The organism is Xanthomonas albilineans (assembly GCF_009931595.1).
Lineage (GTDB): Bacteria > Pseudomonadota > Gammaproteobacteria > Xanthomonadales > Xanthomonadaceae > Xanthomonas_A > Xanthomonas_A albilineans.
Genome location: NZ_CP046570.1, coordinates 554118 through 610018, shown reverse-complemented (window position 1 = coordinate 610018; position 55901 = coordinate 554118). Strand labels below are relative to the sequence as shown.

At 64.3% G+C, this 55901-nt stretch carries 53 protein-coding genes, 10 tRNA genes and 1 other RNA gene (2 of these 64 cut by a window edge); 20 read left to right on the top strand and 44 right to left on the bottom strand.

The window, feature by feature from the left end; all coding sequences use genetic code 11:
• Positions 1–34 carry the 3' end of a Slp family lipoprotein gene (locus tag XaFJ1_RS02780; RefSeq protein ID WP_012915145.1) on the top strand. 482 nt of this gene lie to the left of the window's left edge, so the window shows 34 of its 516 coding nt (coding positions 483–516); the start codon falls outside the window, past its left edge; its stop codon occupies positions 32–34.
• Positions 35–146: 112 nt separating this feature from the next.
• On the opposite strand, the gene XaFJ1_RS02775 is transcribed toward XaFJ1_RS02780, so the two are convergent.
• The 5 genes from XaFJ1_RS02775 to dnaX form a co-directional block, all read right to left on the bottom strand.
• Positions 147–494 carry a histidine triad nucleotide-binding protein gene (locus XaFJ1_RS02775; protein WP_012915144.1) on the bottom strand — a complete coding sequence of 116 codons (348 nt, stop codon included), beginning with the start codon at positions 492–494 and terminating at the stop codon, positions 147–149.
• Between the two features lie 82 nt (positions 495–576).
• Positions 577–1191 (bottom strand): recombination mediator RecR, encoded by a 615-nt coding sequence (recR, locus tag XaFJ1_RS02770; RefSeq protein WP_012915143.1) that lies wholly within the window; start codon positions 1189–1191, stop codon positions 577–579.
• Positions 1188–1379, bottom strand: coding sequence for a hypothetical protein (locus XaFJ1_RS02765; protein WP_045756714.1), 192 nt, complete (start codon positions 1377–1379; stop codon positions 1188–1190). The genes recR and XaFJ1_RS02765 overlap by 4 nt, the downstream gene beginning before the upstream one ends.
• A gap of 85 nt (positions 1380–1464) precedes the next feature.
• Entirely contained in the window at positions 1465–1785 is a 321-nt protein-coding gene (locus tag XaFJ1_RS02760) for a YbaB/EbfC family nucleoid-associated protein (RefSeq protein WP_012915142.1), read from the bottom strand.
• Between the two features lie 6 nt (positions 1786–1791).
• Positions 1792–3627: a DNA polymerase III subunit gamma/tau gene (gene dnaX / locus XaFJ1_RS02755; RefSeq protein WP_012915141.1), complete on the bottom strand. Its 1836-nt coding sequence runs from the start codon at positions 3625–3627 to the stop codon at positions 1792–1794.
• 236 nt (positions 3628–3863) lie between these two features.
• On the opposite strand from dnaX, the gene XaFJ1_RS02750 reads away from it, so the two are divergent.
• Positions 3864–3956: transfer RNA gene (locus XaFJ1_RS02750), tRNA-Ser, on the top strand.
• Positions 3957–4059: 103 nt separating this feature from the next.
• Positions 4060–4156: signal recognition particle sRNA small type (ffs, locus tag XaFJ1_RS02745), an RNA gene on the top strand.
• 112 nt (positions 4157–4268) lie between these two features.
• Here the strand turns inward: ffs and XaFJ1_RS02740 are convergent.
• From XaFJ1_RS02740 to XaFJ1_RS02710, 7 genes are read right to left on the bottom strand one after another with little or no spacing between them, the layout of a single operon-like run.
• Positions 4269–4694, bottom strand: coding sequence for a molybdenum cofactor biosynthesis protein MoaE (locus tag XaFJ1_RS02740; RefSeq protein WP_012915140.1), 426 nt, complete (start codon positions 4692–4694; stop codon positions 4269–4271).
• A gap of 3 nt (positions 4695–4697) precedes the next feature.
• Complete coding sequence (locus XaFJ1_RS02735) at positions 4698–4943, bottom strand: MoaD/ThiS family protein (protein WP_012915139.1); 246 nt, start codon at positions 4941–4943, stop codon at positions 4698–4700.
• The gene (gene moaC, locus XaFJ1_RS02730) at positions 4940–5458 is read right to left on the bottom strand and encodes a cyclic pyranopterin monophosphate synthase MoaC (RefSeq protein WP_012915138.1); all 519 of its coding nucleotides are present in this window, start codon (positions 5456–5458) and stop codon (positions 4940–4942) included. Before moaC ends, XaFJ1_RS02735 begins: the two co-directional genes overlap by 4 nt.
• A gap of 31 nt (positions 5459–5489) precedes the next feature.
• The gene (locus XaFJ1_RS02725; protein WP_012915137.1) at positions 5490–5864 is read right to left on the bottom strand and encodes a nuclear transport factor 2 family protein; all 375 of its coding nucleotides are present in this window, start codon (positions 5862–5864) and stop codon (positions 5490–5492) included.
• Between the two features lie 3 nt (positions 5865–5867).
• A complete protein-coding gene (moaA, locus tag XaFJ1_RS02720; protein WP_012915136.1) occupies positions 5868–6902 on the bottom strand; it encodes a GTP 3',8-cyclase MoaA in 1035 nt (344 codons plus the stop codon).
• Positions 6899–7657, bottom strand: a complete 759-nt coding sequence (locus tag XaFJ1_RS02715) for an MBL fold metallo-hydrolase (protein WP_012915135.1) — start codon at positions 7655–7657, stop codon at positions 6899–6901. The genes moaA and XaFJ1_RS02715 overlap by 4 nt, the downstream gene beginning before the upstream one ends.
• Positions 7657–8406, bottom strand: coding sequence for a 3-deoxy-D-manno-octulosonic acid kinase (locus XaFJ1_RS02710; protein WP_012915134.1), 750 nt, complete (start codon positions 8404–8406; stop codon positions 7657–7659). The genes XaFJ1_RS02715 and XaFJ1_RS02710 overlap by 1 nt, the downstream gene beginning before the upstream one ends.
• A gap of 20 nt (positions 8407–8426) precedes the next feature.
• Here XaFJ1_RS02710 and XaFJ1_RS02705 point away from each other — a divergent pair, with 20 nt between their 5' ends.
• Positions 8427–9476 carry a glycosyltransferase family 9 protein gene (locus XaFJ1_RS02705; protein WP_012915133.1) on the top strand — a complete coding sequence of 350 codons (1050 nt, stop codon included), beginning with the start codon at positions 8427–8429 and terminating at the stop codon, positions 9474–9476.
• A gap of 17 nt (positions 9477–9493) precedes the next feature.
• Here XaFJ1_RS02705 and XaFJ1_RS02700 read toward each other — a convergent pair whose 3' ends face one another.
• Complete coding sequence (locus XaFJ1_RS02700) at positions 9494–9898, bottom strand: DUF6165 family protein (RefSeq protein WP_012915132.1); 405 nt, start codon at positions 9896–9898, stop codon at positions 9494–9496.
• Between the two features lie 118 nt (positions 9899–10016).
• A tRNA-Ser gene (locus XaFJ1_RS02695) sits at positions 10017–10107 on the bottom strand.
• A gap of 211 nt (positions 10108–10318) precedes the next feature.
• Here XaFJ1_RS02695 and XaFJ1_RS02690 point away from each other — a divergent pair.
• Positions 10319–11023 (top strand): PP2C family protein-serine/threonine phosphatase, encoded by a 705-nt coding sequence (locus tag XaFJ1_RS02690; RefSeq protein ID WP_012915131.1) that lies wholly within the window; start codon positions 10319–10321, stop codon positions 11021–11023.
• A gap of 86 nt (positions 11024–11109) precedes the next feature.
• Here XaFJ1_RS02690 and dnaQ read toward each other — a convergent pair whose 3' ends face one another.
• Genes dnaQ through XaFJ1_RS02675 form a run of 3 tightly spaced genes read right to left on the bottom strand, consistent with a single transcriptional unit; the run spans position 11110 to position 13008 of the window.
• Entirely contained in the window at positions 11110–11844 is a 735-nt protein-coding gene (gene dnaQ, locus XaFJ1_RS02685; RefSeq protein ID WP_012915130.1) for a DNA polymerase III subunit epsilon, read from the bottom strand.
• Between the two features lie 28 nt (positions 11845–11872).
• Entirely contained in the window at positions 11873–12331 is a 459-nt protein-coding gene (gene rnhA / locus XaFJ1_RS02680) for a ribonuclease HI (protein ID WP_012915129.1), read from the bottom strand.
• Positions 12332–12348: 17 nt separating this feature from the next.
• On the bottom strand, positions 12349–13008 hold the full coding sequence (locus tag XaFJ1_RS02675) for a class I SAM-dependent methyltransferase (protein ID WP_012915128.1): 660 nt from the start codon (positions 13006–13008) through the stop codon (positions 12349–12351).
• Positions 13009–13020: 12 nt separating this feature from the next.
• On the opposite strand from XaFJ1_RS02675, the gene gloB reads away from it, so the two are divergent.
• Both gloB and XaFJ1_RS02665 read left to right on the top strand, forming a co-directional pair.
• Complete coding sequence (gloB, locus tag XaFJ1_RS02670; protein ID WP_012915127.1) at positions 13021–13800, top strand: hydroxyacylglutathione hydrolase; 780 nt, start codon at positions 13021–13023, stop codon at positions 13798–13800.
• Positions 13797–15008: a lytic transglycosylase domain-containing protein gene (locus XaFJ1_RS02665; RefSeq protein ID WP_045756713.1), complete on the top strand. Its 1212-nt coding sequence runs from the start codon at positions 13797–13799 to the stop codon at positions 15006–15008. Before gloB ends, XaFJ1_RS02665 begins: the two co-directional genes overlap by 4 nt.
• 274 nt (positions 15009–15282) lie before the next feature.
• On the opposite strand, the gene XaFJ1_RS02660 is transcribed toward XaFJ1_RS02665, so the two are convergent.
• The 14 genes from XaFJ1_RS02660 to XaFJ1_RS02595 form a co-directional block, all read right to left on the bottom strand.
• Positions 15283–17268: a peptidylprolyl isomerase gene (locus tag XaFJ1_RS02660; RefSeq protein ID WP_012915125.1), complete on the bottom strand. Its 1986-nt coding sequence runs from the start codon at positions 17266–17268 to the stop codon at positions 15283–15285.
• Between the two features lie 185 nt (positions 17269–17453).
• A tRNA-Asp gene (locus XaFJ1_RS02655) sits at positions 17454–17530 on the bottom strand.
• A gap of 120 nt (positions 17531–17650) precedes the next feature.
• Positions 17651–17727, bottom strand: a tRNA-Asp gene (locus XaFJ1_RS02650).
• A 27-nt stretch (positions 17728–17754) separates the two neighbouring features.
• Positions 17755–17829, bottom strand: a tRNA-Val gene (locus tag XaFJ1_RS02645).
• Between the two features lie 11 nt (positions 17830–17840).
• A complete protein-coding gene (locus tag XaFJ1_RS02640; RefSeq protein ID WP_009607753.1) occupies positions 17841–18113 on the bottom strand; it encodes an HU family DNA-binding protein in 273 nt (90 codons plus the stop codon).
• A gap of 225 nt (positions 18114–18338) precedes the next feature.
• Entirely contained in the window at positions 18339–20813 is a 2475-nt protein-coding gene (gene lon / locus XaFJ1_RS02635; RefSeq protein WP_012915124.1) for an endopeptidase La, read from the bottom strand.
• Between the two features lie 170 nt (positions 20814–20983).
• Complete coding sequence (gene clpX, locus XaFJ1_RS02630) at positions 20984–22270, bottom strand: ATP-dependent Clp protease ATP-binding subunit ClpX (RefSeq protein ID WP_012915123.1); 1287 nt, start codon at positions 22268–22270, stop codon at positions 20984–20986.
• A gap of 129 nt (positions 22271–22399) precedes the next feature.
• Positions 22400–23026 (bottom strand): ATP-dependent Clp endopeptidase proteolytic subunit ClpP, encoded by a 627-nt coding sequence (clpP, locus tag XaFJ1_RS02625; protein WP_012915122.1) that lies wholly within the window; start codon positions 23024–23026, stop codon positions 22400–22402.
• A 135-nt stretch (positions 23027–23161) separates the two neighbouring features.
• The gene (gene tig / locus XaFJ1_RS02620; RefSeq protein WP_012915121.1) at positions 23162–24457 is read right to left on the bottom strand and encodes a trigger factor; all 1296 of its coding nucleotides are present in this window, start codon (positions 24455–24457) and stop codon (positions 23162–23164) included.
• A gap of 201 nt (positions 24458–24658) precedes the next feature.
• A tRNA-Leu gene (locus XaFJ1_RS02615) sits at positions 24659–24743 on the bottom strand.
• 92 nt (positions 24744–24835) lie between these two features.
• A tRNA-Lys gene (locus XaFJ1_RS02610) sits at positions 24836–24911 on the bottom strand.
• A 76-nt stretch (positions 24912–24987) separates the two neighbouring features.
• A tRNA-His gene (locus XaFJ1_RS02605) sits at positions 24988–25064 on the bottom strand.
• Between the two features lie 35 nt (positions 25065–25099).
• Positions 25100–25176, bottom strand: a tRNA-Arg gene (locus XaFJ1_RS02600).
• A 43-nt stretch (positions 25177–25219) separates the two neighbouring features.
• Positions 25220–25296 (bottom strand) — tRNA-Pro (locus XaFJ1_RS02595).
• Between the two features lie 154 nt (positions 25297–25450).
• Here XaFJ1_RS02595 and XaFJ1_RS02590 point away from each other — a divergent pair.
• Complete coding sequence (locus XaFJ1_RS02590; RefSeq protein WP_012915120.1) at positions 25451–26227, top strand: Bax inhibitor-1/YccA family protein; 777 nt, start codon at positions 25451–25453, stop codon at positions 26225–26227.
• 87 nt (positions 26228–26314) lie between these two features.
• On the opposite strand, the gene XaFJ1_RS02585 is transcribed toward XaFJ1_RS02590, so the two are convergent.
• The 3 genes from XaFJ1_RS02585 to grxC form a co-directional block, all read right to left on the bottom strand.
• Positions 26315–27322 (bottom strand): isocitrate dehydrogenase, encoded by a 1008-nt coding sequence (locus tag XaFJ1_RS02585; RefSeq protein WP_012915119.1) that lies wholly within the window; start codon positions 27320–27322, stop codon positions 26315–26317.
• Positions 27323–27492: 170 nt separating this feature from the next.
• Positions 27493–27891, bottom strand: a complete 399-nt coding sequence (locus XaFJ1_RS02580) for a carboxymuconolactone decarboxylase family protein (protein ID WP_012915118.1) — start codon at positions 27889–27891, stop codon at positions 27493–27495.
• The gene (grxC, locus tag XaFJ1_RS02575) at positions 27888–28202 is read right to left on the bottom strand and encodes a glutaredoxin 3 (protein ID WP_012915117.1); all 315 of its coding nucleotides are present in this window, start codon (positions 28200–28202) and stop codon (positions 27888–27890) included. Before grxC ends, XaFJ1_RS02580 begins: the two co-directional genes overlap by 4 nt.
• A 151-nt stretch (positions 28203–28353) precedes the next feature.
• Between grxC and XaFJ1_RS02570 the strand changes: the two genes are divergently transcribed.
• The 8 genes from XaFJ1_RS02570 to lpxH all read left to right on the top strand — a co-directional run bounded on the left by XaFJ1_RS02570 (position 28354) and on the right by lpxH (position 38606).
• Entirely contained in the window at positions 28354–29997 is a 1644-nt protein-coding gene (locus tag XaFJ1_RS02570) for a M48 family metalloprotease (RefSeq protein ID WP_012915116.1), read from the top strand.
• Between the two features lie 83 nt (positions 29998–30080).
• Entirely contained in the window at positions 30081–30770 is a 690-nt protein-coding gene (gene phoB, locus XaFJ1_RS02565; RefSeq protein ID WP_012915115.1) for a phosphate regulon transcriptional regulator PhoB, read from the top strand.
• Positions 30771–30836: 66 nt separating this feature from the next.
• Positions 30837–32162 (top strand): phosphate regulon sensor histidine kinase PhoR, encoded by a 1326-nt coding sequence (gene phoR, locus XaFJ1_RS02560; RefSeq protein WP_012915114.1) that lies wholly within the window; start codon positions 30837–30839, stop codon positions 32160–32162.
• Between the two features lie 11 nt (positions 32163–32173).
• On the top strand, positions 32174–34270 hold the full coding sequence (ppk1, locus tag XaFJ1_RS02555) for a polyphosphate kinase 1 (RefSeq protein ID WP_012915113.1): 2097 nt from the start codon (positions 32174–32176) through the stop codon (positions 34268–34270).
• A gap of 54 nt (positions 34271–34324) precedes the next feature.
• Positions 34325–35851, top strand: coding sequence for an exopolyphosphatase (gene ppx / locus XaFJ1_RS02550; RefSeq protein WP_012915112.1), 1527 nt, complete (start codon positions 34325–34327; stop codon positions 35849–35851).
• Positions 35852–36050: 199 nt separating this feature from the next.
• On the top strand, positions 36051–37184 hold the full coding sequence (locus tag XaFJ1_RS02545; RefSeq protein WP_012915111.1) for a glycosyltransferase family 4 protein: 1134 nt from the start codon (positions 36051–36053) through the stop codon (positions 37182–37184).
• Positions 37168–37695, top strand: a complete 528-nt coding sequence (locus tag XaFJ1_RS02540) for a phosphatase PAP2 family protein (RefSeq protein WP_012915110.1) — start codon at positions 37168–37170, stop codon at positions 37693–37695. The genes XaFJ1_RS02545 and XaFJ1_RS02540 overlap by 17 nt, the downstream gene beginning before the upstream one ends.
• A 173-nt stretch (positions 37696–37868) precedes the next feature.
• A complete protein-coding gene (gene lpxH / locus XaFJ1_RS02535) occupies positions 37869–38606 on the top strand; it encodes a UDP-2,3-diacylglucosamine diphosphatase (RefSeq protein WP_012915109.1) in 738 nt (245 codons plus the stop codon).
• A gap of 274 nt (positions 38607–38880) precedes the next feature.
• On the opposite strand, the gene XaFJ1_RS02530 is transcribed toward lpxH, so the two are convergent.
• The 7 genes from XaFJ1_RS02530 to XaFJ1_RS02500 form a co-directional block, all read right to left on the bottom strand.
• Positions 38881–39708 (bottom strand): ferritin-like domain-containing protein, encoded by an 828-nt coding sequence (locus XaFJ1_RS02530; protein WP_045757174.1) that lies wholly within the window; start codon positions 39706–39708, stop codon positions 38881–38883.
• Positions 39709–39781: 73 nt separating this feature from the next.
• Entirely contained in the window at positions 39782–41248 is a 1467-nt protein-coding gene (purF, locus tag XaFJ1_RS02525) for an amidophosphoribosyltransferase (protein WP_012915107.1), read from the bottom strand.
• Between the two features lie 28 nt (positions 41249–41276).
• Positions 41277–42029 (bottom strand): CvpA family protein, encoded by a 753-nt coding sequence (locus XaFJ1_RS02520; protein ID WP_012915106.1) that lies wholly within the window; start codon positions 42027–42029, stop codon positions 41277–41279.
• Positions 42030–42125: 96 nt separating this feature from the next.
• Complete coding sequence (locus XaFJ1_RS02515) at positions 42126–43232, bottom strand: SPOR domain-containing protein (RefSeq protein WP_012915105.1); 1107 nt, start codon at positions 43230–43232, stop codon at positions 42126–42128.
• A 69-nt stretch (positions 43233–43301) separates the two neighbouring features.
• Positions 43302–44573, bottom strand: a complete 1272-nt coding sequence (gene folC / locus XaFJ1_RS02510) for a bifunctional tetrahydrofolate synthase/dihydrofolate synthase (protein ID WP_012915104.1) — start codon at positions 44571–44573, stop codon at positions 43302–43304.
• A gap of 114 nt (positions 44574–44687) precedes the next feature.
• On the bottom strand, positions 44688–45332 hold the full coding sequence (locus XaFJ1_RS02505; protein ID WP_012915103.1) for a histidine phosphatase family protein: 645 nt from the start codon (positions 45330–45332) through the stop codon (positions 44688–44690).
• 156 nt (positions 45333–45488) lie between these two features.
• Positions 45489–47648: a S46 family peptidase gene (locus XaFJ1_RS02500; RefSeq protein WP_012915102.1), complete on the bottom strand. Its 2160-nt coding sequence runs from the start codon at positions 47646–47648 to the stop codon at positions 45489–45491.
• A gap of 149 nt (positions 47649–47797) precedes the next feature.
• On the opposite strand from XaFJ1_RS02500, the gene tdh reads away from it, so the two are divergent.
• Both tdh and kbl read left to right on the top strand, forming a co-directional pair.
• Complete coding sequence (gene tdh / locus XaFJ1_RS02495; protein WP_012915101.1) at positions 47798–48829, top strand: L-threonine 3-dehydrogenase; 1032 nt, start codon at positions 47798–47800, stop codon at positions 48827–48829.
• A gap of 189 nt (positions 48830–49018) precedes the next feature.
• Positions 49019–50221 carry a glycine C-acetyltransferase gene (kbl, locus tag XaFJ1_RS02490; protein WP_012915100.1) on the top strand — a complete coding sequence of 401 codons (1203 nt, stop codon included), beginning with the start codon at positions 49019–49021 and terminating at the stop codon, positions 50219–50221.
• Positions 50222–50425: 204 nt separating this feature from the next.
• On the opposite strand, the gene XaFJ1_RS02485 is transcribed toward kbl, so the two are convergent.
• The 3 genes from XaFJ1_RS02485 to XaFJ1_RS02475 form a co-directional block, all read right to left on the bottom strand.
• Positions 50426–51253, bottom strand: a complete 828-nt coding sequence (locus tag XaFJ1_RS02485) for a pseudouridine synthase (protein WP_012915099.1) — start codon at positions 51251–51253, stop codon at positions 50426–50428.
• A 45-nt stretch (positions 51254–51298) separates the two neighbouring features.
• Positions 51299–51793 (bottom strand): hypothetical protein, encoded by a 495-nt coding sequence (locus tag XaFJ1_RS02480; RefSeq protein WP_012915098.1) that lies wholly within the window; start codon positions 51791–51793, stop codon positions 51299–51301.
• A 264-nt stretch (positions 51794–52057) separates the two neighbouring features.
• Positions 52058–53158, bottom strand: coding sequence for an OmpA family protein (locus tag XaFJ1_RS02475; RefSeq protein WP_012915097.1), 1101 nt, complete (start codon positions 53156–53158; stop codon positions 52058–52060).
• Positions 53159–53811: 653 nt separating this feature from the next.
• Between XaFJ1_RS02475 and XaFJ1_RS02470 the strand changes: the two genes are divergently transcribed.
• A complete protein-coding gene (locus tag XaFJ1_RS02470) occupies positions 53812–54837 on the top strand; it encodes a zinc-binding alcohol dehydrogenase family protein (RefSeq protein ID WP_012915096.1) in 1026 nt (341 codons plus the stop codon).
• A 184-nt stretch (positions 54838–55021) separates the two neighbouring features.
• Positions 55022–55901: the beginning of an NADPH-dependent 2,4-dienoyl-CoA reductase gene (locus XaFJ1_RS02465; protein WP_012915095.1), read on the top strand. It continues 1166 nt past the right edge of the window; 880 of the gene's 2046 nt are visible here — the first part of the coding sequence; it begins with the start codon at positions 55022–55024; its stop codon lies off the right edge, out of view.

Genomic DNA, 55901 nt, shown 5'->3' with positions numbered 1-55901 from the left:
GGGTCCGTGGGGTCCGCGCTGGGGCTGGTGGTGAACCTTCTTTCACGTTGAAACAAGAATGCAAAACGCCGCTGACCCAGCGGCGTTTTGCATTGCCCGCCACAGTGACACGCCAGCGGCGCACCGACATCCGGCTACAGCCGCGCTCAGGGCGTACCGAAGCGCCCCAACGGCGCACCCGCCAGCAAATGCAAGTGCAAGTGGAACACGGTCTGTCCGCCATGCTCGCGGCAGTTGATCACCACACGATAGCCATCCTCGGCCAGACCTTGTGCGCGTGCGTAGCTGGCCGCAGCCAGCACCAGTTTTCCGACCAGGGTGGCCTGGTCCGGCAGCAGATCGTCCAGCGTGGGAATCTCCAGCTGCTTGGGAATGAACAACACGTGCACCGGCGCCTGCGGCGCGATGTCCTTGAAGCCGAGGACGACATCGTCTTCGTAGACGATGTTGGCCGGAATTTCACGACGAATGATCTTGCCGAAGATGGTATCCATGGAGCATGCCCGAAACGGTAAAGAGGGGGAGCCGTTATAGCCCAATCCGGCGCGGTGCCGCAGCTGCGCAGCACAAAGCGCGCTACTCGCCCACGCCGCCGCGCGGCACTTCGTTGCGGCTGCCGAACGCATGCGACAACGTGCCGCGGTCCACGTATTCCAGTTCACCGCCCAGCGGCAAGCCCTGCGCCAGCCGGCTCGGCCGCACACCATGCTGGCGGGCCAACTGCGCCAGATAATGCGCGGTGGCCTCGCCCTCGACCGTGGAATTGGTGGCGATGATCAGTTCGGCGACCTCGCCCTGCGCCAGCCGCGCGCCGAGTCGATCCAGACCGAGTTCGCGCGGACCGATGCCGTCCAGTGGCGACAGCCGTCCCTGCAGAATGAAATACAGCCCGCGATAGCCGGTGGCCTGTTCGATCGCCAAGCGGTCGGCCGGCGACTCCACCACGCACAACTGTTGGCGGTCACGACCAGGGCTGGCGCAGATCGCACAGATATCGGTTTCGCTGAAATCGCGGCATTGCGTGCAGTGGCCGACCCGCGCAATCGCCGCATGCAGGGTGTCGGCCAGACGCTGCCCACCGGCGCGTTCGCGTTCGAGCACGTGATACGCCATCCGCTGCGCGGTTTTCTGACCGACCCCCGGCAGGATGCGGAACGCCTCGATCAACTGTTCGAGCAGCGGCGAACTCATGCGCCCCGCGCGCTCCAGGACTGCGCGACGTCAAAACAGTCGAACATTCCGCGAAACCGGCACATCGCCTGGACCACCACGGCATCGATCCGCGCCTTCAATTCCCGGCTGTACTCGGGCGACATCGGCCACCCGATGCCCTCGACTTGCGCACAGTGCACACCTTGGCGCTGCGACAACGTCAACACCGGGGGATCGCCTTGCTCGCCGTCGTGGCGGCGCCATTGCCCATGCCGCCGAGCGGGTGATCGTCGCGTCTGCCGTTCACCATGCTCAGAACGGCAGCTTCATGCCCGGCGGGATCGGCATCCCGGCAGTCGCCGCGCCCATCCGCTGTTTGGACTCGGCATCGACCTTGTTGGAAGCATCGTTGAAAGCGGCGGCGATCAGATCCTCAGCCATCTCCTGATCGGACAGAATGCTCGGATCGATCCGTACCTTGCGGCACTCCTTGGCCCCGGTCAGGGTCACGTTGACCATGCCGCCACCGGCGCTGCCGGTGACTTCCAGCTTCGCCAGTTCTTCCTGGGCGCGCTGCAGGTTTTCCTGCATCTTCTGCGCCTGTTGCATCAATTGTGCGATATTGCCGCGCATCGTGGTTCACTCATCGTAGGGACGGATGGAATCGGGCACGACCCGCGCGCCTTGCTGCTGCATCAGCGCTTGCACCGCCGGGTCGTTGAGGAACGCAGCCTCGGCCGCGTTCTGACGCTCGCCGCGTTGACGGTGCGAACGCTCGTGCAGGGTTTCGGTATCGACCGCGATGCCGCTTTCGATCACGATCTTCGGCCGCTGGCCGAGTGCCTCGGCCAGTGCCTCGGCCAGTTCGCCGAGCGAACGGTCCGATTGCAAATATTCGAAACCCGGCGACAGCGACAACCGCAGCACACTCTGGGCATGACTGACGAAGGCGGCATTGGCCGCGAGTTGCCGTGACGGACCGGTCAGGCCGCAGTCGGCGACCAGTGCCAACCAGTCCTCGGTGCTGTGCAGACCGCGTGCGCCAACGGCAGTCGGCGATGACGCACGCGGCGCCTCGGCCGGCGGCGGCACTGTGTCCGCTTCGGGGGCTGACACAAGCGGCGGGCGCGTGGTGGTCGGCATCGGCGCAGCGGGCGCGGCCGGGCGTGCCGGCGACGGCGCGGGTGGATCCCACGGTGGATCCAGCGCAGTCGCGGACGCATTGGTAGATGTCTGGACGACTGTCGGTGTCGGCGACATGATCGATGCGGAAGGAGTTACCGCCGCCACCGTCGACGGGGACGCGGCCGGCGCAGCGGAAGCGGCCGACGTCGCGCCATGCTGCTCCTGCGCTGGCGCGCCCGCGGCGGACGCCGCCGGCAATGCCGCAGCGTTCGCTGGGCGGAACGCCAGCATCCGCAACACCGCCATCTCGAACCCGGCGCGCGGACTCGGCGCCAGATACAGATCGCGGCGCCCATTCAATGCCATCTGGTACCACAGTTGCACGATTTCCGGACGCAGCCGCTCGGCCAGCGGCGCCAGATCCAGGCCGTCCAGCGTATCCAACGCAGCACCCGGCACCAGTTGCCGTACCTGGATGCGATGCAGCGTCTCGGCCAGCGCCTCCAGCACGCCGCCCCAATCCGGTGAGAACTCGGCCAAACCCGCGACGACCTGCAACAATCGCGCCCCATCGGCATCGACCAGCGCATCGAGCATGGCACCGACCTGAGTGCGATCGACCGTCCCCAGCATCGTCCGCACCACATCCTCGCGCAGCGCGCCGCCAGCGTAGGCGATGGCCTGATCGAGCAGCGACAGACCGTCGCGCAGACTGCCGTCGGCGGCCTTGGCCAACTGCACGATGGCCGAGGCATCCACCTCGATCTGCTCGGCCGCCAGAATCTTGGTCATCTGCCCCTGGATCTGCATCTCGTCCAGGCGCTTGAGGTTGAACTGCAAGCAGCGCGACAGCACCGTCACCGGCAGCTTCTGCGGATCGGTGGTGGCGAGCAGAAACTTCACGTGCTCCGGTGGCTCTTCCAGCGTTTTCAGCAACGCGTTGAACGCCGCCTTCGACAGCATGTGCACTTCGTCGATCAGATAGACCTTGAACTTGCCGCGCGAAGGCATGTATTGCGCGTTTTCGATCACCTCGCGCACATCGTCCACGCCGGTGTTGGACGCAGCGTCGATCTCCAGCAGGTCGATATAGCGGCCTGCATCGATGTCCAGACAGGCTGCACACTTGCCGCACGGATCGGCACTGGTGCCCTGCTCGCAGTTCAGGGACTTGGCGAAGATGCGCGCGATGGTGGTCTTGCCGACGCCGCGCGTGCCCGTGAACAGAAAGGCATGGTGGACCCGCCCGCTGTCCAGGGCATTGGTGAGCGCACGGACCACATGCTCCTGCCCCACCAGTTCGGCAAAACGCTTGGGGCGCCACTTGCGGGCGAGAACGAGATAGGACATCAGGCGACCGTCTTCATCTGAACCGTTATTGTGCCATGTCGCGCCAGGGTCATCGCTCAGGTGCCAGCGCGGCCCCCACCCATCCCTCGCTGACTGGGAAAACGTGGGGTCCAGGCGCTGCGCGACCATGAACAGGCGGCGGCCAGCCTGAGCACCGCCGCTCGCTCACCTTGTGAATGGGGGCCGCGGCGGCTAGAATTCCGCCCTTGCGCGGACCGCTGGCCCCGCAAGAAACCGGAGAGGTGTCCGAGTGGTTGAAGGAGCACGCCTGGAAAGTGTGTAAGCGTCTAAACCGCGCTTCGGGGGTTCGAATCCCCCTCTCTCCGCCAGTTTCCCTGCGCCGCCCTGCGCAGAACTCCTTCGCCTCTCGCGCAGGAATTCCTAAACGGGCAAGAACCGCGCCGCTGGCGCGGTTTCGTCTCTATGGTGGCCCCGTCGGCCCCTCGCGACGCTAGGTCGAAAACCCCGCCAGGGCCGGAAGGCAGCAACGGTATCGATCGACGCGGGCGCCGAGGTTAGCCGGCGGGGTCGCCACCCTACTCCCCCTGTTCGCACTTTCGCATCGCCGATGCTTCTGGCTTGCTGCGCGCTCGCATATCGTCGGGCAACTGCGGCGTGCGCGTTGCGCGATGCCACACGCGCTATTCCGGATGCAACCAGCCCGCGTCGCCGTCGCGGTAGCGCTCGTGTTTCCAGATTGGCACGCGCGCCTTGACCTCGTCGATGACATAACGGCAGGCGCCGAAGGCGGTATCGCGATGCGCGGCGATCACGCCCACCCATACGGCCAAATCGCCAATCGCCAAGTCGCCGATACGGTGGACGCAGCGCAGATCGAGAATGGCGAAACGGGCCAATGCCTCGTCGGCGATGCGCTGGCCTTCGACCTCGGCCAGGGCGGCATAGGCGTCGTAGCGCAGGCCATCGACGGCGCGACCGTCGTTGTGGTCGCGCACCCAGCCTTCGAAGCTGGCATAGGCACCGGCCTGTGCATGCGCCAGCGGCACGCGCAACGCGACAGGATCGAGTGCGTCGTCGGCAAGATGGAAACGCGGCGCGGTGGACATCGATCAGCCTCCCGACACCGGCGGAATGAACACCACTTCCGTGCCATCGCGCAATGCGTCGCCCCAATCGGCGAAGGCGCCATCCACCGCCACACGCAGGCGTTGCGCAGGCCAGCGCAGGCCGTGCCGGGCGTCGAGTTCGGCGTACAACGCGCGCAGATCGGGCACGGCCGTTCGCACCTGTTCTCGGTCAATTCCCGCCGCCTCGCGCAGGCTGGCGAAATACAGCACGGTCACCGAGGCGCTCATGCCACGCTCCCGACATCGCGCTTGCCGCCACGTTTGCCGAGCAATCGCACCGGGCCGATGGTCATCGCATGGGTCAGCGCTTTGCACATGTCGTACACGGTCAGCGCGGCGATGCTGGCGCCGGTCAAGGCTTCCATCTCCACGCCGGTACGGTGCACGGTGCGCACGCGGCATTGGATACGCAACACCTGCAGCGACGCCCAGTCGATGACGAAACGGCAGCCGTCGATCGGCAACGGATGGCAGAACGGAATCAACTCGTGCGTGCGCTTGACCGCCAACGTGCCGGCGATCACTGCGGTGTCGACGATGCCGCCCTTGGCGCTGCGCAGCGCATCGGCGCGCAATTGCGCGGCAACCGCCGCAGGAAAGCGCACCCGCGCTTCGGCCACCGCCACGCGCGCGGTGGCGGGCTTGGCGGAAACGTCCACCATCGCAGGCAGCCCCTGCGGGTCCAGATGGGTCAGGGTCGGCGCCGATGCGCCTGCGGACTTGGCGGATATTTTCTTGGTCATGGATGGCGCTGCCGCTCCCACGGCGCGATGCTCAGACAACACCGGGGATCGGCGTACCTTGATGGAACAGCATGCGCCATTGGCCATCCCAGCGCTGCCACAGCGAACTGCGCAGCGTCTGACGCGGTGGTTCGTCGCGACCGCTACGCTCGCTGCGGTCGCGCAATTGCGCAAGATCCGGCGCCAACAGCTGCGCGTCCATATCGAAAACACGATCAGCGAACCAGCTCACCTCGACAGATAGCGCATGCAACACGGCATGCTTGTCGAAGCGGCGACCGGATGTTCCAAACTCCAGGAAAGCGTCGTCGAGCAGGTCGGCGACGCGCTCGGACGAAGCGCGCAGCACCGGCTCCAGCAATGCCAGTTCCAACCCGACCAATTCGCGTGGCAGTGCGGCGTCCATCGCTCAACCACCGATCAGAAACATTTCGACATGCTTGCCGCGCGTCGCCGGCGCGTCGCCGCGCAGTTCGCTGTAACGGTCGTTGCGCTGCTCCCATAAGACGCGCACGCGTTCGGTCAGCGCCTCCTCGCCATCGGCCAGCGCCGGCATGAGATCGGCCCCTTCGGCAGCGAACAGGCAGGTATAAAGACGACCATCGGCCGAAACCCGTGCACGATGGCAGTCGCCGCAAAACGGCGCGCTGACCGAGGCGACGAAACCGACCTCGCCCCCACCATCGGCGAAGACGTAGCGCGCGGCCACTTCGCCGGGATAATGCGGTTCCAGCGCATGCAGCGGCCAGCGCGCGGCGATGCGCTCGCGCAATCGGGCAGCGGGCACCACCCTGTCACGACGCCAGGCGTTGCATGTGCCGACGTCCATGTATTCGATGAAACGCACCACATGGCCGCTGCCGCGAAAATGCGCCAACAGCGGCAATACCTGGTCATCGTTGACCCCACGCTGGACCACGCAATTAAGTTTGACCGGCCCCAGCCCGGCCGCGACCGCGGCGTCGATGCCAGCCAACACCTGCGCGATCTCGCCACGGCCGCCGGACAACTGCCGGAACAGCAACGGATCGATCGCATCCAGGCTGACGGTGACGCGCTGCAAGCCGGCGTCGCGCAAGGCCTGCGCATGCGTTGCCAACAACACGCCGTTGGTGGTCATCGCCAGATCCTCCACGCCAGCAATGCGCGCGAGCCGTCGCACCAATTCAGGCAATTCGCGGCGCAGCAAGGGCTCGCCGCCGGTCAGGCGCAGCTTGCGCACGCCGTTGCGCACGAAGGCGCGCGCCAGGGTTTCGATCTGCGCGAACGATAGCCGCCCGGCCGCATCGAACCCATAATCGTCGGGGACTTTATCGGCCGGCATGCAGTAGCCGCAGCGGAAGTTGCACGCCTCGATCACCGACAGGCGTAGATCGTGCAACGCACGCCCGCGCCGGTCCGCTGGCGTCGCGGACGCAAGCGGCGGGCGCAGGGCGGCACTCATCCGGCGGGCACCTGCGACAAGCGCGGCGCGGGCAGCGCCACGCATTCGCCCGGCCATGCCACACGGTGACCACGCGTGCGCAAGACCTCGGCATCTTCGGTGCTGGCGTAGTGGTAGAGCATCGTCCTTCGCAGCAATTCGGCGGGATATTCCCGCTCCAGATCGTCTACGCCAGTATGCGACGGGTTGCCGTGAAGACCGCAGTCGTGGGCGATCAGTTCGCCATCGCCGGCATAACGGTTGAGCATTTCCGGAATCGGCCGGGTATCCCCGCTCCACACCAACGCGCCCGGCAGGCGAATGCCATAGGCCGTCTCCGGCCAGTGGTGGCGCACCGGGAACACCTCCAGGCGTACGCCGTCGTGCCAGAACGCGTCGCCGACCGCGATCAACTGAAACGCGTCCCAGAAGTTGGCGCCGCCCTCGGCCAACACGTTCGGGTAGTCGGCCACTCGGCGGTGTAGCAGCGGCAGCACCGTCGCCGGCACGTACAAGCGCACTTTGCCGCACCGTTCGGAGAAATAGCTGTCCACGAACAGGCGCTCGAACCCGGCCACGTGATCCAGATGCACATGGGTGACGAACAACGCCTGCGGCATGGCGCCGTAGTGCGCCTGATAGGCGCTCAGGCCCTCGCCACCACAGTCGATACTCAGCCACGGCCGACCATCGCGCTCGATCGTGGCCATCGGCGAACCCAGTTGCACCGCCAAGGCGTTGCCCACGCCCTGGAAACGCAGCGCCCAGGCACTCATCAGCAACCGCGCTCCCAGGCCAGGTCGTAAGCGCGACGCAGGCGTGCGTAGTCCTTTTCGACCGCATCGATGCCGCGCTCGCCGCGCAGCTTCAACAATGAGCGATGCAGGCGCTTGAGGTTGCGCTCGCGCCAGCCGGTGGCGGGAATGCGCAGCACACTGCGGTCGAAGTCGATCAACCAACCGCGACCATTGCCGTCGAACAGGATGTTGTGCGCGTTGAGATCGGCATGATCCAGGCCAGCGCGATGAAAGCGCGCAAGCAGCCGCCCGGTCTCCTCCCAGGGGGCGCCGTGACCGGCAATCGATGCGCGATCGGCCAGGGAACGCACATCCTCCAGCCGCTCCATCAAGAGCGCGGCACGATAGCGCAGCCCCTGGCGCAGATAGCAAGCGGCCAAGGGCTTGGGCACCGGCAACTTGCGCGCGATCAACGCGCGCATCAGGCGGAACTCGGCGAAGCTGCGGGTGCGGTGAGCACCGCACCACAGGTAGCGGTCGCGACTGAGTTTGGCAACCAAGCCGCCACGGCGATACTGGCGCAGCACGCAGGCGCCGAACGGCGCATCGACGAACCATGTGCCACCGCGCCCGCCAGCATCCACCGGACGCGCGCGTTCGGCCCAGGACGTCGCCGAAAACAGCGCCGGCTCGGGTTGCCGCAGTCGTTCGCGGTCGAACAGAATGGCGCCATCGCCGCGGCTCTCGCGGTATGGCGTCAGTGCTTCGGTAGCGTCGAATGCAACCATCCTACGAGTCTAACAACACCATGCCGGCAATGCTCCCCTCGCTGTGTCTGTTGCGGCTGTCTGCGCTGGGAGACGTGACTCACGTCGTGCCACTAGTGCGCACGCTGCAACATGTCTGGCCACAGGCACCGCCATTGCACTGGATCATCGACAGTGCCGGACTCAAACTGCTGGACGGCCTGCCTGGGGTGATCTTCCATCGCTACGACAAACGCAGCGGCCTGGCTGGCATGCGCGCACTGCGCCGCGAGCTACCGAGACAGGGTTTCGATGCACTGCTGCAGATGCAGGTGGCGCTGCGCGCCAATGTGCTTTCGGCCTGCGTGCGTGCGCGTCGCCGCATTGGCTACGACCGTAGCCGTTCGAAGGACCTGCATGGCGTGTTCATCAACGAGCGCATCCCCGACCGCCCCGGTATCCATGTGCTCGACGCGATCGGCAGCTTCTGCGAGCCGCTGGGGCTACGTCAGACCGAGGTGCGCTGGGATCTGCCGGTCCCCGATGCGGCGCATGCCTGGGCGCGTGCGCAATGGCCCGACGACGGCCGCCCGGCGTTGCTGATTTCGCCATGCTCCAGCCACGAACGCCGCAACTGGTATGCCGAACGTTACGCCGCGGTCGCCGACCACGCCGTCGCGCAAGGTTGGCGGGTGGTGTTATGCGGCGGGCGCAGTGCGTTGGAACGCAGCACTGCCGACGCCATCGTTGCCGCGGCGCACGCACCGCTGCTGGATCTGGTCGGTCGCGACACGCTCAAGCAACTACCGGCCCTGCTGCAGCGGGCGGCGCTGGTGATGACCCCCGACTCCGGCCCAATGCACATCGCCAACGCCATGGGCGTCAAGGTGCTGGGCCTGCATGCGGCGAGCAACCCGCGCCGCAGCGGCCCGTACTCGGATATCCGCTACTGCGTGGACAAATACGACGCGGCCGCGCGCAAGTACCTGGGCAAGCCGGCCGAAGCGCTCAAATGGGGCAGCAAGATCGAACACGATGGCGCCATGGCGCTGATCGAGGTGGATGCGGCGATCGCCGCGTTCGAGCGCTACCGTGCCGATCACGGCACCTGACCTGCATGACGCAGCACTCAAGCGGACGTGTTGCGGTAGTCCTGATAGGACTTTTCTTCTATGTAGCTGGAACCCAGCGCCACGTTGATTTCTTTCTTGATCCGCGCGCGTTCGTCGTTTTCGTAATACACGCTGCGCGCCAGCTTGATGAACTCCTCATCGAAAGCCTGGGCTTTCTCCTTGATCCGGATCTCGTCCTCGATCACCCACAACCGCGCGTTGACCGCCTTCAATTCCGCGCGTAGGCGCGCCACATCGCCGCCGGCAGCCGGATGCGCCATCCAGGTCTTCTCCAACGCCGACAATTCCGCGCGCACATTGACCAGTTTGTCCGGGTCGGCGATACGCTCGGACTTGATCTGCAAAATGGCAATCTTGTCGAGCAATTCGCCGAAGGACACGGGAACCAAAATTTCGGACATGACAGACACCCAGAGGACAGTGGATGAAGAGTGTAGAGGGCGAGCTTCAACGCCAAGTCTGCGCAGCATCGCAAGCGCTCAACAACATAAAGGCCCCTGACGGGGCCCAATGCACAACTGGCGGGAAGGGGGGGATTCGAACCCCCGAGGCGCTATAAACGCCTGCCTGATTTCGAGTCAGGTACATTCAACCACTCTGCCACCTTCCCGTGCCGTCCCCGGCAGGCCGGGGGCAAGCATCATACGGTTCCCACCGCGTGCGAACAAGCAGCGCGCCGCCCGTGCTTGCATGCAACCGGTTCGGGCGACGCCCATGAACCCCACCTGCCCTGCACCGCCGCAGGCGATTGCCGGATCGGCGCGCGACCGCGATGATGCGTGCTGAACAACACAGGAAGCCCGGCCAGCCACAGGCGCGCAATGATCGAATTCGGACATCTCACCCACCTCGGCTTGCGCCGCGACCTCAACGAGGACACCTACTACGGCGACAACGAGCTGGGCCTGTGGCTGGTGGCCGATGGCATGGGCGGCCATGCCTGCGGCGAGGTCGCCAGTGCGCTGGCGCGCGAGGTCATCGTCCGCCAAGTGCGCGGCGGCGCCACACTGGCGCAGGCAATCCGGATCGCCGACGAAGAAATCATCCACGCCGCACAACGCCGCAACGATCCCCTCCCGATGGGCACCAGCGTGGTCGCCGCACGCGTGCAGGGGAACCGCTTCGAAGTGGCCTGGGTCGGCGACAGCCGCGCCTACCTGTGGCGCGACGGCAAACTCGCCCAGCTCAGTCAGGACCACAGCCTCGTGCAGGCGCTGATCGCACAGGGCGCGCTGACTGCGGAACAGGCACGCGCGCATCCGCACCGCAATGTGGTCACCCAGGCGCTCGGCATTACCGACCCACAGCATCTCAACGTGGCCGTGATGACTGGCGACCTGCGTCCGGGTGTGTGCCTGCTCCTGTGCAGCGACGGGCTGACCGAGCATGTGGGCGAAGTCGGTATTGCCACCGCGCTGGGCCACGACGACTGCAGCGCGCAGGAATGCGTGGACATGCTGGCAGCGGCGGCGCTGGACGACGGCGGCTCGGACAACATCACGGTCGTCTTGGTGCGTTGCCACTGAACGGCGCAGGCAGCGAAGCGTGCCCCACGCTACTGCTACTGCACACACGCAGCGACCATCACGCGACGGCGGACTGCATGCGACCCTCAGCCTGCCAGCTCCGACGGCAACGGCTCAATCGCATCCCACAGCGCCCGACCAGCCTTTTTACGCAACGTATCAAGCCGTGCCTGATGCGCCTCCAATTCGGAAGCGGTCGGCAGCACCTGCGGACGCGGCAACAGCGTCGCCATGTCGAAAGCCACACCATGGGCATCGGTCTTGCCAGTTGTCTCCTCGACCAAGGCGAAACCGATTTCCTCCTGGCCGGAGGTCAACGCGATGTACACCTCGCACAGAATCTGCGCATCGAGCAACGCGCCGTGCAGTTGCCGGTGCGCATTGTCCACACCCAGCCGTTTGCACAGCGCATCCAGCGAATTGCGCTGCCCTGGAAAGCGCTCGCGGGCCAACAACAAAGTATCGACCACACTGGCACGGTCGAGAATACACCCGTAGGATTCGCCCAGCCGCGACAGTTCGTAGTCGAGGAAACCCAGGTCGAACGAAGCGTTGTGAATAACCAACTCGGCGCCGTCGATGAATTCGAGAAACTCGTCGACCACCTCATGGAATTCCGGTTTGTCGGCGAGAAACTCCAAGGTCAGGCCGGTGACCTCCTGCGCGCCCGGTTCGAAATCGCAATCCGGGCGCAGATAGCGGTGGAAATGGCGCCCGCTGGGACGGCGTTCGAGCAGTTCCACCGCACCGATTTCGACGACGCGGTTGCCCTTTTTCCATTCCAGGCCGGTGGTTTCGGTATCGAGGATGATCTGGCGCATGAAGGGCTCGTTGCAGGGGAAAGAGGGTTCAGGAGGCGACCGCGCCGCCACCGGCGCGCGCGCGCACCGCCTGGTCGCGCGCGAGTTGATCGACCCGCTCATTGTCCGGGTCGCCGTTATGGCCCTTGACCCAACGCCAGTCGATCGCGTGCCGTTGCGCGGCGGCGTGCAGCCGCTCCCACAGATCGCGATTCTTGACCGGATCGCCGCCAGCGGTCTTCCACTGCCGCCGCACCCAGCCCGGCATCCACTCGGTGATGCCCTGGCGCACGTACTGCGAGTCGGTATGCAACACGATCTGGCAGGGCGCGTTGAGCGTCTCCAGCGCCATGATCGCCGCCATCAGCTCCATGCGGTTGTTGGTGGTATGCGCCTCGGCGCCCGCCACCTCGCGTTCCTGGTCCTTGTAGCGCAGCAGCGCGGCCCAGCCACCGGGGCCAGGATTGCCGAGACAGGCGCCGTCGGTATGGATGTCAACAGTCTTCATGAGGATCCAGAGGGAATTCAGATGGAAGCGATCGAGCCGCGCCAGCGCAGCGGCGCACGCAAGGCAATGGGGCCGATGCCGGCGGCGGTGCGCTTTTCCACCTGCAACAGGCAGACCGCGCGCAACGGTGCGGTGGATGCGATCGCGCCGGTCCCAGCGCGGGTCGGCCACACCGGTCCGAGATAACGCAGTTGCTCCACGCATGGCAACCCGGCCTGCTCGAGCAAGCCGCGCCAACTGCCCGGCGGTCGCGCCACCAGCCCCTGACGTCGCCAGCGCAGCCGGTACGGACTCATCGCATTGAGCGCGAACAGCCACAGCCGACCGCCGGGCATCAACACCCGTTCGCACTCTTCCAGCAACGCTAGCGCATCGGCCGCCAGCACGTGCTGCAACACGATCGCATTGACGCTCTCCGAAGGCAGCGGCAACGGCAGTCTGCAGATCAGGTCCCCCGCATAACCGCTTGCGCTGCGATGCAGGCGCAAGCCGCGCCCTGGCACCTCGCGCGACAGCGGCATCGACGGCACCGGGGCCAACCACAGCCAGGGCTGTGCGGGACGTTTGAGCAATGCCTCCTGGATCAGCGGTTGTTCAGCCTGAAGCAACGCTTGCGCCCCGGTCGTATCAAACCAGGATGAGACATTGGCTTGACGAGGGCGCAGAACGGCAGGCATGGTGCCGATTCTATGCGACTGATCGCCCTGCCGGCATTCCAAGACAATTACATTTGGTCAATCGCCGCAGACGATGGGCGGGCCCTGCTGGTCGATCCCGGCCAGGCCGAACCAGTGCTGGAGGCCGCAGCGCAAGGGCTGCAGCCGGCGGCGATCCTGCTCACACATCACCACGACGATCACATTGGCGGCGTCCCAGCCTTGCGTGCGCGCTGGCCGGAACTACCTGTATACGCGCCAGAGGATCCGCGAATCGATTGCGCCAGCCACCGGGTCGGCCACGGCGACAGCATCCAGGCGTTACATTGGCAGTTCGATACCCTCGCCGTCCCGGGCCACACCCGCTCGCATTTAGCCTATGTCGGCCATGGCTACCTGTTCAGTGGCGATACCCTGTTCAGCCTGGGCTGTGGGCGCATGTTCGAAGGTACGCCGTCCCAGATGTTGGCTTCGCTGCACCGGCTATCCGCCCTACCGGGCGAGACGCTGGTGTGCTGCGGGCATGAATACACCCTGGCCAATGCGGCATTCGCCGTCATGGTCGATCCCACCAACGTTGCCCTGCGGCAGCGCCATCAGGAAGTCCAGGCCATGCGCCATGCCGCACATCCCACCGTTCCCGTCACGCTCGCCAGCGAAGTGGCGACCAATCCGTTCCTGCGCACGGCCTCGCCGGCGATTCGGCGGGCCGTCGGCGCCCGTCTCGGTCGCGCGGCGGACGACGCAACTGCGGACGAGGACGTGGACGTCTTCGCTGAATTGAGGCGCTGGAAAGACGATTTCCGCGCATGAAAGCGCTGGCGTTGACTGCCGCGCTGACGCTGGCGTCGGCACTGCCTTGCACGACGATTGCCACGCCGTTGGGTACCACGCTGGAACAGACCATGGCCGGTGTGAACGCGCTACCGGCGGATCCTGCGACGCTACCGCCAGCGACGACGCGCAATGGCCGCGACATCCTGGCCCGCTTCCGCGACGGCCTGGCGGACGCACACTGCGATGCCAGCACCAGCGATCCGCGCTGGCATCAGCAGTTTTCGCACGCACCGGCTCGCTTGGCCAACGCGGACGAGGACGTGCTACCGCTGTTCGGTTACGTGATCGACGAACTGCGCGCGGCGAACTTGCCGACCGAGTTCGCACTGATCCCGTTCGTCGAGAGCGGCTATCGCCCGGCCGCCCGCAGCCGCCGCAATGGTCCGGCCGGCTTGTGGCAGTTCATCCCCGCTACCGCACGTCGCCACGATGTCCCGGTGGAAAGCAGCTATGACGGCCGCTTGTCGGCGGTGGACTCCACACGCGCTGCATTGCGCTATCTGCAGACGCTGCACGAGATATTCGGCGGCGATTGGCGGCTGACACTGATGGCGTATAACGGCGGCGAATCTCGCGTGCTCCAGTCCATGCGCCACGCTGGCATGGATACCCAGGGCGCGCGCCCGGATAAACTGCCGGGCCTGGCTTCGGTCACCCACGCCTACGTCGAGAAGCTGCATGCGCTGGCCTGCGTGCTGGAGCAGGCCCAGACCCACACCGAATGGATGGCATCGCTGGACCGGGACGTGCCCATCCTGCAAGCGCAGATCCTGCCCGCCGGCATGGCCCTGGACGACTGGGCTCGGCAACAGACACTGCCGAGCAACCAGCTCGCACGGCTGAATCCCGCCCTCGACAACAGACGCAACCACAAGCGCGGGCTGTCCGTGTTGGTGCCGCTGGGGATGAGCAGCGGCTCCGCGCTTGCCCAAGGCCGCACGCCGACGCCGCAGGACACGTCAACAGCGATCAGCGTCAGCAGCAATGACAGCGTATCGGCGATGCCTGCTACCGGTCAGCGCACATCCAGGCCACGCCGGCACACGCATACGGTCCGCGATGGCGACACCGCCTGGACCATCGCCAAGCGCTATGGCATCACCGTGCAGGCATTACTGACACAAAACGGATTGTCGGCAGGCAGCCTGCTGCGTCCCGGCATGGTATTGAACTACGCAGACTGAGACTGCACGGATCGCGCCTTAGCGGGAGAGAGTGCGCGCTACAGCATCCAACGCAAAGGCCAGCAATCGCGCGGCAGGCATCGAATACTCAAGCACCCGTACCGCACCGCGGATTGGGCAAGCCGACGACGCGACATCCCGCACGTCGCAAACAAACGCGTTGCACACCCCACACACATTGAGACGGTCCCACCCATCCAAAACGCGACAGGCCCGGCAATGCCAGCCGGGCCTGTCTTGTCTATACATGCCATCGAGGGACGACACGCGCTTACTACAACTGCGCTTCCTGCACGCTCACTTTGTAACGCTTACGCATGGCATCGACGTAGGCCTTGGCATCGGCCGCGCCTTCGATCTGCGCCAACTGCTGCTTGAACGTGGTCTGTTGTTCGGCCGGCACCTTGCTCAAATCGCCAGGCATCACCTTGGTGACCGCGAACAGGGCATAGCGCTTGCCGCCGGCGCCCGGCGCTGCGGGCAACGCGACCTTCCCAAACGACGGCTTGCCAGCCACCGGCCGCGGTGCGCTGAAGATCGTGCGATTGGCTTCGGGGCTAGGCATCGGGCTGCGCGACAGAGCGGGCATCGGGTTGATCTGCAACTTCTCCGGACCAGCCAGCGCCTGCAAGGTCTCGCCCTTGCGCAGCCGCACCAGCAAGGCATCGGCCTTGGCTGCCGCCGCTTTGGCGGTACGGTCGGCATGCACTGCGGCAATCACCTGCTCGTGCACCTTGGCCAACGGCAGGATCTGCTCCGGCTGGTGCTGGGTGACGCGGATCATCACGCTATGGTTCGGCCCCAGATTGATCGGGTCGCTGACCGTACCGTCCTGCACCAGCGCGTCGGAGAATGCCGCCCGCAACACTGCCGGCTGCGCCGCAATCCCACTGGCGCTGGCACGCGTGAACGGACCTAGGGTCTGCACCGGCAAACCAACGTCCTTCGCCGCCGACGCCAGCTCGGTCGGGTTCTTATAGACCTCGTCCACCAGCTTGCCGCTCAATGCGCTTAAAGCCTTTTCGTTGTCGGCCTGCAATTGTTCGCTGGCGAGCTGGTCGCGCACCTGCTCGAACGACTTACCCTTGCCGCCCTTGACCTCGCGTAATTGGATCACGTGGTAGCCGAACTCGCTCTTCACCGGGCCGACGATCTCGCCGGGCTTCATCGCGAACAACGCATCCTCGAACGGCTTCACCATCACGCCCTTCTCCACCCAACCCAGATCGCCGCCAGCGTTCTTGGAACCGGGATCGTCGGAGTTGGCACGGGCCAATGCGGCGAAATCGGCGCCGGGCCGCTTGGCCTCGGCGGCCAGCTTGACCGCCTTGGCCTCGGCCGCCTTCTGCGAAGCCGCGTCCTTGCCAGCGCTGATCAAGATGTGCGAAGCCAGGCGCTGATCGGGTTCGACGAAACGTGCCTTTTCTTCCTCGTAACGCTTGCGCAAGGTGGCCTCATCGGCCGGCTTGGACGCCGGCAGCTTGGCTGCGTTCAATTCGACGTACTCGATCGACACGGTTTCCGGCTGCTTGAAGTCGGAGGTATGCGTGTCGTACCACTGCTGCACCTGCGCATCGCTGACCGGCGCGGTGTCGGCCGGCATCTCCGGCAGCATTGCCAACTCCACGTCGCGGGTCTCGCCCAGCATTTTCATCAGGCGCTCGGTTTCCTGTTTGCTACCGAACGCCGACTCCATCAGGCCAGTGGGAATCACCGACTGCTGCAGCGCATCGCGCACCAGTTGCTGGAACATGGCCGGCGTGCGCGGCGGCGTGCCCGACGCCAGCGCCAAACGATAACGCTCCGGATCGAACTTGCCGTTGTTCTGGAAGGCCGGAATGCTGGCGATGTAATCGCGCACGCTAGCGTCGCCGATGACCACGCCAGCCTGCTCGGCCGCCAACTTGACCACCTGCTCGTCGATCAGTTGGTCCAGCACTTTGCGCTTGTTGTCGATGCTCTCGAACTCGCGTGGGTCGAACGCCTCGCCCTGCTGCTGGCGTGCCTGCTGACGCGCCTGCTCGAAGCCCATCCGGAACTGTTCCGTGCTGATCTCGTGATGCTGCCACAGCAAAGAGACGGGCCACCACGACGGCGCCGACAACCACCACGACGGCGGCGCCTGCACCTTGGCCACGTTATTGGCACCGACGCCACCGAGGTAGCCGGTATCGATGACGAACAGAAACGGAATCATCAATAGGCCGATGATCGCAGTGGCGATCCAGCCCGAGGTCTTTTCGCGGAGTGTCTGCAGCATTGGGAACCAAAGGCCTATGAGCGAGCCGCCCAGTTTAACCCGCTTCACGCCCCACGGCGGAAGGGTGTGCAGGACGAACCACGTCACGGGGGCAAGCACCGAGAGAACGCGGCCCCGCACCGAAAGAACACGGGAAAGACATCAATAAAGAACCCCCCGATCACTCGGAGGGTTTGCGTACAACATGGCGGAGTGGACGGGACTCGAACCCGCGACCTCCGGCGTGACAGGCCAGCATTCTAACCGACTGAACTACCACTCCGCATTCGAACGGAGACAGGCACGATGGCCTGAATTCCCGGAGCGGCCCGGCCAGACTGAAACGGGGCGCGGTTTCTGCGAGAAAAGAAGCCCCCTGATTTCTCAGAGGCTTCGGCACAACTGGCGGAGTGGACGGGACTCGAACCCGCGACCTCCGGCGTGACAGGCCAGCATTCTAACCGACTGAACTACCACTCCGCGATTGAAACGTGCTGTGTGGTGCTTTGGTGGGTGCTGAGGGTTTCGAACCCCCGACCCTCTCCGTGTAAAGGAGACGCTCTACCGCTGAGCTAAGCACCCCAGCGAGTCGGTTAGTTTACGGCATCCTTCAGCGCTTTGCCAGCCTTGAAGGTCGGGTTCTTCGACGCAGCGATCTTGATGGAGTCGCCGGTCTTCGGGTTGCGTCCGGTGCGCTCGGCCCGATCACGCACCTGGAAGGTGCCGAAGCCCACGAGGGTCACGCTGTCACCCTTCTTCAACGCCTTGGTGACTTCGGACACGAAGGCATCGACGGCACGACCAGCTTCGGCCTTGGAAATATCGGCAGCAGCGGCGATAGCGTCGTTCAGTTCGGCTTTATTCATTTCTTGATGACTCCATGTGCGGTAGAAAACCGCGGAATTAAGGATCGGGTATTGGCTTGGCCTGCCTCGTCTAAACGAGGCCCCGATTGATTTGCACTACCAAGCATGTCCGTTTAAGGTGCTTGCAAGCCTTGCATTTATACCAGTGGGCTCATACCCGCGCAAGCCGAAAAGCCAGCAACGGCGAGGGTTTGAGCTAGTTACGTGAACCCGGTTCAGCGCGTATCAGTGCTTAACACGCGCATTCGACGACGCCTTTTGCTTGCGCCGCACCGCTGTCGCCCGCTCGCCGTCGGTGGTGGTGGCCTTGGGCGTCAACGGCCGCTCCAGCGCCAGATCGAGCACTTCGTCGATCCACTTCACCGACACGATCTTCAAATCGCGGGTCACGTTTTCAGGAATGTCGGCCAGATCTTTGCGGTTTTCCTCGGGGATCAGCACGGTACGGATGCCGCCGCGCAACGCCGCCAGCAACTTCTCTTTGAGCCCACCGATCGCCGAAACGCGACCACGCAACGTAATTTCGCCGGTCATCGCCACATCCGCCTTCACTGGCACTTTGGTCAACATCGACACGAGTGAGGTCACCATCGCGATGCCCGCGCTGGGACCATCCTTGGGCGTGGCACCATCGGGTACATGCAGGTGAACATCCTGCTTCTGCAGGAAATCAGCTTCGATGCCGAGCCGCTCGGCGCGCGAACGCACCACCGACAAGGCCGCCGATGCTGATTCCTTCATCACATCGCCGAGTTGGCCGGTCAGGATCACCGCTCCCTTTCCCGGTACCAGGGTCGATTCGATCTGCAGCAAATCGCCACCGACCTCGGTCCAGGCCAGCCCCGTGACCAGACCGATCTCATTCTGCTCCTCGGCACGACCGAAGTCGAAGCGACGCACGCCCAAGTATTTTTCCAGATTTTTGGAGCCGACGCTGACCCGCGCCTTGTCCTTGCGTGCACCGCTCTTCTTCGCTGCCGTTTTCTTTGCCACGGCCGCCGACACTGGACCAGCCAGCGCGATCTCCTTGACCACCTTGCGACAGATCTTGGCGACCTCACGTTCGAGGTTGCGTACACCGGACTCGCGCGTGTAGTAACGCACGATATCGCGGATCGCGTCGGCACCGATTTCCAATTCGTCCTGCTTCAGCCCGTTGGCCTTGAGCTGTTTGGGCGTCAGGTAACGCGTGGCGATATTGAGCTTCTCGTCCTCGGTATAGCCAGGGATGCGGATCACCTCCATGCGATCCAGCAGCGGGCCAGGGATGTTCAGCGAATTGGAGGTCGCCACGAACATCACTTCGGACAGATCCAGATCCACTTCCAGATAGTGGTCGTTGAAGGCGTTGTTCTGCTCCGGATCGAGCACTTCCAGCAGCGCCGAGGACGGATCGCCACGGAAATCCATCGACATCTTGTCGATTTCATCGAGCACGAACAAAGGATTCCTGCTACCGACCTTGTTGAGGTTCTGCACGATGCGCCCAGGCATTGAACCGACGTAGGTACGGCGATGTCCACGGATCTCCGCCTCATCGCGCACGCCCCCCAGCGACATCCGCACGAACTTGCGATTGGTGGCCTTGGCAATGGACTGACCGAGCGAGGTCTTGCCAACACCCGGCGGCCCGACCAGGCACAGGATCGGCCCCTTCATCTGCTTCACCCGCGACTGCACGGCGAGGTACTCGAGGATGCGCTCCTTGACCTTTTCCAATCCGTAGTGATCGGCATCCAGGGTTTCCTGTGCCACCTTCAGGTCTTTGCGCACCTTGCTGCGCTTTTTCCACGGCACGCCCAGCAGCCAATCGAGATAGTTACGCACTACCGCGGCTTCGGCGGACATCGGCGACATTTGCCTGAGCTTGTTGAGTTCAGCCTTGGCCTTGGTCTCCACCGGCTTGGGCATGCCCGCCTCGGCGATCTTGCGCGCCAGTTCTTCCAGTTCACCCGGCGCATCGTCGAGGTCGCCCAGTTCCTTCTGGATCGCCTTCATCTGTTCGTTGAGGTAGTACTCGCGCTGACTTTTCTCCATCTGCGACTTGACCCGACCGCGGATGCGCTTCTCCAACTGCTGCACGTCGATCTCGCCATCGACCAGACCGACCAGCATCTCCAGCCGCTCGCCCACTTGTAGCGTTTCCAACAGGCGCTGCTTGTCGGCCAGACGCACACCGATGTGCGCGGCGATGGTATCGGCCAGACGTCCGGGCTCATCAATACCCGATAACGTCTGCAACAACTCCGGCGGCAATTTGCGGTTGGTCTTGACGTATTGCTCGAACAGCGACATCAAGGAACGGGCGATGGCCTCCACCTCACGCTCCTCGCGCGACTCGGCGGCATCGATCTCGCGGCCTTCGCCCTGGAGCGCACCGTCGCGCTCGACCACTTTGTTCACACTGACCCGCGAAAGACCTTCGACCAGCACCTTGATGGTGCCATCGGGCAGCTTCAGCAGTTGCAGCACCTGCGCCAACGTACCGACGTTGTACAGATCGACCGCCACCGGATCGTCGGTCTCGGCGGATTTCTGCGCGACCAACAAAATGCGCTTGTCTGCCTCCATCGCATGTTCGAGCGCACGCATCGATTTGTCGCGGCCGACGAAAAGCGGGATCACCATATGCGGAAAGACCACCACGTCGCGCAACGGCAGGACCGGCAGGTCGAGGACTTCGGATGAGGACTGGGCCATGAGGATTCCGATATGGGAGGCGGTAACACGTGACGGCGACCATAAAAACGCCGATGGCCCCGTTATGGGGCCATCGCCAGGATGATGCAAGGGCGCCGATAGATTTCCTTCCGTTTCAGCGATTTACCGCACATTCCGGACCATCTGCTGTGCCGTAGGTGCCGTCCGGCTCACTCCGCAGATGCCAGTTTGGCCGGCGCCGGAGGAGTCTGATAGATCAGGTAGGGTTCGGACTTGTGCTCAATCACCGACTCGTCCACGACCACCTTGCTGACGTTCTCCTGCGACGGGAGTTCGTACATGGTGTCCAGTAGCACAGACTCGACGATGGTGCGCAAGCCACGCGCGCCCGTTTTGCGCTTAAGCGCCTTCTTGGCGATGGCCAGCAGCGCGTCCTGACGGAATTCCAGTTCCACACCTTCCATCTCGAACAGCTTCTTGAACTGCTTGGTGATCGCGTTCTTCGGCTCTGTCAGAATTTTGATCAACGCCGGCTCGTCCAGTTCCTCAAGCGTGGCGACCACCGGCAGACGACCGACGAACTCGGGAATCAAACCAAACTTGATCAGGTCTTCCGGCTCGACTTCGGCCAGGATCTTGCCAACTTCGCGCTTGCGCTCGACGCTCTTGACCTTCGCGCCGAAGCCGATGCCGCCGGCATCGTTGGAGCGCTGCTGGATCACCTTGTCCAAGCCGGCAAAGGCGCCGCCGCAAATGAACAGGATGTTCTTGGTGTCCACCTGCAGGAATTCCTGTTGTGGATGCTTGCGCCCGCCCTGCGGCGGTACCGAGGCGACCGTGCCTTCGATCAGCTTCAGCAGCGCCTGCTGCACGCCTTCGCCGGACACATCGCGAGTGATCGACGGGTTCTCGCTCTTGCGCGAGATCTTGTCGATTTCGTCGATATAGACGATGCCATGCTGCGCCTTGTCGACGTCGTAATCGCACTTCTGCAGCAGCTTCTGGATGATGTTCTCCACGTCCTCGCCGACGTAGCCGGCTTCGGTCAACGTGGTCGCATCGGCGATGGTGAACGGGACATTGAGCAAGCGCGCCAACGTCTCGGCCAGCAGCGTCTTGCCAGAACCAGTCGGGCCGACCAGCAGGATGTTGGACTTGGCGAGTTCGACCTCGTCGTTCTTCTGCCGACTCTCGATACGCTTGTAATGGTTGTACACCGCCACGGCCAGCGTGCGCTTGGCGCGCTGCTGGCCGATCACATACTGGTCGAGCACTTCCAGAATTTCGCGCGGCTTGGGCAGGCTGCTGCGTGCGGACTGCGCCTTTTCCTCGAGCTCCTCGCGAATGATGTCGTTGCACAACTCGACGCATTCGTCGCAGATGAACACACTGGGCCCCGCAATCAGCTTACGGACCTCGTGTTGACTCTTCCCGCAGAACGAGCAGTAAAGAATCTTGTTGCTGTCGCCGGAACGGCCTTGCCGATCTTCGCTCATTAGCTTCGCTTACCCAGTTACCCCACCCGATGCACGGGGGTTCGATTTCGAGAATAACACAGGGCCGGATGGACGCTAGCCCGACCCCGACCCTGCGGAATACGCCACGTTTTGCAGGACATGCAAGCCTTATGCCGGCTGGATCGACTCATCAGGACGACGCTCCAGCACCTGGTCGACAAGCCCGTAGGCCTGCGCATCGATGGCACTTTTGAAGTTGTCGCGCTCGGTGTCGCGGGCAATCGTTTCCAGCGACTGGCCGGTGTGCTTGGCCAGAACTTCGTTCAGTCGCGCACGTAGCGTCAAAATCTCACGGGCGTGGATGTCGATATCGGTGGCCTGCCCCTGGAAGCCTCCCAGCGGCTGGTGGATCATCACTCGCGAATTCGGCAGTGCGTAGCGCTTACCGGCTGCGCCCGAGGCCAGCAACAGCGCCCCCATCGACGCCGCCTGACCGACACAGATGGTGCTCACGTCCGGCTTGATGTACTGCATCGTGTCGTAGATCGCCATGCCCGCAGTGACCACGCCGCCAGGGGAATTGATGTAGAGGCTGATGTCCTTTTCAGGATTGTCCGCTTCAAGAAACAGCAACTGCGCCACGACCACATTGGCCATGTGGTCGTCGATCGGGCCGACCAGGAAAATGAGGCGCTCCTTCAATAAACGCGAGTAAATATCGTAAGCGCGCTCGCCGCGACTGGTCTGCTCGACCACCATCGGAACCAGATTCAAGGCCTTGGTGACATTGTCCACGCGGTGATCTCCTGCTGCTGTATGTCGTGCCTGCACGGGGTGCGCAGGGCTTCTCATGTCCACCCCCGCAACTGCGGAGGCTAGGTTTACATCCGCAACCCGCATGCACGATGCGGGCCGCGGCATGGCGTCACCTTATTGCCGGATCGCTTCCTGGAACGTCATCGCCTGCTCGGTGTGCTGGGCGCGCTCGGCGATCCAATCGATCACCTGCTCCTCCATCACGCGGCTCTGCAGCCCCCCCATCAATTGGGGATCGTTGCGGTACATCTCAATGACCTGTTCCGGCTCCTCGTAGGTCGAAGCGATCAAACGCAGAGTCTCCGAAACCCGCTTGGGGTCCAACCGCAACTCGTTGCGACGCGCGACCTCGCCAACCAACAGGCCGACCAGCACGCGCTTGCGTGCGGCATCCAGAAAGCCATGATGCGCATCGTCCGGCACCTGACCCGGATCGCGGCCGGCGCGACGCATCTGCTCGACCTGTTCGGCCAGCATCGCTCGCGCTTCGTTCTCGACCAGACGCGGCGGCATTTCCACCGACGCATAGGCCGCGATCAGTTGCTCGCCGACCTCGCGGCGCAGGCGATTCATCAGCGCCCCTTTGAGTTCGCGCTCCAGATTGACCCGAATGTCCTTACGGAACTGTTCGGGATCGCCGCTTTTCACGCCAAAGCTCTTGATGAACTCCTTGTCCACCTCCGGCAACACCGGGGCAGCGACCTCGACAGCCTTCACATGCACCTGTACCCGCTTGCCGGCGAACTGCGGCACGCGCCAGTCCGCAGGAAAATCGACCTCCAGGGTCTTTTCCTCGTCCTTGGACAGGCCGAGCAAGCCCTGCTCGATCGCCGGGAACATGACACCCGAGCCGATCACGCTACTGCCCTTCTCCACACCTTCGGCGGGCAAACGCTCATCACCCACCTGCGACCAAGTCTCCAGGGTCACCAGATCGCCGTCCTGCGCCGCGCGCCCGGCCGGCTGCCAGGTACGGCGCTGCAGACGCAGGTTCTCGATCATCTGCGCGATGTCGGCATCGGTGACCTCGGCGGTATGGCGAATCACCTGCAACGCGGAAACGTCGATGTCGCCAAAATCCGGCACCACCTCGAACGTGGCCACGAACTGCAACGCGTTGTCGTCGGCACGGTCGATACGCGGATTGCCGGCCAGACGCAGCGCGTGCTCGCGCACCGCCGAGTCGAAGGTCTCGCGCAGCAGGCCATCCAACGCCTCGGCGCGGATCTGCGGTCCGAAACGCTGCTCGATTACCTTGGCCGGGATCTTGCCGGGACGGAAGCCCTTGATCCGGGCGGTGCGCGCGACTTCGCGCAGGCGACCGCCGACATGGCTTTGCAGACGCTCCTCCGGCAGGGTGAAGGTCAAACGCCGTTCCAGGGTACCGGTGGTTTCAATCGAAGCTTGCATGTGGACTCCTGCCACCGGGAGCGCATGGCTCTCGGCACGATATAGAAAAATACGGATTGGACGCGGGTACGGGACGACCGCAGCCGGATAGTTTCGCCTATTCCAGCCATGCCTGCCAGCGCAAGAGCGCACGCCCTGAACGAGCGACGGGAGCAGGTGGTCCTATCGGGCCTTGAGACCTTGCCAGGCATGGCCGATGGATGGTGCGAAAGAGGGGACTCGAACCCCTACGCCTTGCGGCACTGGTACCTAAAACCAGGGCGTCTACCAATTCCGCCACTTTCGCGCTGCGGCGCTGGACGCGCCTGCCGAGACACATTGTTGCAGGCCAGGCGCAAAAGAAAAAGGCACCTGTTTAAGCAGGCGCCTTTTTATTTTTGGTGGGCCGTCAAGGATTCGAACCTTGGACCTATTGATTAAGAGTCAACTGCTCTACCAACTGAGCTAACGGCCCTGAAACTTAGTCGCGCATCGTATGTGCTTTCTGACTTGCTTGCAACACTTGGAAAAGCAGCGGTTCACGCGGTCAATGGGGTGGCTGAGGGGACTCGAACCCCCGACATCTGGAATCACAATCCAGTACTCTAACCAGCTGAGCTACAGCCACCATTGAAAACTTGCATTACCTGCCCGACGCCGATGTGGCGCGCCCGACAGGAATCGAACCTGTAACCGCCGGCTTAGAAGGCCGGTGCTCTATCCAGTTGAGCTACGGGCGCCCATCCCGGATTGTCGCATCCTCTGCGCCGTTGCACATCGGATTGGTCGGGGTAGAGGGATTCGAACCCCCGACATCCTGCTCCCAAAGCAGGCGCGCTACCAGACTGCGCTATACCCCGGCGGAGCACCCCTCGCGGCCGAGGCTGCGAAGGCCGGCTATTGTGGGAAGCTGGCGCCTGCCTGTCAACGTCGCGCGCGCGCAACATCGCCTACGCTATGCTCGACATCTGCCACCGACATCGGTCGGGGCAAATTTTCAATTGGAGAAACAGCATGATCCGCAGCGGCAACCCTGCGCTGAAAGAATCCACCTTCCTCGACCTCGGCAGCGGCGCGGTGATCGCGCGCGATGGCGGAGCGATGACCCTGAACGGCACCATCAACAAGACCGGCGCTTTGCTGCTGCTGACCGTCCTGACCGCCGCATTCGCATGGAGCCAATCGCTTTCTGTCGATGCCGCAGGCCGTGAGATAGTCGCACCGGGCGTCATCGGCTACGTCCTGGGCGGCGCGATCGGTGGCTTCGTCCTGGCCCTGATCACCACGCTGAAAAAGAACTGGTCGCCGATCACCGCGCCGCTGTACGCGCTGGTGGAGGGCTTCTTCCTTGGGTCGATTTCGGCACTGTACGAACACCGCTTCAACGGCATCGTGCTGCAAGCGGTCATGCTCACCTTCGGCACCCTGTTCGCGTTGCTGTTCGCCTACCGCAGCGGCATGATCAAGGCCACCGAAAACTTCAAACTAGGCGTGGTCGCGGCCACCGGCGGCATCGCCCTGGTGTATCTGGTCACCGCCGTGCTGGGCCTGTTCCACATCCAGATTCCCTACATCCATGGATCTGGCACGGTCGGCATTGTGTTCAGCCTGTTCGTGGTCGTGGTGGCAGCGCTGAACCTGGTGTTGGACTTCGATCTCATCGAGAACGGCGTGAAACAGGGCGCGCCCAAATACATGGAATGGTATGGCGCGTTCGGCCTGATGGTCACGCTGGTGTGGCTGTATATCGAGTTCCTGCGCCTGCTGTCGAAGCTGCAATCGCGGAATTGACGGCACACCCGGCAAGTTCCCGACCCGCAACGCAACAGGGCGCCACATGGCGCCCTGTTTTCTTAACCGCTTCCGCCGAACCTCACCTCACAGGCGGCTGGCGATGGCCTTGGCGAAGCCCATGGTATTGCCGCTACCGCCCAGGTCCGGCGTCAAACCGTCCTTGGCATCCAGCGTGGCGACGATGGCATTGCGCAAACGTTCGGCATTCTTTGGCTGGCCGATGTGGTCCAACAGTTGCGCCGCGCCCAGCAGCAGCGCGCAAGGATTGGCCTTACCCTGTCCGGCGATGTCCGGGGCCGAACCGTGGACGGCTTCGAAGATCGCCGCATCCACACCAATGTTGGCGCCCGGCGCCAGGCCGAGGCCGCCAACGAGGCCGGCACACAGGTCCGACAGGATGTCGCCGAACAGGTTGGTGGTGACGATGATGTCGAATTGTTCCGGGCGCATCACCAACTGCATGCACGCGTTATCGACGATCATTTCCTGGAATTCGATCTCCGGATAGTGCACCGCGACTTCCCGCGCCGCTTTCAGGAACAGGCCCGATGTGGACTTGATGATGTTGGCCTTATGCACCGCGGTGACCTTCTTGCGGCCGGTCGCACGGGCCAGATCGAAGGCATAGCGGACGATACGCTCGGAGCCCTTGCGGGTGACCTTAGCCATCGACAGCGCGGTCTCGCCGTCGGCGGACACTTCCTGACCTTCGCTCAGATACGCGCCTTCGGTGTTCTCACGCACGGTGATCAAATCCACCCCGGCACCGAAGCGTGACTTGGTGTTGGGAAACGACTTTGCGGGACGCACGTTGGCGTACAAGTCGAACTGGCGGCGCATGGCCACATTGATCGAACTGAAACCCTCGCCTACCGGCGTGGTCAGCGGGCTCTTGAGCGCGACCTTGTTCTTGCTGATCGATTCCAGCGTCGCGGCAGGCAACAGCTCACCATGCTTTTCCAGTGCAACCAGACCAGCGTCGGCGTATTCGTAGGTCAGGCCGGCGTTCAGCGCATCAAGCACGAACAGGGTGGCATCCATGATCTCGGGGCCGATGCCATCGCCACGGATGATCGTGATTGTCTGCGTCATAAAGTTGCGGATCCCGTAGATGATGATGAAGGGCGCCCCCCGGAAACCGGGCTGCAGGCGCAATGAGGTTTCAAATGTAATTATGCCCGAAGCGAGTGAAGACCCCCAAACCGCGCCAGCCCTGCCAGCGCGCGATCGACATGGACCAGGAAGCGCGACGGGAGACAGCGTCAATCATGTGCATGCGCCGCCGGCACGGCGGCCCCGGCGTCGAGGGTGTCCAGAAAATCCACCGCACGGCGCAGATGCGGGATGACAATCGAGCCGCCGACCACCAATCCCACCGAGAAGGTCTCGAAAAATTCCTCGTGGCTGACCCCCGCGTCCTTGCACTGGGCCACGTGGTAACTGATGCAATCGTCGCAACGCAGTACGAGCGAAGCGACCAGACCGAGCAGCTCTTTGGTCTTCACGTCCAGCGCACCGGCCTGATAGGTCTGCGTATCCAGCGCGAAGAAGCGCCTGACCACCTGATTCGGCTCGGCCAGGATGCGCTGATTCATACGTTGCCGGAACTCGGTGAATGCACGCACGCGCTCCTCGCCGCCGCCCTCGCCCACCGCACTCATACCTTGTCCCCGGGAGCAAGTCCTGCGGCAAGCAGCGGCTCCAGCTTGCCGGCCCGATGCAGCGCCATCATGTCGTCGTAGCCGCCCACATGGACATCGCCGACGAAGATCTGCGGCACGCTGGTGCGGCCCGTCAGAGCGACCATCTTGTCGCGCTCCGCCGGATCCAGGTCGATCCGCACCTCGCTCCAGCTAAACCCCTTGCTCTTGAGGAAATTCTTGGCCGCCACGCAATAGGGACAGATCGCGGTGGAATAGACAGTGATCGGCGGCCGGCCGGCCTGCTCAGCCTCGACGGTTGGGTTGTCCACGGGAAACTCCGGGCAATCTGGAAGGTCTAAGCCACTATGGTAGCGCCCGGGTGGATTTTCGAGTCCGCAACCGCAACACTGCGGATCACTCTGGACTCGCCATCGTCCCTGGACGCCGCCCGGCGCCGCCAACCCCATTATGGAGCCTGCCTTGCGCCTGCTGCCGCTTGCCTTTGCAATCACCCTGGCCATCGCCTGCGCCGTTGCCCCGGCACAGGAGAGCAAGCTGCCGGACATCGGCTCCTCGGCCGGCGAACTGCTGACCCCGGCACGGCAAGCCGAGTACGGCAAGATGATGCTGGCCGAATTGCGCAGCTATGGCTATGTCCTTGAGGACCCATTGATCGAGGACTGGCTGCAGACCATCGGCACCCGGCTCGGCGCCAACAGCGATCAGCCGCAGCAGAAGTTCACCTTTTTCATGCTGCGCGACCGCCAGATCAACGCCTTCGCCACCCTCGGCGGCTATGTCGCGGTCAATGCCGGCCTGGTGTTGATCGCCGAGCGCGAGGACGAAGTAGCCGCGGTGCTGTCGCACGAAATCGCCCACATCACTCAGAAGCACGTGCTGCGCGGGGTAGAGCGCGCGCAGCGCGAACAAGTGCCGATCCTGCTCGGCATGCTCGCCGCAGTGGTGGCCGCGCAGCAAGCCGGTGGCCGCTCCGGCGGCCAGGCGACCCAGGCGGCAATCGCCAGCGGCTTGGGGCTGATGCAGCAACGGCAGATCAACTTCACCCGTTCCAACGAGTCGGAAGCTGATCGCCTGGGCATCCGTACGCTGGCGCGCAGCGGCTACGACGTCGATGCGATGGCCGACTTCTTCGACCGCATGTCGCTGGCGATGCGCGGCAACCAGGGCGGCTACAGCACACCGGACTTCCTGATGACCCACCCGGTCACCGCCACCCGTATCAGCGAAGCGCACGAACGCGCCGAGCAGATGAAGAAAAACACCCTGACCTTGATCACCAGCGTGCCGGGCGGCACCTTGCAAGAGCGCGTCGACCCCAATGACGTATCGCTCAGCCAGCCCCTGGGCGCGCCGAGCAATCCATTACTACCTGGCAGCCTGCAACTGCCGTTCACCAGCTATTCGCACGGTGTCAGCGGCCAGTTCGATTGGGCACGCGAACGCCTGCGCGTCCTCAGCGCCAACACCCCAGCCGATGCGGTACGCGAGTACGAGGGCCTTCGCCAAGGCAGCAAGCAGGGCCTGAGCGATGCCCAGCGCTATGGACTGGCGCTAGCGCGGTTGCGCGGCGGCGGCAACCCGCAGGAAGCCGCAAAGACACTGGAGAGCTTGCTGCAAGCGCACCCGGACAACTGGTGGCTGAGTCTGGCGGTGGCCGAAGCGGAGGCACGCAACGGACACCCCCAACAAGCCGAGCAACACTTCGACGCACTACTCAAGCGCATGCCCAACAACCGCGCGGTCGCCCTGAGCTTGGCCACAGTGCTCAACGAACAAGGCGGACGCGCGGCGGGGAAGCGCGTGCAGGCCGCGCTACGCCCCCTACTGGGCACGGCGACGGAGGACCCGGTGTTCCAACGCACCTTCGCCCGCGCCTGCGAGCTGGCCGGCGACGACACCCGCGCAGGCGAAGCCTACGCCGAAGCCGCCTACCTGAACGGACACCCGGAACAGGCCCTGATCCAACTGAACAACCTGAAGAAGCGCGGCGATCTGGATTACGTGGCACGTGCACGGATCGATGCGCGCATCGCCGCCATCACCCCGACCGTGCTGGAATTACGCCGTCTGGGCGTGCAAGACCCGGAAATGCAACGGCACTGAAACGCGACCGCCGCATGCGTCACTTAACCGCAATAAAACCGTAGTCTACTGACGACCTACCTCCACAGTTCCACGGTGCCGTTGTGCAGAAACGCATCCTGATCGTCGACGACGAGCCCGCCATCCGCGACATGGTTGCGTTTGCACTGCGCAAAGGCGACTTCGAACCCGTGCATGCCGGGGATGCGCGGGAAGCGCAGAGCCTGATCGCCGACCGGGTTCCGGACCTGATCCTGCTGGACTGGATGCTGCCCGGCACCAGCGGTCTGGAGCTGGCACGGCGCTGGCGCAAGGATGCGATGACCCGCGAAGTGCCGATCATCATGCTCACCGCCCGCGGCGAGGAAAACGACCGGGTCGGGGGCCTTGAAGCCGGCGTCGACGACTACGTGGTCAAGCCCTTTTCCGCGCGCGAGTTGCTGGCGCGGATCCGCGCGGTGATGCGCCGGACTCGCGAGGACGACGAGGACGGTAGCGTTTCGGTCGGCAACCTGCGCATCGACGGCGCCGCGCACCGGGTATTCGCCGGCGACGCGCCGGTCCCGATCGGTCCGACCGAATACCGCCTGCTGCATTTCTTCATGACCCACCCCGAACGCGTGTACAGCCGCGCACAATTGCTGGATCACGTGTGGGGCGGCAGCGTTTACGTGGAGGAGCGCACCATCGACGTGCACATCCGCCGTCTGCGCAAGACGCTCGAACCATTCGCCGTGGAGAACATGGTGCAGACCGTGCGTGGCTCTGGATATCGCTTCTCTGCATCCATCTAACCCCCGCCCTCGCCTGCGCTACGACGGGCAGGCGGATCACTCTTTTTGCGAGAGGCTGCGTTACCGATGCCCCGCCACATCCGCTCCGCCTGGTTGAAAACCCTCGGCACGCTTGCCGCGCTGCTCTTGTCGGCATTGCTGGTCGGCTGGATCGGTGAGCACGTCTGGATGGCGCTGACCCTGATGTCGCTGGCGGTCATGGCTTGGCACTACTGGCGGCTGCGCCGGGTGCTGAGCCGACTCACTGCGCGCCAACGTTGGGAACCCCCGGCCGGGACCGGCGTGTGGAACGAACTGGACAGGCTGATGTACCGCGGCCAAGCGGAAATGCGCACGCGTAAGCGACGCCTGCTGGACATGCTGCGCGCCTACCGCGCCGCCGCCGCCGCATTGCCGGATGCGGTGGTGGTGATCGATCGCAATAGCCAGCGCATCCAATGGTTCAACGAGGCCGCAGGCACGCTACTCGGCCTCCATCACCCCAGCGATCTCGGTGTCCTGGTGGTGGAACGGCTGCAGCCGATGCCGTTGACGCACTGGCTGAGTGACGGACGCAATGCCGAACCGATGCTGGACACGCCTTCACCGATCGATGATCGTCTGCGCCTCAACCTACGCCTGATCCCCTATTCGGAAGACTATTGGCTGCTGGTCGCACGCGACGTCAGCAAGTTGCTGCGACTGGAAGAAGTGCGTCGCGATTTCGTCGCCAACGTTTCCCACGAGTTACGCACGCCACTGACCGTGGTGCACGGCTATCTGGACATGCTCGACCCGGAGGATTTCCCCAATTCCGGGCAGATGATCGCCGAGATGCGCAAGCAATCGCAGCGCATGACCCAATTGGTCGAAGACCTGCTCACGCTCTCGCGGCTGGAGTCGCAGGAGCATGCCAACGAAGAGAGCATCGCGATGGGACCGATGCTGGCCACGCTGCGCCGCGAGGCCGAAGCGCACAGCCAGGGACGCCATTGCATCGAAGTGCACGACAACGCCGACTGCGACCTGATCGGGTCGAACAAAGAACTACACAGCGCCTTCTCCAACCTGGTGACCAACGCCGTGCGCTATACCGCGGCCGGCGGCACGATCCATATCCGTTTTGCCCGCGAAGGCGATGGCGCGGTGCTGTCGGTGCGCGACAGCGGCTACGGCATCCCGGCACATCACCTGCCACGCATCACCGAACGTTTCTACCGGGTTTCCAGTAGCCGTTCGCGCGAAAGCGGCGGCACCGGGCTGGGGCTGTCGATCGTCAAGCACGTGCTGGGCCTGCATCAGGCGCGGCTGGGAATCGAAAGCGAAGTCGGCAAGGGCAGTACCTTCTCCTGCCATTTTGGCGCAGGGCGCGTGCATCGGCGGCAGGAACATGCCACCCTGTTCGCTGACTAACGAGTATCGCCATGCCACGCGCCATCGCTCTGCCGCCCACGCCACCACCGGACGTCCCTAGCGACCCATTGCGCGATCCATCGCTGTATCTCAATCGCGAACTATCCCAGCTGGACTTCAATTTCCGCGTGCTGGCGCAGGCGCAGGACCCGCAGGTACCTTTGCTGGAGCGGCTGCGCTTCCTGTGCATTTCCTGCACCAATCTGGACGAATTCTTCGAGATCCGCGCGGCCACCGTGCGCCATGCGCAGGAATTCGGCCTGCCGCCTGCCCCGGACGGGATGAGTCCGAGCGCGATCCTCAACGCGATCCACGACCGCGCCGCACAATTGGTCGACCAACAATACCGCTGCTGGAACGAAGTCCTGCGCCCGGCGTTGAAAGATGCCGGCATCGGCGTGCTCGGACGCCATTCCTGGAACGCGCGGCAGAAACGCTGGCTACGCGCCTACTTCCGCAACGAAATCATGCCGGTTCTCTCGCCATTGGGGCTGGACCCGGCGCATCCGTTCCCGAAGATCCTCAATAAATCGCTAAACATTGTCGTGGTGCTGAAAGGGGTGGACGCGTTCGGTCGCGTTGGCCACCTGGCCATCGTGCGCGCCCCCCGCTCGCTACCGCGCATCATCCAATTGCCGGAAAGTCTGGCCGACGGCGGGCAGAGCTTCGTGTTCCTGTCCTCGGTGCTGTCGACCTTCGTCGACGAGTTGTTCCCTGGCATGGAGGTGACTGGCTCTTACCAATTTCGCGTCACCCGCAACTCCGAACTGGTGGTGGACGAAGAGGAAGTGGAGAACCTGGCGCTGGCGCTGCGCGACGAACTGGTCAACCGCGGCTATCGACCGGCGGTACGACTGGAGATCGCCGAGGATTGCCCGAAGTCCATCGTGCGCACCCTGCTGCAAAACTTCGCCTTGCCCGAGAACGCGCTCTACCGCATCAACGGCCCGGTCAACTTGAGCCGGGTCAACCAAGTCTATGACCTGGTACAGCGGCTGGATCTGAAGTATCCGCCGATGAATCCGCGCACGCTGCGCGACAACGAGGGCATCTTCGAAATCGCTGCGGCTGGCGACATCCTGCTGCACCATCCCTTCGACGCGTTCACCGCGGTGCTGGACCTGATCAAACAGGCGGCCATCGACCCGAACGTGCTGGCGATCAAGCAGACCCTATACCGCACTGGCAAGGATTCGGCGATCGTTGATGCGTTGGTGCTGGCCGCGCGCAATGGCAAGGACGTCACCGTCGTCGTGGAGCTCCGCGCGCGCTTCGATGAAGAGGCCAATCTGGGCCTAGCCGACCGCTTGCAGGAAGCCGGCGTGCAGGTGGTATACGGTGTGGTCGGCTACAAGACCCACGCCAAGATGCTGCTGATCGTGCGCCGCGAGGGGCGCAAACTACGCCGCTACGTTCATCTGGGCACCGGCAATTACCACAGCGGCACCGCGCGCGCCTATACCGACCTGAGCTTGATCACCGCCGACGTGGACATCGGCAACGATGTGCATCTATTGTTCCAACAACTGTCGGGGCTGGCGCCGAAGATCCGTCTCAAGCGCCTGCTGCAATCGCCTTTTACGCTGCATCCGGGCGTGCTGCACCGGATCGAGCGCGAGACCAAACTGGCCACCGCTGGCCGTCCGGGCCGCATCATCGCCAAGATGAACGCGCTCAACGAACCACAAGTGATCCGCGCACTGTATGCCGCCTCCCAAGCGGGAGTGAAGATCGACCTGATCATCCGTGGTGCGTGCACCCTGCGCCCCGGCGTCCCCGGCATCTCCGACAACATCCGGGTCCGCTCGATCGTCGGTCGCTTCCTCGAACACAGCCGCATCTACTGGTTCGGCAACGATGGCGCGCCTGAGCTGTTCTGCGCCAGCGCCGACTGGCTGGAACGCAATCTACTGCGGCGCGTGGAGACCGGCTTTCCGATCCTGGCCTCGGATCTGGTCAAGCGGATTCAACGCGAAGTATTGCAAAACTATTTGGCCGACAACCTCAACGCCTGGGAACTGGACGCCAGCGGCAATTACCACAAGCTAGCACCCGGTCAGGACCAACCGCCGCACTCAGCACAGATCGCCCTGCTCGACGGATTATGACCGCGTCGTATCGCTCGCATGAGCAGTACGTCACCTATCGGCTACCATTCCGTCATGCCTGCCATTTCCCCCACTTATCCGCCGCTACGCGACGGCGACCTGCTGGCCGCCATCGATTTAGGTTCCAATAGCTTCCACATGGTGGTCGCCCGCTATCAGCTCGGGCAGTTGCGGGTTGTGGATCGCCTGCGCGAAACCGTCCGCATGGCCGATGGCCTGGATCACAAAGGTGGTCTGTCCGCCGAGGCACGGCAGCGCGCGCTGGAATGCCTGGCCCGCTTCGGCCAACGCATCCGTGACCTGCCGTCGCTGCGCGTTCGCGCGCTCGCCACCAACACGGTACGTCAACTGCGCTCGCCACAGACCTTCCTAATCCCCGGCGAAACCGCGCTCGGGCATCCCATCGAGGTCGTCAGCGGCCGCGAGGAAGCGCGCCTGATCTACCTCGGCGTGGCACACGCGCAGCCGCCAAAGTCCGACCAACGCCGGCTGGTGATCGACATCGGCGGCGGTTCCACCGAATTCATCATCGGCCGTGGCTTGCAGACCATGGAACGGGAAAGCCTGCAGGCCGGTTGCATCGCCAGCACACGGCGTTTCTTTCCCGGCGGCAAGCTGTCCAGAAAGAAGTGGAAGGACGCGCTGACCGACATCGGCGCCGAGTTCCAGCAGTTCGCAGTGCAGTACCGCGCACTGGGCTGGGACGAAGCGATGGGGTCATCGGGCACGCACAAGGCGATCGGCGAGATCTGCGCGGCGATGAAACTGACCAAGGGCGGGATCAGCGCCGAGGCATTGCCGCAACTGCGCGACCGCCTCCTGCTGGCCAAGCGTATCGAAGACATCGACCTGCCCGGCTTGTCCGCCGACCGCCGCCCGATCATCGCTGGCGGCGTGCTGATCCTGGAAGCCGCCTTCCAGGCACTCGGCCTGCAACACCTCATGGTGAGCAAGGCGGCCATGCGCGAGGGCATCCTCTACGACATGCTCGGCCGCGGGGGCGAAAACGACCCGCGCGAGACCGCGATCGCCGCACTCACCCAGCGCTATGGCATCGACGAAGCGCAGGCCGCGCGGGTGGAAAATACCGCGATGGCACTGTTCGCGCAGGTCGCTGGCGACTGGGCGCTGGATGCCGACGACGGACGCATGCTCGGCTGGGCAGCGCGCTTGCACGAACTCGGCCAGGCCATCGCGCACAGCCAATACCATGTGCACGGTGCCTATGTGCTAGAGCATTCGGACATCGCCGGATTCTCGCGCCAGGAGCAACAAGTGCTGGCCACGCTGGTGCGCGCGCACCGACGCAATGTCCCCAAGACCGCGTTCGACGCGCTACCCGACCGCCTGCTGCTCAGCGCCAAGCGTAAGACCGCCCTGCTACGCCTGGCCGTGCTGCTGCATCGCGCGCACGAGGCCGATCCAATCCCGTCGTTGGAACTGAAGGCCAACGACAACACGCTGCACTTGATCCTCTCGCAACCCTGGCTCGAATCGCGGCCACTGCAACGCGCCGATTTGATCGGCGAGGTCGAGGGCATGGCCGGGCTCGGCATCAGCTTCCAGCCGTTTGTGGCGTAAGCGTGTTGCCGCGAGCGCCGTGGCGGGCGCTGCGGCGAGGCGCTCGGCCACGTCCTCTGTCTACAGCAACGGCCACGCATCGACACATCGACGCATTCGGATCCAGCGAACTCCCTGGCAGAGCGTCATCATTTCTACATACGTCGGACATGTTTGCTTCATTCCACGACGCGAAGCTTAGGCAAACCGGAGCCTATGCATGCGCTACGCGATCGTCACCGAGACGTACCCCCCCGAGGTCAACGGCGTCGCCCTGACCGTGCATGGCTTGGAATTAGGACTACGCGCACGCGGCCATACGGTCGAGGTGATACGCCCACGTCAGGCCGGCGACACGGATATGGCGGATCTGCGCCTGGTGCGCGGCGCGGCGTTGCCGCGTTATCCCGGGCTGAAGTTCGGGCTGCCCGCGCCGCGACGGCTGACCCAGCTGTGGCAAGCGGCGCGACCGGACGCGGTCTACATCGCCACCGAAGGTCCACTCGGCTGGTCGGCGCTGCGTAGCGCGCGGCGCCTGGGCATTCCGGTGGCCACCGGCTTCCATACCCGCTTCGATGAGTACCTGCCCCAATACGGCGCAGCCTGGCTGCAATCGACCGCGCTGCGCTGGATGCGGCGCTTCCACAACCAGGCCCAAGCGACCCTGGTGCCAACCCGCGAACTGTTGGAATTCCTCACCAAGCAGGGCTTCGAGCGAGTCCGACTGCTGGCGCGCGCGGTAGACAGCAAACACTTCGAACCGCAACGCCGCGACGCACAACTGCGTCGGCAATGGGGACTGCAGGACGATGACTGCGCGGTGCTGTACGTCGGCCGCATCGCCTCGGAGAAGAATCTGCCGCTGGCGGTGCAGGCGTTCCGCCAGTTGCAGAAAATCCGCCCGAGTGCACGCTTCGTGTGGGTGGGCGACGGCCCGCTGCGCGAGCGCCTGGCGCAGGAAAATCCCGACTTCATCTTCTGCGGCGTGCAGCGTGGCGACGCACTGGCCCGCCACTTCGCCAGCGGCGACCTGTTCCTGTTCCCGAGCCGCAGCGAAACTTTCGGCAACGTGACCCTGGAAGCCATGGCCAGCGGCGTGGCCACCGTCGCCTTCGACTACGGTGCGGCACGCGAATACCTGCGCGACGGCAGCAACGGCGCGGCCGTGGCCGACGACACCGCGTTCGTCGCCGCAACGCTGCGCCTGGGTAGCGACGATGCCCTGCGCCGACGCCTGGGGGAAGCGGCCTGCGCGACGATGCGACCGCTGCGTCCGGAGCGGGTCGTCGCCGATTTCGATGCACTTCTCGGCGAACTGGCAGACACCCGGAGGCTCCATGTCGACGCGGCTTGACACCCTGCGCGGGCACGAGACACGCTGGTGCCGACGCGCCAACCATTGGTGCCGACGGCGCTCGGTGCGGCACTTCTTCTCGCTGATCAGCCGGCTCGGCGATGGCGTGTTCTGGTATGCACTGATGACCTTGCTGGTGTGCTGCGACGGCATGAACGGCGTCTTCGCCTCCGCACACATGGCCGCCACCGGCGTGGTCGCATTGAGCCTGTACAAAGGTCTGAAACGCTGGACGCGGCGCCCGCGCCCCTATGCCGCCGACCTGCGCATCCGCGCCTGGGTGGCGCCGCTGGACGAGTTCAGTTTCCCTTCCGGTCACACCTTGCATGCGGTGTCCTTCGGCATCGTCGCCCTGGCCTACTACCCTTGGCTGGCGCCGCTGTTGGTGCCGTTCATCGCCTGCGTGGCGTTGTCGCGCGTGGTGCTGGGCCTGCATTACCCCAGCGACGTGCTTGCCGCCACCGGCATCGGTACGCTGTTGGCCGGGCTGTCACTATGGATGGTGGGATGAGCAAGCGCCGGGACCACGTGACCTGCGACCCGAAAAGCAAGGCCGCACTCGACCGCAATAGCAGATGATCCGCTGCACAGTGGCATCCGCAGCAACAGGTCTACGGAACTACGCAACGTCATGACGCGCTGTTGCCAATTCCCGGTCCCAAGTGCGGGTATTACAATGCCGCAATGACCACGTTGTTCATCTCCGACCTGCATCTGGATCCGGCACGACCGGCCATCACCGACCTGTGCCTGGGCTTCCTGCGCAGCGAGGCGCGCCAGGCCGAGGCGTTGTACATCCTCGGCGACCTGTTCGAGGTATGGATCGGCGACGACACACCATCGGCTGCCGCCGATGCGGTGGCGGTGGAACTACGCGCACTGCACGACGCTGGCGTGCCGGTGTTCTTCATGCATGGCAACCGCGATTTCCTGCTCGGCGCCGACTACGCGCAGCGTGCCGGCATCCGCCTGCTGCCCGAGCCCTGCGTGATCGATTTGTACGGCGAGCCCACACTGCTACTGCATGGCGACCTGCTGTGCACCCACGACACCGCCTACCAAGCGTTCCGCGCGCAGACCCGTGACCCGGCATTCCAGCAGCAGTTCCTGGCGCAACCGCTGCAAGCACGCATCGCCTACGCGCAACAGGCGCGCGCCGCCAGCCAGGCGCGTCAGACCGAACTGAAGCAAGGCGATCACGCGCAATTCGAAACCATCACCGACGTGACCCCGGCTGAGGTAGCAGCGACCTTCGCGCGCTACGGCGTCGCGCGCATGATCCACGGACACACCCACCGGCCCGCCGTGCATGCACTGGACGTCGATGGCCGTGCCTGTACCCGCATCGTACTCGGCGACTGGTACGAACAGGGTTCGGTCCTGCACGCGGATGCGCAAGGATGTCGGTTGCAACACCTGTAACGCAGCGTTTGCCCGAGGGCGCGCTGGTGTCACGCATCGCCGAGGCCATCGACCACGTCATAGCAAATGGGCGTACCCGCGCTAGTACCGAAAACAGCCACTGACTGACACGGCCTGCGGGATCGCCTGGACAGCCACCGCCGTGCTTGTGGCACACGGCAATATCGTTCGCGGCAGGTTCGACGGCGACAGGCTCTCCACCACCTGATCAGAAGCGACATCGCGCTCGATGTTCTCGCACACACAGTGTGCATCCACCATGTCTGTGACCGACTCAATCGGCCTGATGCTGCAATGCCAGCAGTTCGTCTTCGTCAAAACCGGCCAGCAGGCGCGCCTGCAGATTGAACGGACCGTGCAGGTAACCGCCAGCGTATTCGCGCAGCAGCGCGGCAAAGCATGCGCGAGGCTCGATCCCCGCGCGTTCGCAATACCAGCGGTACCAGCGCGAACCAGCGGCGACATGCGCCACTTCCTCGCGCAGGATCAGTTCCAGAATCTGCGCAGTGGCCTCATCGCCGAGCACGCGCAATTTGGCGATCATGCCTGGGGTCACATCCAACCCGCGCGCCTCCAGCACCCGCGGCACCAGCGCCATCCGCGCCAGACCATCATGTGCGGTCTTCTCGCACATCTCCCACAGACCGTTATGCGCGGGGAAATCGCCATAGGCATGCCCCAGCGCGTGCAGGCGGTCGCGCAACAGCACGAAGTGGCGCGACTCGTCATCCGCTACCGCCACCCAATCGGCATAGAACGCCGTCGGCAGGCCGCGGAAACGATACACCGCATCCCAGGCCAGATCGATCGCGTTGAGTTCGATATGCGCGATGGCATGAACGAAGGCAGCGCGGCCTTCGGGACTACCGAGCCCACGCCGCGGCAACGCACGCGGATGCACCAGCAACGGTCGCTCCGGCCGCCCTGGCATACGCATCGGCTCGGGCGTCGGCGCGGCGGCCGATATCGCCAGTTCACCGTTGCGCCAGGCCGCTGCATAACGCTGGGTCAAAGCCACTTTCTCGGCCGGATCGGCCGCATCCAGGCAAACGCGGGCGGCGCGGTATAGATCGCCGGTCACGGCATCGCAGGTGCATACCACACCCTCGCCATACGGCGCGAGCAGACCGACAGGCACCACCGCACGATCCACCGCAGCGGCAGCTTCATGGCGCTCAGGCACGGCGCTTGCGCTTGGCCTCATCCGAGCGCAACTGCATGATGCGCTCGAAATAGTCCGGTTCGATACCCGTCGTGTAGTGGCCGTTGAAACAGGAGGAATCGAACGTTTTCAGTTCCGGATTCCCCTCGCGCACGGCCGTCTCCAGATCCTCCAGATCCTGGTAAATCAACCAGTCGCACCCCAGAAACTCCTGCACTTCCTCTTCGCTGCGACCATGCGCGACCAATTCGTCGGCGGCCGGCATGTCGATACCGTAGATGTTGGGATAGCGCACCGGCGGTGCGGCGCTGGCCAGGTAGACCTTGCGTGCGCCGGCTTCGCGCGCCATCTGCACGATCTGCCGGCTGGTGGTGCCACGCACGATCGAATCGTCCACCAGCAACACCACACGGTTGCGGAACTCCAGATGGATCGGGTTGAGTTTGCGGCGCACCGACTTCACCCGCTCGCCCTGCCCCGGCATGATGAACGTGCGGCCGATATAGCGATTCTTGACGAAGCCCTCGCGGTACTTCACTCCGAGCACGTTGGACATTTCCAGTGCGGCATCGCGCGAGGTGTCCGGGATCGGGATGATGGTGTCGATGTCGTGGTCCGGCCGCAGGCGCAGGATCTTCTCGCCCAACTTCATGCCCATGCGCATGCGCGCCTTGTGCACCGAGACGTTATCGATCATCGAGTCCGGGCGGGCGAAGTACACGTATTCGAAGATGCAGGGCGTGTGCTGGGTGGGCAAGGCACAGACTTCGGAGAACAGTTCGCCGCGACCGGTAATGACCAGGGCCTCGCCGGGCCGCACATCGCGCACGCGGGCAAAGCCAAGAATGTCCAGTGCCGAAGATTCTGACGCGACGATATACTCATCGCCCTCCACGCCCGCGCGCTTGCCCAACACCAGCGGGCGGATGCCGTGCGGATCGCGGAACGCGACCAACCCCAGGCCCAGTACCACGCTGACCACCGCATAGCCGCCCTTGCAGCGACGATGCACGCCGGCCACCGCGCGGATCGCCGCTTCCGGGGTCAACATGCGCTGCGCGTCCAGCTCGTAGGCGAACACGTTCAACAGCACTTCGCTGTCCGAGTCGGTGTTGATGTTGCGGCGGTCGGCTTCGAACACCTGCTGGCGCAACGCCTCTGTGTTGATCAGATTGCCGTTGTGGGCCAACGCGATACCGTAGGGCGAGTTGACGTAGAACGGCTGTGCCTCGTCCATGCCTTCCGAGCCGGCGGTGGGGTAGCGACAGTGGGCGATGCCGACACGTCCTTCCAGCACCGCCATACGCTTCTCGTCGAAGACATCGCGCACCAGGCCGTTGGCCTTCTGCACGCGCAGCCGAGTACCATCGGCAGTGGCGATGCCCGCCGCGTCCTGACCACGATGCTGCAACACGGCCAAGCCGTCATAGAGTTGCCCGGCCACATTCTGGTTGCCGACGATTCCGACGATGCCACACATTTGAACACTCTCCGCGGCACGAATGCCGCTATTGGGAAGGTGGCCGTGCCTGGCCGTTGGATTGGACCCATGCCGGGTCGCGCACTGCCGGACGCGCCTGCGCCGGGTCGATGTTCGCAGGCATCAGCCGCGACGAATCGCTCCCGGCCGGCGCGGACCGCGCCCCGGAACGACCCAAGGCCTTGGACATCATGTCCTGCATCGCACTCGCCTGCAGGGCAGGGGGCACGGTGGCATTATCGCCCGCCGCAGGCATGTTGCCCAAATCCATCTTCGACATGTTGAGTTGCGGTAATTGCGACATGTTCAACTGCGGCATGCGCCAGTCCGGCAATTGCGCGCGCATCCAGCTCACGCCGGGGCTCAGCACCGGCAGCAGGATCGATTGACGCCACTGCGGTTCGCGGGTCAACGGGGTGAAGCTCATCAGCAAGATCAGCACGGCAGCGAAGAAGCCGCCGCGCAGCGCGCCCAGGCCAAACCCGAGTGCGCGGTCGGTGCCCGAAAGCATGGTGGAACGCACCACGGTACGGATCACCATGCCTGTGATGCCAACCACCGCCATCACCGTCACGAAGGTCAACGCATAGCCGCCGAGATAGTAGCTCATGCTCGGATGCGGGCTGTCTGCCAGCCAGCGCCCGACATCTCCGCCGAACCGGAAGCTGGCCCAACCCGCCAGCAGCCAGGACAAGGTCCCGACCACGATGCCAACGAAACCACGCAAGGCACCGAGCAAGGCCGAGACCAGGATCACGGCCAACAACACGATGTCGATCATGCGTGCCTCCTGAGGCCAGGCAGCTTGATCGCACCGATCGCGTACCACGTTTGCCCTCCCTGGAACATGCAGGCAACTCCATGGGCCGCAGCCCGATCAAGGATGTGGACGTACCATACCGCTGATACCGACCTTTGCCGCGACCTGCACGCGCAACTGCTCGGCATCGGCACGGTTGGCGACCGGCCCGACCCGGACCCGGCTCAAGGTGCCCTTGTCGGTGCGGACCTGCTCGACGAAGGCGCTGAAGCCGGCCGCGCGCACCTTATCGCGCAGGGCATCGGCGTCTTCGCTCTTGGCAAACGCGCCCAGTTGGACGGCAAAACCGGTGCCGGACGCAGCCGGCGCCGCAGGCGCGCTAGGTGCCGGTTTCGCCGCAGCAGCAACCGCCGGCTTGGCCGGCTCGGACTTGGGTGCTTCGGACTTGGGTGCTTCGGACTTGGGTGCTTCGGGCTTGGTAGGCTCGGGCTCGGGCTTGGGCGAAGCCGGCTTGGCTACGACAACCGGTTTGGACTGCGGCGCCGGCAACGCCTCGGTCTTGGCCGGCGCGCTCGGCGCGGCAACGGCAACGCTGCTGGCCGCCGACGGCGGCACGGGCTGACTGGGTGCAGCATCCAGGGTCACCACCTGGGCATTGACATCGTTACGCACCTTGACCGCCTGCAAGCGCACCGATTCGGCTTGGGCGCGGTCGGCATAGGGGCCGATCCGTACCCGCCATGCCTGGCGCCCGCCCAGCATGGTCGCCTCGCGGAAACCCGGCAAATGCGCCTGTTTGAGCCGCGCGACCACCGCATCGGCATCGGCCGGGGTGGCGTAAGCGCCGAAATTGACCGCGTAATTGCCCGCAGCCACGCTCGGCGGCAGCGGTTGCGCGGTACTGCCGCCAGTGGCCGGAGTCGCCAGATCAGCGGCATCGGGATTGTCCTGCACCGGCGCGGGGGCGGCCGCAGGCGCCGCCGCAGGGGTAGCGGGCGTCTGGGTCATGCCCACCGCACCGCCGCTGGGGGTGTCACCCGGAGTCACCAAGGGCAACTCGCGGGTCTCGAACTGGCCATCGGCGGGCGCGGCGGGCGCCTTCAGCGGTACGTTGGCGACCCCGCTATCTGGCGCAGGCCCCTTGACCAACATCGGCAGGAAAATCACGGCAAGCGCCACCAGGATCAGGGCGCCAATCAATCGCTGTTTCAGGACGGTATCCACGGAAAAATTGGGGGAGCGGCATGGCGGAGTGCCATGGCAATTATAAGGTGCCCCTGGCATGGGACGGGATCAATCGGCTGAATGCAGCCAATGCAGCGCGTCGGCCGCCGTGTGGAACGAACCGAACACCAGCACCCGGTCGCCGGGATGCGCCTGCTGCAACGCCTGCTGCAACGCCTGCACGACGCTCTCGGCGACGACAGCAACGGCGGCGGCTGTGCCTGCAAGCCGCTCCCGCAATTGCACACCGCTCTGACCGCGCACTCCGGACAAGCCGGCCAGATGCCAGGCATCGACCTGCCCTTCCAGCGCCTTCACCACACCGACGGCGTCCTTGTCGCCCAATGCCGCGAACACGACCCGGGTCGCGCCGACCACCGGCTGCGCTTGCAGCGATGCGGCCAGTACCCGCGCCGCCTGCGGATTGTGGCCGACGTCGACCAGCACCTCCACGCCATCGCGCATGCACGACTGCAGCCGTCCACCCAGACGCGCCGCCGCGATGCCCTCGGCGTAGGCACTACGCGGTAGGGACTTGCGCAACGCGCGCAGCGCGGCGATGGCGGTGGCGGCATTGGCCAGCTGTACCGACGCACGCAACTGCGGCAACGGCAACGACAGTTCGGTGCCGACATCGCGCCAACGCCAACGTTCGGCGTCGAGCGGTTCGTGGAAGAAATCGCTGCCGGCGCGGAGCACACTAGCGCCGATCGCATAGGCGTGACGCAATACACTGGAGGGCGGGTCAATCTCGCCGAGCACCAAGGGCTTCCACGGCCGTGCGATGCCGACCTTCTCCGTGCCGATCGCTTCGCGGTCGCTACCGAGCCATTCCGTGTGGTCGATGTCCACGGTGGTGATGACCGCCACATCGGCATCGACCACGTTCACCGCATCCAGCCGGCCGCCCAGGCCCACTTCCAACACCGCCAGATCCAACCCTGACTGCTCGAAGAGCCAGAGTGCGACCAGGGTGCTGTATTCGAAATAGGTCAGCGGCGTATCGCCGCGCGCCGCTTCCACTGCCACGAAGCCGGCGATCAATTGCGCATCGCTGGCCTCCTCGCCACCGATGCGCACCCGCTCGTTGTAACGCAGCAGATGCGGGGAGGTGTAGCTACCCACCGCCCAACCGCCGGCGCGCGCGATCGACTCGATGAAGGCCACCGTCGACCCTTTACCGTTGGTGCCACCGACGGTGATGACCCGCTTGGCCGGCCGGGTCAGGCCCATGCACGCAGCCACCGCACGCAGCCGCTCCAGGCGCATGGCGATGGCTAAAGGATGTTGCTGCTCGATGTAGGTCAGCCAATCAGAGAGGGTAACAGGACTCGTGTTCATAGGACCGACAGGACTCGATTATTGATGCACCGAAAATGCTTGAACCGCCAAGGCCGCGCTTTGTGCTTTCGCATCACTGCGCACACCATCGCAACGCGAACGAATAGCGAGCGATTACAGCGCTCGGTGCTTGGCCTCGCCGAAGAACGGCGTGTGGTGTGCGCAATCGTTCAAGCGCACCACCTCCAACTGGTCCAGATCCGGCCCTTCCAGTAGATTCAAAGTGGTCGGCGCCTGACGAAAACTCCACAGCCGTGCGATCGGTAAACCCAGCACTCGGCACAGGATCACCCGGTTGACCGCATCGTGTGCCACCACCAGCAGGGTGTCGTGTTCGCCCAGCCCCTCGGTGGCACGCGCCAGACCACGCCAGGAGCGTTCCAGCACCTGCCGTAGCGACTCCCCGCCTGGCATCAGCACGGTGTCCGGCTCTTCCCGCCAGGCGCGCAAGCGCGCCGGGTCCTTGTCGTGAATCTCGCTGGCCAACAAACCTTCCCACTCGCCGTGGGCGATTTCCTGCAAGTCCGGCTCGGTCTGCAACATCGCTTCGCGCTCGGCGCCCAGGGCCAAACAGGCGGTGCGCTGCGCACGCGAAAGTGGCGAGGCCACCGCACGTGACAGCGGCACCTCGCGCAGACGCGTACCCAACGCCTGGGCCTGGGCCTCGCCTACCGGGGAAAGCGGGATGTCGATCTGGCCCTGGTAGCGACCTTCGGCGTTCCACGGGGTTTCACCGTGACGGGCGAGCAAAATGCGCATGCGCTGAGATTCCGTTGGGGGAAAAACCGTTTCGCAAACGAAAACGGAGCGGCATGATACTCGCTCCGTTCGTGAAAACCTGCGCGGCGCGGCTTTATCGTCACCACTGCCGGCAATGACGGCGGCAACCAGAGCGCCGCCGTCGCGCCGCCTGCATCACTTGGCCAGTTTCAACTCTTTCAACAGTCGCGGTGCCGGCGCCACTTCCTGCATGATCCAGTGCACGTAGCGCGCGTCGACCGCGATCATCCGGGTCATCGCCGGGTCGAACACCCAATTCGAACTCACCGACTCCCAGTTGCCGTCGAACGCCAGACCGACCAGTTTGCCGTGTGCGTCCATCACCGGCGAACCGGAGTTGCCGCCGGTGATGTCCAGGTCGGACAGGAAGTCCACCGGCACCGTGCCCAGTTGCTTGTCTTCCAGGCCACCATAGCGCTTGGCCTTGGCCGCTTGCAGCAACGCCTTCGGCGAATCGAATGGTTCGACCCCGGTATCCTTGGCGACCACGCCGTCGAGTGTGGTGAACGGGGTGTAGAACACACCATCCTTCGGCGCATAGCCCTTGACGTTGCCGAAGGTGATGCGCAGCGAGGAGTTGGCGTCCGGGTACACGGATTCGCCCTGGCTCTTCTTGTAGTCGGCCACGGCCTGCAGGTAGCGCGGACGCGCCAACAGTTCCTCGCCTTTACGGCGCTTCTGGTCGCGCTCGATCTGCAGCAACGCCGGCATCAACGCCACTGCGTAGCGCAGCGCCGGATCGTCGCTGGCCTCGAACGCGGCGCGATCGGCATGCAACCACTTCAGGCGCTCCTCGGTGCTGCCCAAGCGGGTGCCGGCCAAGCGCGTGGCGGCGGCTTGCGCGTCAGCGCCAGCCAGCCACTGATCCAGCGCCGGCAGATGCTGCGCCTTGGGCAGTTTCAGGTATTGCGCAAACCAGTAGCGCTGCAACTGGCTATCCATCGCCGGAACATAGCGATACTCCATCTGCTTCATCGCGCCCTCGATCTCGGGCAGATCACGTGTTTGATAACCAGGCTCGCGCTCGGCATCCGGCTTGGCGCGTTCGATCGCCAGACGATACAGCGACACCGCACTCCCCAGCACGCCAGTGCGACGCAACTGCCCCAGCACCAGATCGCGGTCGCGGGTGGCCTTGGCCTGCTCGCTCAGCGCCAGCAGTTGCGCATGCGCCCGCAGGGCCGCGCTGCCGTCGCGCCCTTGATGCTTCAACCACTCCAGCACCGCACGCTCCTGTTCGCGTTTCTTGGCGGTGGCGTCAATGCGTTTGAAGCCTTCCAACTGGCCTTCGTAATTCTTGGCGACGTTGTTCCAACTGGCCATCGTGGCCGCGTACTTCACCTGAATTTCCGGATCCTGTTTACCTGCCCGCTCCACCAACGCGATCAGGTCGCGATAATGGCGCGCGGCGGTGGGATAGCCCCAGTCGGCGACAGCGTCGAATTCGGCGGCCAGCGCATAACGATTGGTCCGCCCAGGGTAGCCGGCCACCATCACGAAATCGCCAGCACCCAGCGCCTGGTCGGCGAAGGTCAGGAAGTGCTTGGGCTGGTAGGGCACGTTGTCCTTGGCATAGGCCGCAGGCTTGCCGTCCTTGCCGACATAAGCGCGGAAGAACGAGAAATCGCCGGTATGGCGCGGCCACATCCAGTTGTCGATGTCGCCGCCGAACTTGCCGATTCCCGACGGCGGCGCGTACACCAGGCGCACATCGCGGATTTCCAAATTACGGAACAGACGATAGGTGTTGCCACCAGAGAAGCTGTACAGCGTACAGCGGTAACCGGCCTCCGCCTCGCACGCGGCGACCTGGGCCTTGTCGAAGTCTTCCAGCGCCTGCGTGCGCTTGAGCGCATCCTTGCCAGCGACGTCCATGGCGGCCTTGGCCTGCGTGGTGACGTCGGTGATGCGATCGAGTACGTAGATGCGTTCGTTCGGCCCAGCACTCAACTCCGCGCTGCCGATGGCGGCGTTGAAACCATCGCGGATCAGATTCTTCTGCGGGGTGGAATTGAGCTGGATCGCACCGTAAGCGCAATGGTGGTTGGTCACCACCAAGCCTTGCGGCGAGACGAAGCTGGCGGTGCAGCCACCCAGCGAAACCACAGCCCCCATGGGATCGCCGGTCAGGTCGGCCAGTTGTTGCGGCGGCAGTTTCAACCCGGCCTGCTGCAGCGGGCCAGCGATATCCGGCAACTGCTGCGGAACCCACATGCCCTCACCCGCATGGACGGAAGAGACACTGGCCAGGACGGCGACGACAGCAGCAGCGATAGCCCATGGAGTCGGACGCATAGAGCGGTTCCTTGAAGAAAGATGCGACAGTCTAACGGCCTCACCGGCGCTTCCCGACCGTGACCAATGGCACCCCGTAAGCCGCACCGTATAGCCGGGCGGACGCGCGGCTTATACTTCGTCCTTCTCCAACCGAGCCTTGCACCGCCATGGCGCAGACAATGAAGGCGCTGGTCAAGCGCGACGCAGCCAAGGGCATCTGGCTGGAACAAGTGCCGGTACCGACGCCTGGTCCCAACGAAGTCCTCATCAAACTGGAAAAAACCGCGATCTGCGGCACCGACCTGCACATCTATCTGTGGGACGAGTGGAGCCAGCGCACGATCAAGCCCGGCCTGACCATCGGCCACGAGTTCGTCGGCCGCATCGCCGAGTTGGGTGCGGCGGTCAGCGGCTACCAGCTCGGCCAGCGCGTTTCCGCGGAAGGCCATATTGTCTGCGGCCACTGTCGCAACTGCCGCGGCGGGCGCCCGCATCTGTGTCCGAACACCCTCGGCATCGGCGTCAACGTCAACGGAGCCTTCGCCGAGTACATGGTGATGCCGGTGTCCAACCTGTGGCCGATTCCCGACCCGATTCCCTCGGAGTTGGCAGCGTTCTTCGACCCCTATGGCAACGCCGCGCACTGTGCGCTGGAATTCAACGTGATCGGCGAGGATGTGCTGATCACCGGCGCCGGCCCGATCGGCATCATCGCCGCCGGCATTTGCAAGCACATCGGTGCGCGCAACGTGGTGGTCACCGACGTCAACGACTTTCGCCTCAAGCTGGCGGCGGACATGGGGGCCACACGCGTGGTCAACGTCGCCGATACCTCGCTCAAGGACGTGATGGCCGACCTGCACATGGAGGGCTTCGACGTGGGCCTGGAAATGAGCGGCAACCCGCGCGCCTTCAATGACATGCTCGACTGCATGTACCACGGCGGCAAGATCGCCATGCTGGGCATCATGCCGCGTGGCGCTGGCGCCGACTGGGACAAGATCATCTTCAAGGGCCTGACCGTGCAAGGCATTTACGGTCGCAAGATGTACGAGACTTGGTACAAAATGACCCAGTTGGTCCTATCCGGTTTTCCGCTGGGAAAAGTCCTCACCCACCAATTGACCATCGACGAATTCCAAAAAGGTTTCGACCTGATGGAAGAAGGCAAGGCTGGCAAAGTGGTCCTGAGCTGGTAACGGATCGGCCACGAGCGTGCGGCGCTGAATCTCCAAAGGCGCGGGGCGCAACGAGACACCATTCATCGTGTCGGTGCTCGCTCAGAACCAGATCGTCGCACGAACCACAATGACGTCGGTCCAACAGTCTCTCGGCGAAAGCGCCGCCACGGTAAGATCGACGAACCTTTTCCGCCGTGCGTGCCCGTCATGACCGACTCCCGTCTCACCCAGCACTACGCCGACGAACTGGACGCAATCCGCGCGCAGGGCCTGTTCAAGTCCGAGCGCATCATCGTCGGCCCGCAAGCGGCCGAAATTACCCTGGCCGACAACCGTCGCGTGCTGAACTTCTGCGCCAATAATTATCTCGGTCTGGCCGATCATCCTACACTGATCGCGGCGGCCAAGGACGCGCTGGACACGCACGGCTTCGGCATGGCCTCGGTGCGCTTCATCTGCGGCACCCAGGACCTGCATAAGCGGCTGGAGGCGCAGATCGCCGCGTTCTTCGGCACCGAGGATACGCTCCTCTACGCCGCTTGCTTCGACGCCAACGGCGGCCTGTTCGAACCACTGCTGGGCGAACACGACGCGATCATCTCCGACGCGCTCAACCATGCTTCGATCATCGACGGCGTGCGCCTGTGCAAAGCAAAACGCTTCCGCTACGCCAACTGCGACATGGCCGACCTGGAAGCGCAATTGCAGGCCGCCAATGCGGCCGGTTGCAAGACCAAGCTGATCACCAGCGACGGGGTGTTCTCGATGGACGGCTTCATCGCCCCGCTGGACGAAATCACCGCACTGGCGAAGCGGTACAACGCGCTGGTCCACATCGACGAGTGCCACGCGACCGGCTTTCTCGGTCGCAGCGGCCGCGGCTCGGCCGAGGTCAAGGGCGTGCTGGACAGGATCGATCTGTTCACCGGCACCCTGGGCAAGGCCATGGGCGGCGCGCTGGGCGGGTTCACTACCGGCCGAGGCGAGGTGATCGAATTATTGCGCCAACGCTCGCGGCCATATTTGTTCTCCAACTCACTGCCGCCGCACGTGGTGGCCGCCGGCATCAAAGCATTCGAGATGCTGGACGCCGCTGGCGATCTGCGCGAACGCCTGGTCGAGAACACCACCTACTTCCGTGCACGCATGAGCTCGGCCGGTTTCGACATCAAGCCCGGCACTCACCCGATCTGCCCGGTGATGCTGTACGACGCACCGCTGGCACAGCGCTTCGCCGAGCGACTGCTCGAAGAAGGCATCTACGCAATCGGTTTTTTCTTCCCGGTGGTGCCCAAGGGGCAGGCACGCATCCGCACCCAAATCAGCGCCGCTCACACCCGCGCGCACCTGGACCAAGCCATCGATGCGTTCACTCGGATCGGCCGCGAGTTGAATGTCATCGGCACTTGACATGCGTTCGTCTCCAGGCCAAACATGCTTGCTCGCCGCGCAGGCCAGATATTCTGGCGACACCTCGGCAGAGGACTGCATGGATGTGATGGCCAAGGGGACGACGCAGGCAGGCAGGCAGGCAACAATATGTAGAACCTACGTCGCCCCATTCAAGAGCCCGACCACGACGCACTCCGACTTCGGCAATCTCGTCGCTGCGATTCAGCGCGCGGCTTGCGCGCTGACGTCAGTTGCCACTGCCAACGCGCTGACTTCGGCCGCACTGAGTGTCCGCCAAGCGCCCTTGCCCAGTTCGCCCAGCACCAGCGTGCCGATCGCCACCCGCACCAGACGCACGACGTCCACGCCAAACGCGGCGAGCAGACGCCGGATCTGCCGGTTACGCCCCTCGTCCAGCACGATCTCCAGCCAGGCATGACGCTCACCCTGGCGTAGCAAACGCACCTGCTTGGCGCATAGGGCTTCGCCATCGGCCATAACGCCCGCACGCATGCGCTGCAACAGTGCCGCATCCGGCAGTACATCCACCTGCACGTGGTACGTCTTGTCCGGGCCAGTGCCCGGATCGGTGACGCGCGCCGCCCATTGCGGATCGTTGGTGAACAGCAATAAGCCTTCGCTGGCCTTGTCCAAGCGCCCGACCGGCGCCAGCCACGGCAAGCCGGCACCATCGAAACAGCGGTAGACCGTCTCGCGACCACGCTCGTCTTGCGCCGTGGTCACAAGCCCACGCGGCTTGTTGAGCATCAGATACAGGCGTTCGCTCGCCGATAGCGGCGCACCGTCCAAGGCAAGGCGATGCCGGCCACGCAGGATCGGGAATTCGGGGTCGGTGACAATCCGTCCATCGACCGCAACGCGACCGGCGGCAATCCAGCGCACCGCCTCGGTCCGCGAGCACAGCCCCAACTTGGACAGCGTGCGCGCCAGACCATGCCGTGGCCCGCCCACCGCAACGGCAGGCAAAGCCTCCTTCGACGTCAGCGAACGCGACCGGCCTGAACGCGGCGTTTTCAGCTCTCGCACCATCTGGACGCAGACAGCGACCGGACCGCGGACGAACGCGCGCCGCGTTTACTTGGCTTCGACAGGCGTCGGTGCGTCGGTCGCAGCGGCCGGGACGGCGGCCGGACGGGCCTTGACCACATGCACGCCACGCGCCTTCATCCATGCATCGAATTCCGCGGCGGTCATGCGCTTTCCGTTTTGAGTCATATCAAAACGCCACGGCGTGTTGTCGAACTCGGTCGTCGGCTTGTAGGCCGCCGGATCGTTCGGATTGACCGCACCACCGGGCGCAATGGCCTTGGCCAGGCTCTGACACCCCTCCGCACGTAGGCGCAGCAGCACGCGATCCAGCGACTGATCGCTGCTGTAGGACTGGGTCAGCACACCGCTGGGCATGCCCAGTTGCATCGTACGGCTGGACAGCTCGGCGGCAACCGGCGCGGCAACCGTGGCCGGTAACGCCAAGGGCTTGGGCAGGAGGTCACCGGAGCAATCCGGTACGGCATGAGCAACAGGAGCCAGGGCCAGACCAAGCAGGCCGACCGTCACGATACGCAGCATCGTTTTTTTCCATTCGGGCGAGACGACGCAGCGAGTGTAGGCAGGCCACGGCATGGTTTCAACCGATACCGGCACTACATCCGCTAAATAATTGGGAAGGATAAAAAATTCAACGCACAAAAGGCACCGATCACAACATCCCGGCGGCGTATGTACCGCTGACCTGTGCGAATAGCGCAGAGGCGAGTTCGTCTATCAGACGAGCACACACAAACACAAAGCCCGGCACGAGGCCGGGCTTTGCTTGAGACTAGAAACGTCCGATCACTTGTTCTCGACGTTCAGCTCGGTACGACGGTTCTTGGCGCGGCCTTCCGGATTGTCCGAACCATCCGGATTGGTGTTCGGCGCGATCGGGCGGGTCTTGCCGTAACCGATCGGTCCGTCCAGACGCGAAGCGTCCACACCGTGCTTGACCAGATAGTCGTACACGACGCGGGCGCGACGCTCGGACAGCTTCTGGTTGTACTTGTCGCTACCGATGGAGTCGGTGTGACCGGCCACCTGGACCTTCAGGTCGGGATAGCTGTTCAAGATGCCAACAGCCTCGTTCAGGAGCCCAATCGCATCCGGACGCAGGGTCGACTTGTTGAAGTCAAAGTTGACACCCTTCAGGTCGATCGACACCGGCACCGGGCAACCGTCCGGACCAACGGTCTGACCCGGCTTGGAGTCAGGGCACTTGTCGTCGCAGTTGTTGACGCCGTCACCGTCGTCGTCCTTATCCGCACAGCTCGGCGCGACCGGCGGCGGCGGCGGCGGCGGAACCGGAGCGGACGGGGCAGGGCCAAGCGGGATCACAACGCCAACCGAGGCCAGCGCGTCGCCGAACCAGTTCCTGGACGGAGCCGCGACGCTCTTGTCGTCGAAGTCAGCGCGGTAGGCCACTTCGGCGCGCACAGCGATGTGCTTGTCGAAGGTGGTCTGCAGACCGGCGCCGACCTTGGCGGCGAAATTGCCGTCCTTGCGCTTGCCGGGGGAGACAGGACCGTGGGTATCGAACGACTCTTCAGCGCGCTGGTAGCCAGCGCCGAACAGCACGTACGGGTTCCAGCCACGGCCTTCCTGGATGAAGTGACGGCGCAGGTCGACCGAGACGCCGTACTGGCTCCAGTTCAGATCTTCGTTGGCCTTGAAGTTCGGGTTCTGATAGTTCAGTTCACCGTCCAACGACCAGTTCGGGTTGATGAACTTGCCCAGACCGAGGGTAACGAACGGGGCGTCGTTGGTATGACGGTGCACGTCCTGGAAATTGAAACCAGCCGCACCGGTCAGGTACCAGCGGTCGTCGAATTCCTGAGCGGATGCTGCCTGGGCGACGGCCAGACCGCCCAACAACGCGGCGGTGAGAATTTTTTTGTTCATTAATACAGCTCCTTGTTTCGGGGAGATAAAACGATAGAGGCATGGTTAAGTAACAGATGTCTCATCACATCCAGACGGCCGTTTCCTCATGCCATCGCCGGGCACATTATGCTCGGCATAGTGAAGATGGCGTTAACGAGCGCATAACATGTGGACGTCGACGCCACCTGCTGCATGGCACCGGATACACCCTATACAGCTTGATGAAATCATGCAACGCAACTTTCACATTTGCGTTTGCCCTGGTAGACAGCAGCCTGCACAACGATGCAGATCCCATTCTGGACCGCGCCACAGCAGTGGCCTGGCCAGCTCGGTCTTCGACGGAAGCGGCAATAGGGCCGTCAGCGCGACTGGTCGCGGGCAGGCGCCCCTTTGCACTGCAATGCGGCCGATGATCGCGAGGAGCCGGTGTCGCATCGGTTGGCGGCCTGATCTTGGGCGCAAGCACGGCTCAACAGTTGGGGCAAAATCTACACCCGTCAGTCGGCCCCTCCCGTCAACCAGCCCACATGCAGCGATCAGAGACGACCAGCCCCGTGTGTCCGTGGTGGCATCGGTTTCCTAGCTTGCGTCTCCACGCGCACTCTGCGGCCACTCCGAACCATGGCATCGCCTCCTTTCCCCAATTCTCCAATACCCAGGAGTCATCAATGAAAGCGGTCGCTCTCACCCGATACCTGCCGATCGACGATCCGCAGTCACTGCAAGACATGGACCTGCCCATGCCACCACCCCCTACCGGCTTCGACCTGCTGATCCGGGTGGAGGCGGTGTCGGTCAACCCGGTAGACACGAAGGTGCGCGCACCCAAAGCGTCGCTGGAAACCCAGCCGAAGGTACTGGGCTACGATGCTGCCGGTGTGGTCGAAGCAGTCGGCCCCCATGCGGAAGGCTTCGAACCCGGCGACGAGGTGTACTACGCTGGCGACATCACCCGCGCCGGCAGCAATGCGCAGTACCAGTTGGTCGATGCGCGCATCGTCGCGCGCAAGCCGGCTACGTTGGATTTCGCCCAGGCCGCGGCACTGCCGCTGACCACGCTGACCGTCTGGGAACTGCTGTTCCAACGCATGCCGTTCGACTTCGACGACGCACGCAACCGCGGCCTGTGCCTGCTAGTGATCGGCGGCGCTGGCGGAGTCGGCTCGATCGCGATCCAGTTGGCGCGGCACGCCGGCTTCGACGTGATCGCCACCGCCTCGCGCCCCCAGACACGCGACTGGTGCCTGCAACTAGGCGCACACCACGTGATCGACCATCGCCAACCGCTTGCACCGCAGTTGCAGGCGCTGGGTATCGCGCAGGTGGACGCGGCGCTGAACCTGGCCGACACCGACCGCTATTGGCAGATACTGGGCGAACTGATCGCGCCACAAGGCCACGTCGGGCTGATTGTCGAGCCGACCGGACCGCTGCACATCGGCGATCCGTACAAAGCCAAGTGCATCGGCATCCACTGGGAAATGATGTTCGCGCGCCCGCGCTTCCGCACTGCCGATATGATCGAACAACATCGCATCCTGGCGCGTACAGCCAGTCTGGTCGACGCCGGCGCGTTGCGCACCACACTGACCGAGACGCTGACCCCAATCAACGCGGCCAACTTGCGCCAGGCGCACCAGCGTCTGGAATCGGGCAGCACTATCGGCAAACTGGCACTGGCCGGCTGGGGGTGAACTAGAGCAGCCCGGTAGACGCGGCAGTGGCCGCAGCAGGGAACCGTCGCGGTCGATGATCCGGCTCTAAGCATAGGGGCTGCCGGCAGACACAGCGCCGCCGCCCCATCCGCCTTGCCTAGCCCCCTTGCCGCGGCGAGGGTTTCGAGGCACCCTGCCCGCCATACGCAAGCGTATCTCTGCCATGTCATCGACCTCCGGTCAGCCCAACTCCCCCGCCGCCTATCCGCATCTGTTCGCCCCGCTCGATCTGGGCTTCACGCAGTTGCGCAACCGGGTGCTGATGGGTTCGATGCATACCGGCCTGGAGGACCGGGCCCGCGACTTCCCCAAGCTGGCCGCCTACTTCGCCGAACGCGCCGCCGGCGGTGTCGGGCTGATCGTCACCGGCGGTTTCGCACCGAACATCGTCGGCTGGCTGAAGCCCTTTGGCGGCAAGTTGTCCTGGTCCTGGGAGGTGCGTCCGCATCGGCAGGTGACGACTGCGGTGCATGCGCACGGGGCCAAGATCTGCCTGCAATTGCTGCATGCTGGGCGCTACGCCTATCACCCGCTGTCGGTGGCGCCATCGAGACTGAAGGCGCCGATCACGCCATTCACTCCCCGCGCCCTGTCCGCACGCGGGGTCGAGCGTCAGATCGACGCCTATGCGCACGCAGCGCGGCTGGCGCGCGAAGCCGGCTACGACGGCGTCGAAGTGATGGGCTCGGAAGGCTATCTGATCAACGCATTCCTCGCACCGCGCGGCAACCGTCGCCACGATGCCTGGGGCGGCGACGCGGCCCGGCGCATGCGCTTCGCGGTGGACATCGTGCGCCGCATCCGCGCCGCCTGCGGACCGGACTTCATCATCATCTACCGACTGTCGCTGGTGGACCTGGTCGAGGACGGCAGCGATTGGCAGGAGATCGTGTCGCAAGCCAAGGCCATTGAAGCGGCTGGCGCGACGCTGATCAACTCCGGTATCGGCTGGCACGAGGCACGCATACCGACCATCGCCACCTCCGTACCGCGCGCCGCCTTCGCCGCGGCCACCGCCAAGCTCAAGCCGCACCTGCGGGTGC

Excerpts from the sequence above, each read along its gene's own strand:
- XaFJ1_RS02715 (WP_012915135.1), bottom strand. The coding sequence starts at position 7,657 with ATGAGTGCCTGGGCGCTGCGTTTCCAGGGCGTGGGCAACGCCTTGGCG.
- XaFJ1_RS02470 (WP_012915096.1), top strand. The coding sequence starts at position 53,812 with ATGAAAGCGGTCGCTCTCACCCGATACCTGCCGATCGACGATCCGCAG.
- lon (WP_012915124.1), bottom strand. The coding sequence starts at position 20,813 with ATGGCCCAGTCCTCATCCGAAGTCCTCGACCTGCCGGTCCTGCCGTTG.
- XaFJ1_RS02735 (WP_012915139.1), bottom strand. The coding sequence starts at position 4,943 with ATGAGCGCCTCGGTGACCGTGCTGTATTTCGCCAGCCTGCGCGAGGCG.
- XaFJ1_RS02710 (WP_012915134.1), bottom strand. The coding sequence starts at position 8,406 with ATGGTTGCATTCGACGCTACCGAAGCACTGACGCCATACCGCGAGAGC.
- XaFJ1_RS02740 (WP_012915140.1), bottom strand. The coding sequence starts at position 4,694 with ATGTCCACCGCGCCGCGTTTCCATCTTGCCGACGACGCACTCGATCCT.
- XaFJ1_RS02640 (WP_009607753.1), bottom strand. The coding sequence starts at position 18,113 with ATGAATAAAGCCGAACTGAACGACGCTATCGCCGCTGCTGCCGATATT.
- XaFJ1_RS02590 (WP_012915120.1), top strand. The coding sequence starts at position 25,451 with ATGATCCGCAGCGGCAACCCTGCGCTGAAAGAATCCACCTTCCTCGAC.
- tig (WP_012915121.1), bottom strand. The coding sequence starts at position 24,457 with ATGCAAGCTTCGATTGAAACCACCGGTACCCTGGAACGGCGTTTGACC.
- XaFJ1_RS02760 (WP_012915142.1), bottom strand. The coding sequence starts at position 1,785 with ATGCGCGGCAATATCGCACAATTGATGCAACAGGCGCAGAAGATGCAG.
- tdh (WP_012915101.1), top strand. The coding sequence starts at position 47,798 with ATGGCGCAGACAATGAAGGCGCTGGTCAAGCGCGACGCAGCCAAGGGC.
- XaFJ1_RS02505 (WP_012915103.1), bottom strand. The coding sequence starts at position 45,332 with ATGCGCATTTTGCTCGCCCGTCACGGTGAAACCCCGTGGAACGCCGAA.
- XaFJ1_RS02660 (WP_012915125.1), bottom strand. The coding sequence starts at position 17,268 with ATGCTGCAGACACTCCGCGAAAAGACCTCGGGCTGGATCGCCACTGCG.
- rnhA (WP_012915129.1), bottom strand. The coding sequence starts at position 12,331 with ATGAAGACTGTTGACATCCATACCGACGGCGCCTGTCTCGGCAATCCT.
- clpX (WP_012915123.1), bottom strand. The coding sequence starts at position 22,270 with ATGAGCGAAGATCGGCAAGGCCGTTCCGGCGACAGCAACAAGATTCTT.
- XaFJ1_RS02475 (WP_012915097.1), bottom strand. The coding sequence starts at position 53,158 with ATGAACAAAAAAATTCTCACCGCCGCGTTGTTGGGCGGTCTGGCCGTC.
- XaFJ1_RS02700 (WP_012915132.1), bottom strand. The coding sequence starts at position 9,898 with ATGTCCGAAATTTTGGTTCCCGTGTCCTTCGGCGAATTGCTCGACAAG.
- ppx (WP_012915112.1), top strand. The coding sequence starts at position 34,325 with ATGCCTGCCATTTCCCCCACTTATCCGCCGCTACGCGACGGCGACCTG.
- XaFJ1_RS02540 (WP_012915110.1), top strand. The coding sequence starts at position 37,168 with ATGTCGACGCGGCTTGACACCCTGCGCGGGCACGAGACACGCTGGTGC.
- lpxH (WP_012915109.1), top strand. The coding sequence starts at position 37,869 with ATGACCACGTTGTTCATCTCCGACCTGCATCTGGATCCGGCACGACCG.
- XaFJ1_RS02665 (WP_045756713.1), top strand. The coding sequence starts at position 13,797 with ATGAAAGCGCTGGCGTTGACTGCCGCGCTGACGCTGGCGTCGGCACTG.
- XaFJ1_RS02485 (WP_012915099.1), bottom strand. The coding sequence starts at position 51,253 with ATGGTGCGAGAGCTGAAAACGCCGCGTTCAGGCCGGTCGCGTTCGCTG.
- XaFJ1_RS02480 (WP_012915098.1), bottom strand. The coding sequence starts at position 51,793 with ATGCTGCGTATCGTGACGGTCGGCCTGCTTGGTCTGGCCCTGGCTCCT.
- XaFJ1_RS02545 (WP_012915111.1), top strand. The coding sequence starts at position 36,051 with ATGCGCTACGCGATCGTCACCGAGACGTACCCCCCCGAGGTCAACGGC.
- ppk1 (WP_012915113.1), top strand. The coding sequence starts at position 32,174 with ATGCCACGCGCCATCGCTCTGCCGCCCACGCCACCACCGGACGTCCCT.
- XaFJ1_RS02690 (WP_012915131.1), top strand. The coding sequence starts at position 10,319 with ATGATCGAATTCGGACATCTCACCCACCTCGGCTTGCGCCGCGACCTC.
- dnaQ (WP_012915130.1), bottom strand. The coding sequence starts at position 11,844 with ATGCGCCAGATCATCCTCGATACCGAAACCACCGGCCTGGAATGGAAA.
- dnaX (WP_012915141.1), bottom strand. The coding sequence starts at position 3,627 with ATGTCCTATCTCGTTCTCGCCCGCAAGTGGCGCCCCAAGCGTTTTGCC.
- XaFJ1_RS02520 (WP_012915106.1), bottom strand. The coding sequence starts at position 42,029 with ATGATCGACATCGTGTTGTTGGCCGTGATCCTGGTCTCGGCCTTGCTC.
- XaFJ1_RS02725 (WP_012915137.1), bottom strand. The coding sequence starts at position 5,864 with ATGGACGCCGCACTGCCACGCGAATTGGTCGGGTTGGAACTGGCATTG.
- XaFJ1_RS02705 (WP_012915133.1), top strand. The coding sequence starts at position 8,427 with ATGCCGGCAATGCTCCCCTCGCTGTGTCTGTTGCGGCTGTCTGCGCTG.
- XaFJ1_RS02585 (WP_012915119.1), bottom strand. The coding sequence starts at position 27,322 with ATGACGCAGACAATCACGATCATCCGTGGCGATGGCATCGGCCCCGAG.
- XaFJ1_RS02580 (WP_012915118.1), bottom strand. The coding sequence starts at position 27,891 with ATGAGTGCGGTGGGCGAGGGCGGCGGCGAGGAGCGCGTGCGTGCATTC.
- phoR (WP_012915114.1), top strand. The coding sequence starts at position 30,837 with ATGCCCCGCCACATCCGCTCCGCCTGGTTGAAAACCCTCGGCACGCTT.
- recR (WP_012915143.1), bottom strand. The coding sequence starts at position 1,191 with ATGAGTTCGCCGCTGCTCGAACAGTTGATCGAGGCGTTCCGCATCCTG.
- gloB (WP_012915127.1), top strand. The coding sequence starts at position 13,021 with ATGCGACTGATCGCCCTGCCGGCATTCCAAGACAATTACATTTGGTCA.
- moaC (WP_012915138.1), bottom strand. The coding sequence starts at position 5,458 with ATGACCAAGAAAATATCCGCCAAGTCCGCAGGCGCATCGGCGCCGACC.
- moaA (WP_012915136.1), bottom strand. The coding sequence starts at position 6,902 with ATGAGTGCCGCCCTGCGCCCGCCGCTTGCGTCCGCGACGCCAGCGGAC.
- XaFJ1_RS02500 (WP_012915102.1), bottom strand. The coding sequence starts at position 47,648 with ATGCGTCCGACTCCATGGGCTATCGCTGCTGCTGTCGTCGCCGTCCTG.
- XaFJ1_RS02775 (WP_012915144.1), bottom strand. The coding sequence starts at position 494 with ATGGATACCATCTTCGGCAAGATCATTCGTCGTGAAATTCCGGCCAAC.
- XaFJ1_RS02675 (WP_012915128.1), bottom strand. The coding sequence starts at position 13,008 with ATGCCTGCCGTTCTGCGCCCTCGTCAAGCCAATGTCTCATCCTGGTTT.
- folC (WP_012915104.1), bottom strand. The coding sequence starts at position 44,573 with ATGAACACGAGTCCTGTTACCCTCTCTGATTGGCTGACCTACATCGAG.
- purF (WP_012915107.1), bottom strand. The coding sequence starts at position 41,248 with ATGTGTGGCATCGTCGGAATCGTCGGCAACCAGAATGTGGCCGGGCAA.
- kbl (WP_012915100.1), top strand. The coding sequence starts at position 49,019 with ATGACCGACTCCCGTCTCACCCAGCACTACGCCGACGAACTGGACGCA.